At 72.0% G+C, this 56,240-nt stretch carries 52 protein-coding genes (1 of these 52 cut by a window edge); 32 read left to right on the forward strand and 20 right to left on the reverse strand.

Annotated elements, in window-relative coordinates; translation table 11 throughout:
• Positions 1 to 41: 41 nt before the first annotated feature.
• Positions 42 to 2,375 (reverse strand): penicillin-binding protein, encoded by a 2,334-nt coding sequence (locus E1300_RS01505; RefSeq protein ID WP_131755018.1) that lies wholly within the window; start codon positions 2,373 to 2,375, stop codon positions 42 to 44.
• Between the two features lie 326 nt (positions 2,376 to 2,701).
• Between E1300_RS01505 and E1300_RS01510 the strand changes: the two genes are divergently transcribed.
• A complete protein-coding gene (locus E1300_RS01510; protein WP_131755019.1) occupies positions 2,702 to 3,013 on the forward strand; it encodes a WhiB family transcriptional regulator in 312 nt (103 codons plus the stop codon).
• Between the two features lie 158 nt (positions 3,014 to 3,171).
• Here E1300_RS01510 and bagB read toward each other — a convergent pair whose 3' ends face one another.
• Both bagB and bagA read right to left on the reverse strand, forming a co-directional pair.
• Positions 3,172 to 4,332, reverse strand: a complete 1,161-nt coding sequence (bagB, locus tag E1300_RS01515) for an ATPase BagB (RefSeq protein ID WP_131755020.1) — start codon at positions 4,330 to 4,332, stop codon at positions 3,172 to 3,174.
• 82 nt (positions 4,333 to 4,414) lie between these two features.
• Positions 4,415 to 5,410 carry an ATPase BagA gene (bagA, locus tag E1300_RS01520; protein WP_131755021.1) on the reverse strand — a complete coding sequence of 332 codons (996 nt, stop codon included), beginning with the start codon at positions 5,408 to 5,410 and terminating at the stop codon, positions 4,415 to 4,417.
• Between the two features lie 253 nt (positions 5,411 to 5,663).
• Here bagA and E1300_RS01525 point away from each other — a divergent pair, with 253 nt between their 5' ends.
• Positions 5,664 to 6,731 carry a slipin family protein gene (locus E1300_RS01525; RefSeq protein WP_131755022.1) on the forward strand — a complete coding sequence of 356 codons (1,068 nt, stop codon included), beginning with the start codon at positions 5,664 to 5,666 and terminating at the stop codon, positions 6,729 to 6,731.
• 95 nt (positions 6,732 to 6,826) lie between these two features.
• Here E1300_RS01525 and E1300_RS01530 read toward each other — a convergent pair whose 3' ends face one another.
• Positions 6,827 to 8,062, reverse strand: coding sequence for an MFS transporter (locus E1300_RS01530; RefSeq protein ID WP_131755023.1), 1,236 nt, complete (start codon positions 8,060 to 8,062; stop codon positions 6,827 to 6,829).
• Between the two features lie 93 nt (positions 8,063 to 8,155).
• Between E1300_RS01530 and E1300_RS01535 the strand changes: the two genes are divergently transcribed.
• Positions 8,156 to 8,698, forward strand: a complete 543-nt coding sequence (locus E1300_RS01535) for a MarR family winged helix-turn-helix transcriptional regulator (RefSeq protein ID WP_131755024.1) — start codon at positions 8,156 to 8,158, stop codon at positions 8,696 to 8,698.
• A gap of 62 nt (positions 8,699 to 8,760) precedes the next feature.
• On the opposite strand, the gene E1300_RS01540 is transcribed toward E1300_RS01535, so the two are convergent.
• Positions 8,761 to 9,729: an NADP-dependent oxidoreductase gene (locus tag E1300_RS01540; protein WP_131755025.1), complete on the reverse strand. Its 969-nt coding sequence runs from the start codon at positions 9,727 to 9,729 to the stop codon at positions 8,761 to 8,763.
• A 126-nt stretch (positions 9,730 to 9,855) separates the two neighbouring features.
• Here E1300_RS01540 and E1300_RS01545 point away from each other — a divergent pair, with 126 nt between their 5' ends.
• From E1300_RS01545 to E1300_RS01565, 5 genes are all read left to right on the forward strand, one after another.
• Positions 9,856 to 10,257 carry a winged helix-turn-helix transcriptional regulator gene (locus E1300_RS01545; protein ID WP_131755026.1) on the forward strand — a complete coding sequence of 134 codons (402 nt, stop codon included), beginning with the start codon at positions 9,856 to 9,858 and terminating at the stop codon, positions 10,255 to 10,257.
• 85 nt (positions 10,258 to 10,342) lie between these two features.
• Positions 10,343 to 10,501: a Sp36 family protein gene (gene sp36, locus E1300_RS01550; RefSeq protein ID WP_021591512.1), complete on the forward strand. Its 159-nt coding sequence runs from the start codon at positions 10,343 to 10,345 to the stop codon at positions 10,499 to 10,501.
• Entirely contained in the window at positions 10,502 to 10,966 is a 465-nt protein-coding gene (locus E1300_RS01555; protein WP_131755027.1) for a RidA family protein, read from the forward strand.
• A gap of 132 nt (positions 10,967 to 11,098) precedes the next feature.
• A complete protein-coding gene (locus tag E1300_RS01560; RefSeq protein WP_370784302.1) occupies positions 11,099 to 11,944 on the forward strand; it encodes an NUDIX hydrolase in 846 nt (281 codons plus the stop codon).
• 181 nt (positions 11,945 to 12,125) lie between these two features.
• Entirely contained in the window at positions 12,126 to 12,911 is a 786-nt protein-coding gene (locus E1300_RS01565; protein WP_242618884.1) for an MBL fold metallo-hydrolase, read from the forward strand.
• Positions 12,912 to 13,002: 91 nt separating this feature from the next.
• On the opposite strand, the gene E1300_RS01570 is transcribed toward E1300_RS01565, so the two are convergent.
• Positions 13,003 to 13,689 carry a Crp/Fnr family transcriptional regulator gene (locus E1300_RS01570; protein ID WP_067483689.1) on the reverse strand — a complete coding sequence of 229 codons (687 nt, stop codon included), beginning with the start codon at positions 13,687 to 13,689 and terminating at the stop codon, positions 13,003 to 13,005.
• A gap of 112 nt (positions 13,690 to 13,801) precedes the next feature.
• On the opposite strand from E1300_RS01570, the gene nth reads away from it, so the two are divergent.
• The 3 genes from nth to E1300_RS01585 all read left to right on the forward strand — a co-directional run bounded on the left by nth (position 13,802) and on the right by E1300_RS01585 (position 16,618).
• Positions 13,802 to 14,548, forward strand: coding sequence for an endonuclease III (nth, locus tag E1300_RS01575; protein WP_131755028.1), 747 nt, complete (start codon positions 13,802 to 13,804; stop codon positions 14,546 to 14,548).
• Positions 14,549 to 14,666: 118 nt separating this feature from the next.
• Entirely contained in the window at positions 14,667 to 15,263 is a 597-nt protein-coding gene (locus tag E1300_RS01580; protein WP_131755079.1) for an NUDIX hydrolase, read from the forward strand.
• Between the two features lie 158 nt (positions 15,264 to 15,421).
• Positions 15,422 to 16,618, forward strand: coding sequence for a MarP family serine protease (locus tag E1300_RS01585; protein ID WP_207399417.1), 1,197 nt, complete (start codon positions 15,422 to 15,424; stop codon positions 16,616 to 16,618).
• A 7-nt stretch (positions 16,619 to 16,625) separates the two neighbouring features.
• Here E1300_RS01585 and E1300_RS01590 read toward each other — a convergent pair whose 3' ends face one another.
• The 5 genes from E1300_RS01590 to acs all read right to left on the reverse strand — a co-directional run bounded on the left by E1300_RS01590 (position 16,626) and on the right by acs (position 22,004).
• Positions 16,626 to 17,078: a DUF309 domain-containing protein gene (locus tag E1300_RS01590; RefSeq protein ID WP_131755029.1), complete on the reverse strand. Its 453-nt coding sequence runs from the start codon at positions 17,076 to 17,078 to the stop codon at positions 16,626 to 16,628.
• A 51-nt stretch (positions 17,079 to 17,129) separates the two neighbouring features.
• A complete protein-coding gene (locus E1300_RS01595; RefSeq protein ID WP_131755030.1) occupies positions 17,130 to 18,053 on the reverse strand; it encodes an alpha/beta fold hydrolase in 924 nt (307 codons plus the stop codon).
• 8 nt (positions 18,054 to 18,061) lie between these two features.
• Entirely contained in the window at positions 18,062 to 18,493 is a 432-nt protein-coding gene (locus E1300_RS01600) for a phage holin family protein (RefSeq protein ID WP_131755031.1), read from the reverse strand.
• 88 nt (positions 18,494 to 18,581) lie between these two features.
• The gene (gene nhaA, locus E1300_RS01605; RefSeq protein WP_131755032.1) at positions 18,582 to 19,820 is read right to left on the reverse strand and encodes a Na+/H+ antiporter NhaA; all 1,239 of its coding nucleotides are present in this window, start codon (positions 19,818 to 19,820) and stop codon (positions 18,582 to 18,584) included.
• A 219-nt stretch (positions 19,821 to 20,039) separates the two neighbouring features.
• Positions 20,040 to 22,004: an acetate--CoA ligase gene (gene acs / locus E1300_RS01610; RefSeq protein WP_131755033.1), complete on the reverse strand. Its 1,965-nt coding sequence runs from the start codon at positions 22,002 to 22,004 to the stop codon at positions 20,040 to 20,042.
• Between the two features lie 222 nt (positions 22,005 to 22,226).
• Between acs and E1300_RS01615 the strand changes: the two genes are divergently transcribed.
• The 6 genes from E1300_RS01615 (at position 22,227) to E1300_RS01640 (ending at position 29,535) form a co-directional block, all read left to right on the forward strand.
• Positions 22,227 to 23,018 carry a Fic family protein gene (locus E1300_RS01615; RefSeq protein WP_131755034.1) on the forward strand — a complete coding sequence of 264 codons (792 nt, stop codon included), beginning with the start codon at positions 22,227 to 22,229 and terminating at the stop codon, positions 23,016 to 23,018.
• Positions 23,019 to 23,054: 36 nt separating this feature from the next.
• The gene (locus tag E1300_RS01620; RefSeq protein WP_131755035.1) at positions 23,055 to 23,675 is read left to right on the forward strand and encodes a pentapeptide repeat-containing protein; all 621 of its coding nucleotides are present in this window, start codon (positions 23,055 to 23,057) and stop codon (positions 23,673 to 23,675) included.
• Between the two features lie 1,991 nt (positions 23,676 to 25,666).
• Positions 25,667 to 26,746 (forward strand): septum site-determining protein Ssd, encoded by a 1,080-nt coding sequence (gene ssd / locus E1300_RS01625; protein ID WP_131755036.1) that lies wholly within the window; start codon positions 25,667 to 25,669, stop codon positions 26,744 to 26,746.
• Entirely contained in the window at positions 26,743 to 27,903 is a 1,161-nt protein-coding gene (locus tag E1300_RS01630) for a TadA family conjugal transfer-associated ATPase (protein WP_131755037.1), read from the forward strand. The genes ssd and E1300_RS01630 overlap by 4 nt, the downstream gene beginning before the upstream one ends.
• Before the next feature lie 218 nt (positions 27,904 to 28,121).
• On the forward strand, positions 28,122 to 28,652 hold the full coding sequence (locus tag E1300_RS01635) for a type II secretion system F family protein (protein WP_242618885.1): 531 nt from the start codon (positions 28,122 to 28,124) through the stop codon (positions 28,650 to 28,652).
• A 310-nt stretch (positions 28,653 to 28,962) separates the two neighbouring features.
• Complete coding sequence (locus tag E1300_RS01640) at positions 28,963 to 29,535, forward strand: type II secretion system F family protein (protein ID WP_242618880.1); 573 nt, start codon at positions 28,963 to 28,965, stop codon at positions 29,533 to 29,535.
• Between the two features lie 257 nt (positions 29,536 to 29,792).
• Here E1300_RS01640 and E1300_RS01645 read toward each other — a convergent pair whose 3' ends face one another.
• Entirely contained in the window at positions 29,793 to 30,101 is a 309-nt protein-coding gene (locus E1300_RS01645; protein ID WP_131755039.1) for a hypothetical protein, read from the reverse strand.
• Between the two features lie 308 nt (positions 30,102 to 30,409).
• A complete protein-coding gene (locus E1300_RS01650; RefSeq protein ID WP_131755040.1) occupies positions 30,410 to 30,616 on the reverse strand; it encodes a hypothetical protein in 207 nt (68 codons plus the stop codon).
• Between the two features lie 344 nt (positions 30,617 to 30,960).
• On the opposite strand from E1300_RS01650, the gene E1300_RS01655 reads away from it, so the two are divergent.
• From E1300_RS01655 to E1300_RS01670, 4 genes are all read left to right on the forward strand, one after another.
• Positions 30,961 to 31,155 carry a DUF4244 domain-containing protein gene (locus E1300_RS01655; RefSeq protein ID WP_131755041.1) on the forward strand — a complete coding sequence of 65 codons (195 nt, stop codon included), beginning with the start codon at positions 30,961 to 30,963 and terminating at the stop codon, positions 31,153 to 31,155.
• 26 nt (positions 31,156 to 31,181) lie between these two features.
• Positions 31,182 to 31,514 (forward strand): TadE family type IV pilus minor pilin, encoded by a 333-nt coding sequence (locus E1300_RS52100; protein WP_131755042.1) that lies wholly within the window; start codon positions 31,182 to 31,184, stop codon positions 31,512 to 31,514.
• A 631-nt stretch (positions 31,515 to 32,145) separates the two neighbouring features.
• Positions 32,146 to 32,541 carry an Rv3654c family TadE-like protein gene (locus E1300_RS53795; RefSeq protein ID WP_370784307.1) on the forward strand — a complete coding sequence of 132 codons (396 nt, stop codon included), beginning with the start codon at positions 32,146 to 32,148 and terminating at the stop codon, positions 32,539 to 32,541.
• A 326-nt stretch (positions 32,542 to 32,867) separates the two neighbouring features.
• Positions 32,868 to 34,067, forward strand: a complete 1,200-nt coding sequence (locus tag E1300_RS01670) for a hypothetical protein (RefSeq protein WP_131755043.1) — start codon at positions 32,868 to 32,870, stop codon at positions 34,065 to 34,067.
• A gap of 537 nt (positions 34,068 to 34,604) precedes the next feature.
• Here the strand turns inward: E1300_RS01670 and E1300_RS01680 are convergent.
• Positions 34,605 to 35,111: a TetR/AcrR family transcriptional regulator gene (locus tag E1300_RS01680; protein ID WP_207399419.1), complete on the reverse strand. Its 507-nt coding sequence runs from the start codon at positions 35,109 to 35,111 to the stop codon at positions 34,605 to 34,607.
• 128 nt (positions 35,112 to 35,239) lie between these two features.
• On the opposite strand from E1300_RS01680, the gene E1300_RS01685 reads away from it, so the two are divergent.
• A complete protein-coding gene (locus E1300_RS01685) occupies positions 35,240 to 35,842 on the forward strand; it encodes a hypothetical protein (RefSeq protein WP_131755045.1) in 603 nt (200 codons plus the stop codon).
• A gap of 645 nt (positions 35,843 to 36,487) precedes the next feature.
• Positions 36,488 to 36,856: a hypothetical protein gene (locus E1300_RS49765; RefSeq protein ID WP_165502627.1), complete on the forward strand. Its 369-nt coding sequence runs from the start codon at positions 36,488 to 36,490 to the stop codon at positions 36,854 to 36,856.
• Here the strand turns inward: E1300_RS49765 and E1300_RS01695 are convergent.
• Positions 36,853 to 39,159, reverse strand: a complete 2,307-nt coding sequence (locus E1300_RS01695) for a DEAD/DEAH box helicase (RefSeq protein ID WP_131755046.1) — start codon at positions 39,157 to 39,159, stop codon at positions 36,853 to 36,855. The two genes, E1300_RS49765 and E1300_RS01695, sit on opposite strands and share 4 nt — an antisense overlap.
• A gap of 249 nt (positions 39,160 to 39,408) precedes the next feature.
• Between E1300_RS01695 and E1300_RS01700 the strand changes: the two genes are divergently transcribed.
• The 5 genes from E1300_RS01700 to E1300_RS01720 all read left to right on the forward strand — a co-directional run bounded on the left by E1300_RS01700 (position 39,409) and on the right by E1300_RS01720 (position 45,538).
• Complete coding sequence (locus E1300_RS01700; RefSeq protein WP_021597910.1) at positions 39,409 to 39,762, forward strand: STAS domain-containing protein; 354 nt, start codon at positions 39,409 to 39,411, stop codon at positions 39,760 to 39,762.
• Positions 39,763 to 39,778: 16 nt separating this feature from the next.
• The gene (locus E1300_RS01705) at positions 39,779 to 40,219 is read left to right on the forward strand and encodes an ATP-binding protein (RefSeq protein ID WP_131755047.1); all 441 of its coding nucleotides are present in this window, start codon (positions 39,779 to 39,781) and stop codon (positions 40,217 to 40,219) included.
• A 765-nt stretch (positions 40,220 to 40,984) separates the two neighbouring features.
• Positions 40,985 to 43,423, forward strand: a complete 2,439-nt coding sequence (locus E1300_RS01710) for a sodium-translocating pyrophosphatase (protein WP_131755048.1) — start codon at positions 40,985 to 40,987, stop codon at positions 43,421 to 43,423.
• 437 nt (positions 43,424 to 43,860) lie between these two features.
• A complete protein-coding gene (locus E1300_RS01715) occupies positions 43,861 to 45,021 on the forward strand; it encodes a hypothetical protein (RefSeq protein ID WP_131755049.1) in 1,161 nt (386 codons plus the stop codon).
• Between the two features lie 49 nt (positions 45,022 to 45,070).
• Complete coding sequence (locus E1300_RS01720; protein WP_131755050.1) at positions 45,071 to 45,538, forward strand: SixA phosphatase family protein; 468 nt, start codon at positions 45,071 to 45,073, stop codon at positions 45,536 to 45,538.
• A gap of 71 nt (positions 45,539 to 45,609) precedes the next feature.
• Here E1300_RS01720 and E1300_RS01725 read toward each other — a convergent pair whose 3' ends face one another.
• The 5 genes from E1300_RS01725 to E1300_RS01745 all read right to left on the reverse strand — a co-directional run bounded on the left by E1300_RS01725 (position 45,610) and on the right by E1300_RS01745 (position 52,461).
• The gene (locus tag E1300_RS01725) at positions 45,610 to 47,865 is read right to left on the reverse strand and encodes an FUSC family protein (protein WP_131755051.1); all 2,256 of its coding nucleotides are present in this window, start codon (positions 47,863 to 47,865) and stop codon (positions 45,610 to 45,612) included.
• A gap of 157 nt (positions 47,866 to 48,022) precedes the next feature.
• The gene (serB, locus tag E1300_RS01730) at positions 48,023 to 49,225 is read right to left on the reverse strand and encodes a phosphoserine phosphatase SerB (protein ID WP_131755052.1); all 1,203 of its coding nucleotides are present in this window, start codon (positions 49,223 to 49,225) and stop codon (positions 48,023 to 48,025) included.
• A gap of 109 nt (positions 49,226 to 49,334) precedes the next feature.
• Positions 49,335 to 50,360 carry an S-adenosylmethionine:tRNA ribosyltransferase-isomerase gene (locus E1300_RS01735; protein ID WP_131755053.1) on the reverse strand — a complete coding sequence of 342 codons (1,026 nt, stop codon included), beginning with the start codon at positions 50,358 to 50,360 and terminating at the stop codon, positions 49,335 to 49,337.
• A complete protein-coding gene (locus E1300_RS01740) occupies positions 50,357 to 51,766 on the reverse strand; it encodes an MFS transporter (protein ID WP_131755054.1) in 1,410 nt (469 codons plus the stop codon). Before E1300_RS01740 ends, E1300_RS01735 begins: the two co-directional genes overlap by 4 nt.
• Positions 51,763 to 52,461 carry an SDR family NAD(P)-dependent oxidoreductase gene (locus E1300_RS01745; RefSeq protein WP_131755055.1) on the reverse strand — a complete coding sequence of 233 codons (699 nt, stop codon included), beginning with the start codon at positions 52,459 to 52,461 and terminating at the stop codon, positions 51,763 to 51,765. Before E1300_RS01745 ends, E1300_RS01740 begins: the two co-directional genes overlap by 4 nt.
• A 289-nt stretch (positions 52,462 to 52,750) precedes the next feature.
• Here E1300_RS01745 and E1300_RS01750 point away from each other — a divergent pair, with 289 nt between their 5' ends.
• From E1300_RS01750 to E1300_RS01765, 4 genes are all read left to right on the forward strand, one after another.
• A complete protein-coding gene (locus tag E1300_RS01750) occupies positions 52,751 to 53,905 on the forward strand; it encodes a GAF domain-containing sensor histidine kinase (protein ID WP_131755056.1) in 1,155 nt (384 codons plus the stop codon).
• A gap of 40 nt (positions 53,906 to 53,945) precedes the next feature.
• Positions 53,946 to 54,614 carry a response regulator gene (locus E1300_RS01755; RefSeq protein WP_131755057.1) on the forward strand — a complete coding sequence of 223 codons (669 nt, stop codon included), beginning with the start codon at positions 53,946 to 53,948 and terminating at the stop codon, positions 54,612 to 54,614.
• 36 nt (positions 54,615 to 54,650) lie between these two features.
• A complete protein-coding gene (locus tag E1300_RS01760; protein ID WP_131755058.1) occupies positions 54,651 to 55,436 on the forward strand; it encodes a PP2C family protein-serine/threonine phosphatase in 786 nt (261 codons plus the stop codon).
• A gap of 794 nt (positions 55,437 to 56,230) precedes the next feature.
• Positions 56,231 to 56,240, forward strand: partial view of a DUF2752 domain-containing protein gene (locus E1300_RS01765; RefSeq protein ID WP_242618886.1) — the beginning only. 431 nt of this gene lie beyond the right edge of the window; only the first 10 of its 441 coding nucleotides appear in the window; its start codon is at positions 56,231 to 56,233; its stop codon lies off the right edge, out of view.

Raw genomic sequence — 56,240 nt, forward strand, 5'->3', positions numbered from 1 at the left:
CCCTTCCTGTGCCCAGCGGGGTGCCGGGCATTCGTCGTGCCTCAGTGGCCCCAGGGGGGCCAGCCGCCGCCGTTGTCGTTCGGGCGGCCGCCGTTGTCCTTCTTCTTGCCGCTGCTCACGTAGATGATCACAGTGGTGCCGGGCGGGACCTCGGTGCCGGCGTCGGGTGAGGTGGAGACCACCGTGCCCTTCGGCTGGTCGGAGTCGACGGAGCCGGACGCGACCTGCGTCTTGAGGTCGGCGCCCTTGATCCTGGCGATGGCCGCGCTGAGCAGGTCGCCCTTGACCCGCGGGACCTTGGTGGTGTCGCCGAAGTCGCGGGACGGGGTGCTGAAGTCGGGCGCGGGCTGGCCCCTGAGCGCGTTCTGCATGCTCAGCTGCCACATCGCGCCGGGGGTGTCCGCGCCGTAGACGCCGTAGACCTTGTACTGCCAGGGGCCGCGGAAGTCCCAGTAGGCGGTGGCGGCGGCGAGGTTCGGGGTCATGCCCGCGAAGACCGCGCAGGTGTGGGCCTCGCAGGTGCCGGTCTTGGCGGCGGCGGGGCGGCCGATCCCGCGTCCCTTCGCGGTGCCCTGGGTGAGGACGCCCTTGAGGATGGAGTTGACCTTGTCGGCGACGGCCTCGTCGACGGCCTGGCGGCAGTCCTGCTTGGGCAGCTTGACCTTCTTGCCCTCGGAGTCGACGACCTCGGTCACCGAGATGGGGGCGCAGTACTTGCCGCGGGCGGCGAAGCCCGCGTAGGCGGCGGCGAGGTGCACCATGTCGATGTCGTTGGTGCCGAGGACCTGGGAGGGGAAGGCGACCAGGGGGTTCCCGTCGGCCTTCTTCATGCCGAACTTCTCGGCCATCTTGACCGAGTTGCACAGGCCGACGCGCTTTTCGAGCTGCGCGTAGAAGGTGTTGACCGAGTGCCAGGTGCCGGTCTTGAGGTTGAAGGTCCCGGCCTCGCTGTCGCCCGCGTTGGAGACGGAGGGCCAGCTGCCGCCGCCCAGGGGGTCGTTGTCGTACTTCTTGCCCTGGAAGGTCCCGGTGTAGTTGCAGGCGGGGTAGCCGGACACGCTCATCGTCTCCGGCGAGTTGATCGACGTGCTGACCGGGATGCCCTGGTCGAGCGCCGCGGCGAGCGTGAAGACCTTGAACGTCGAGCCCGCGGACACGCCGGCGCCGCCGCCGTGCGCGACGTCCGCCGGCAGGTTGATCGTGGTCTTGCCCTTGCCGGCGCCGAACCGCTTGCTCAGCCCGATCGCCTTGATCTTGCCGGTGCCCGGCTCGACCATCGCCTCGGCGCCGACGCGGTTGCCGGTCGGGGAGACCTGGCTGCGCAGGGCCTGGTCGACGGCGCGCTGGTCGTCCATGTCGAGGGTGGTGCGGATCGTGTAGCCGCCCCGGTTGAGCTTGTTGACGACCTGCTGGCGCTGCTTCGGCTCCATCTGCCAGTACTTGCCGTTCGACAGGATGTTGAGCATGTCGTACTTCACGTACTCGCAGAAGTACGGCGCCTTGCTGACCTCGCAGCCGCCGACCGGGTCGGTGCGGTTCAGCTGGATCGGCTTGGCGGCCTCCTGGTCGGCCTGCGCCTTGGTGATGTGGCCGAGCTGCTGCATCCGGTAGAGGACGACGTCGCGCCGCTTGCGGGCGTCGGTCGGGTTCCGGATGGGGTCGTACGCGCTGGGGTTCTGGGTGATGCCGGCGAGCAGCGCGGCCTCGCCCAGGTTCAGCTTGGACGCGGGCTTGCTGAAGTAGCGCTTGGCCGCGGCCTGCACGCCGTACGCGCCGGCGCTGAAGTAGGCCACGTTCATGTAGCCCTCAAGGATCTGGTCCTTGGTCATGCGCTGTTCGAGGTCGAGCGCGTAGCGCAGCTCGCGGAGCTTGCGGCCGACGGTGGGGGCGGTGACCTCGCGGTACTCCTCCTCCGTCTTGGCGCTGTCCACGAGGAGGTTCTTGACGTACTGCTGCGTCAGGGTGGAGCCGCCCTGCGTCTGGTCGGACTCGACGTTGGACGCGAGCGCGCGGATCGTCCCCTTGAGGTCGAGCGCGCCGTGCTCGTAGAACCGCGAGTCCTCGATGTCGATCATCGCGGTCCGCATGATGGGCGCGACCTGGTCGAGCCGCACGGATTCGCGGTACTTGTCGAAGAACGTGGCCACGGGTTTGCCGCCGGCGTCGTACACGACCGTCTTCTCGGACGGCGGTGTCGTCTTGAGCTGGCTGTCCATGTCCTCGAAGTTGTTGGCGGCGTCCCGCGCGGTCAGGCCCGCGCTGCCGACCCCGGGCAGCGCGATGAACGCGACCAGGACGCCCGCGACGACCCCGGCGCCCAGCAGGCGCATCAGCGTGGAGAGCGGGCTGCCCCGTTCTTCTTTCTCATCCGGCACGGGCACTAGGGTACGCGGGACGACCAGTGCATTCGGGACAGGTCCCCCGTGGCCCCCGCATCATGGTCGCGCCGCCGCGGACGTACGTCCGGTCTGTCCCCGTCGTGACAACCTGCGCCGTGTCTGGCGCGTCAACTACAGGTAACTAGTCCGTTCCGGCGGTATGGCCCCGGTGGGCTATATCGAGAATGGGCCCATCGGGGACTGTTGAATCGTCCCTCGCTTCCGTAAGTTCTTCCCCACGGCTTTCGTTTGGCGGCCTGACGTCCGCGCCCGTCTGGCCAAGGAGCGCAAATCGACACAGACCCTAGGGGAGTGGGGCCAAGATGTGGATCACGGATTGGACCGCCCGCGCCGCCTGCCGTAACGCGGATCCGGACGCCCTGTTCGTGCAGGGAGCGGCGCAGAACCGAGCCAAGCTCATCTGCCGCGGCTGCCCTGTGCGCACGGAGTGTCTCGCCGACGCCCTCGACAACCGGATCGAGTTCGGTGTCTGGGGCGGCATGACCGAGCGGGAGCGTCGAGCCCTGCTGCGGCGCCGGCCGGATGTGCAATCGTGGCGCGAGCTGCTGGAGACCGCCAAGGAAGAGTACGAGCGGTCGGTCGACGTCGACGAGGAAGAGCTCGTCGCGAGCTGACCCCACCCGCCAGGTGGTCGCGGGCCGGTCCGTGGGACGGCCCGTCCGGCAGAGGTCCAAGGGACCGGCATGGTCTTGAGAATGCGCGGCCGCGGGTCCGCACCGTTTCCGGGTGCGGACCTGCCGCCGCGCGTACGCGCGTGCGGCGAGTGGTCGGGTCAGGCGGCCGCCGTGGGCGTGCTGGCGGGGGCCGCGAGGTCCCGGCCGACGCGGCGCAGGCCGTCGAGGTCGTGGACGTCCTCCGCCTGGGCCGGTACCGCGGTGACCGGGACGTTCGGGTGCGTGGACGCGAAGCTGTCGCGGAGGCGCTCCTCGCGGGCCGCGAGCTGCATGCGGTCGGTGTGCAGGCGCAGCAGCGCGGCGGTCAGCGGGTGCTCGCCGCGCTCCTCCAGCGTCTCGGCGGCGGCCTGGCTGCGGGCGGCCGACAGCGCCTCGGACGCCGGCTCGTGGACGCGGTTGACGACGAGCCCGGCGAGCGGCATGCGCTCCTCGGCGAGGCGCTCCACGAAGTAGGACGCCTCGCGGAGCGCGTCCGGCTCGGGCGCGGCGACGACGAGGAACGCGGTGCCGGGCGTCTGGAGCAGCCTGAACGTCTTCTCGGCGCGCTCGCGGAACCCGCCGAACATCGTGTCGAACGCGGCGACGAAGGTCTGCACGTCGCGCAGCAGCTGGACGCCGAGGACCTTGTTGATGACCCCGGTGAACATCCCGAACCCGGCGCTGAGGACCTTCACGCCGAAGCGGCCGCCGGTCTTGGCGGGCGCGGCGAGGATCTTCATGAAGCGGCCGTCGAGGAAGCGGCCCATCCGCTCGGGGGCGTCGAGGAAGTCGAGGGCGTTCCGGGACGGCGGGGTGTCGACGATGATCAGGTCCCAGGCGCCGGAGCGGTGCAGCTGGCCGAGCTTCTCCATCGCCATGTACTCCTGCGTGCCCGACAGGCTGGAGGACAGCGACTGGTAGAAGGGGTTGGCGAGGATCTGCTTGGCCCGGTCGGGGTCGGCGTGCGCCTCGACGATCTCGTCGAAGGTCCGCTTCATGTCGAGCATCATGGCGTGCAGCTCGCCGTCGCCGTCGACCTCGATCCGGCGGGGGTTGTTGTCGAGCTCCGACAGGCCCATCGACTGCGCGAGCCGGCGGGCGGGGTCCACGGTGAGGACGACGACGTCGCGGCCGCGCTCGGCGGCGCGGACGCCGAGCGCGGCGGCCGTGGTGGTCTTGCCGACGCCGCCGGACCCGCAACACACGATGATCTTGGTGCGGGGGTCGTCGAGGAGGCCGTCCACGTCGAGGGCGGGCGGGGTCTTGCCGGTCGGGCTCATCGGGTCGTCTCCCCCGTTCGGAACGCGTGGGCGGACGCGCGGACGGTCATGCGGGCGGACGCGCGGGCGGACGCGCGGGCGGTCATGCGGCGCCCTGGGCGCGGAGGGCGGCGGCGAGGGTGTAGAGGCCGGCGAGGTCCATGCCGTCCGAGAGCAGGGGCAGCGTGTAGCGGGGCCGGTCGATCGACTCCAGGCGCTCCTTCTCGCGGCGCTGCAAGGCGGTGCGCTGGGCGTGCTCGGCGGCCTCGGCGGCGAGCACCGCGGCGATCGGCTCGGCGTCGTGCTCCAGCCCGGCGGCCTTGACGCCGCGCAGGATCTCGTCGGCGTCCAGCGTGCCGGCGGCGGCCGCGGCGAGGTCGTCCTCGGCGAGGACGGGCGGGTGCTCCATGTTGACGATGACGCCGCCGACGGGCAGGCCGGCCGCGGTGAGGTCGGCGATGCCGTCCATCGTCTCCTGGACGGGCATCTCCTCCAGCAGGGTCACGAAGTGCACCGCGGTCTCGGGGCTGCGGACGACCTTCATCACGGTGTCGGCGTGGTTGCGGATCGGCCCGACCTTCGCGAGCCCGGACACCTCGTCGTTGACGTTGAGGAACTTGGTGATGCGGCCGGTGGGCGGGGCGTCCATGACGACGGCGTCGTAGATGAACGTGCCGTCCTTCTTCTTCCGCCGGACGGACTCGCTGGTCTTGCCGGTGAGGATCACGTCGCGGAGGCCGGGGGCGATGGTGGTGACGAAGTCGACGATGCCGAGCTTGGTCATCGCCTTGCCGGCCCGCTTCAGGTTGTAGAAGATCTCGAGGTACTCGATGAGCGCCTCTTCGGTGTCGATGGCGAGCGCGTGGACGTCGCCGCCGTCCGGGGCGACGGCGACCCGGCGCTCCTCGTAGGGGAGCGGGGGGCAGTCGAAGAGCTGGGCGATGCCCTGCCGTCCCTCGACCTCGACGAGCAGGACCTTGCGGCCGCCGGCGGCCAGCGCCAGGGCGAGCGCCGCCGCGACGGTGGTCTTGCCGGTGCCGCCCTTGCCGGTCACCACGTGCAGCCGTACGCCGTCCCAGTCCGTGTCTCTCGCGCTCACCCGATCCAACATATCGTTCACTCGGCAAACACTTCAGAGGGCGCCCTCTCCTGATGCAAGTGATCCCTGACACGGTGCCGTCCGCGCCGGGAAGATCGCTCGCAGGGCCGTTGTCTCGGGCGTGCCCGCGCGGTTAGCTGGAAAACGTGAAACCGGTCTCGGGCCGGTGGCGCAGAACCTCGGGGGTTCGCTGAGGGACGAGGGGAACCGCTCCGGCGTCGCTCAGGCAAGGCACGCGAGAAAGGTGCCCGTGATGGTAGCGGTAGCCATAGTCCTCATCCTCATCGTCGTGGTCGGCGGCCTGATCGGCCTGGCGTCGTCGCTGCGGGTGGTCCAGCAGTTCGAGCACGGCATCGTGTTCCGGTTCGGGCAGGTCCAGCGGGACGGCCAGCTGCGTCCCGGGGCCGTCCGGCGGCCGGGCCTGACGGTGATCCTGCCGATCGTCGAACGCATGCAGAAGGTGAACCAGCAGACGGTGACGATGGGGGTGCCCGCGCAGGAGGGCATCACCCAGGACAACGTGAGCGTCCGGGTCGACGCCGTCGTGTACTTCCGGGTGGTCGATCCGGTCAAGGCGATCGTGAACGTCCAGAACTACGGGTACGCGGTCTCGCAGGTGGCGCAGACGTCGCTGCGGTCGGTGATCGGCCAGGCCGACATGCAGGAGCTGCTCGGCGAGCGCGAGAAGATCAACGCCCGGCTGCGCACGATCATCGACGAGATCACCCAGGACCCGTGGGGCCTGCTGATCGAGCGGGTCGAGATCAAGGACGTGTCGCTGCCGGAGGGCATGAAGCGCTCGATGGCGCGGCAGGCCGAGGCGGAGCGGGAGCGCCGCGCCCGGATCATCACCGCGGACGGCGAGTTCCAGGCGTCCAAGCGGCTGGCCGCGGCCGCGGAGATCATGTCGCAGGATCCGGCGGCGCTCCAGCTGCGGCTGCTCCAGACGGTCGTCGAGGTGTCGGCGGAGAAGAACAGCACGCTGGTCATGCCGCTGCCCGTCGAGATCCTGCGGTTCTTCGACCGCGCGGCCGGCGGTGGCTCGCAGCAGGGTGGTGAAGGCGGGGAGGGCGACAAGCCCGGCCTCGCCGAGCGGCTCGCGCGGGCCGAGGAGGACCTCGCGAAGGCGGCGGAGAACACGACGACGCTCAAGCCCGGCGAGGAGGTGCCGCCGGTCATCGGGCTGGACGAGCCGAAGCACCACCACGACCTGGGCGCCGCCACTCCGACACCGGAGGTGGCCCGTCCGGCGGACGGCGAGCCGCGCGGCATCGCGGGCGGTCAGGCGCCCACCGCCGGGGACCCGCCCGCCAAGAGCTGAGCCCCGACCTCGACCTCGGCCTCGGCCGAAGGGCCGCCTCCCCGATCGCGGGAGGCGGCCCTTCGCCGGTCTGACCTGCTGCTTCGCGTGCTCGCTCAGGTCACCGCGACCGGTTCCGGCTGCTCGGGTTCCCGGGGGACGGCGGGCATGGTCAGCCTCCGCACGCCGGGGACCGCCGCCGTTCCCGCGCAGCTCGCGCCCACCAGGACGGCCGCGGCCATCAGCGGCGTGGACGGTCCCCAGACGGACGCGGCCCACGGCGCCAACGCGTAGCCGAGCGGCGCCGCGGCGAGCGACAGCAGCCAGTCGTAGGACGTGACGCGTGCGAGCGCTCGCGGTGGCACGCTCATCTGCACGACCGTCTCCCAGAGCGGGTTCAGCAGGCCGAGCCCGGTGAGGGCGAGCCCGTAGGAGGCGATGACCACGGGCGCGGGCGCGGTGACGGCCAGCAGCGCGAGGGGCAGCGCCAGCAGCGCCAGTCCCAGGTTCGCGACGAGGACGGGGCGGCGGGGCCGGACGCGGGCCGCCAGCAGCGCGCCGGCGACCAGGCCGACCGCGCCGACCTGGACCGTCGCGACCCACGTCCCCTCGCCGCCGAGCCGCCGGACCGCGAGCGCGGGCCCGAGGGTCAGCAGGACGGCCGACGCGCCGTTCCAGACCGAGTGCGCGATGAGGCTCGTCCAGTACCAGTCCCGGGACCGGACCTCGGACCAGCCCTCCGCCAGGTCCGCGCGGAGCGAGCGCCGCGGGATCGGGACGTGCCGGACGCGGGCCGCCGCGAGGAGGGCGGCGCTGGCGGCGAACGAGGCGGCGTCGAGGACGAACGTCCAGCCGGGGCCGACGGTCAGCACGAACGTCCCGGCGAGCGCGGGACCGGCGAGCCTGGTGACGCCGTTGGCGGTCCCGATCAGGGAGTTCGCCCGGTGCAGCCCGTCCGCGCCGACGGTGCCCGTGATCATCGGCGCGATGGTGGGCGTCTGGAACGCCGAGGCCGTCCCGCCGACGGCCTGCGCGACGGCGAGGTGCCAGAGCGCCGGATGCCCGCCGAGCAGCTCGATCCCGGCGAAGAGCTGGGCGACGCAGCCGACGAGGTCGGTGGTGAGCGCGACGCCGCGGGCGTTGAAGCGATCGGCGACGACGCCGCCGATCGGCAGCAGGAGCAGCCGCGGCACCATCGCGCAGGCGAGCACGAGGGCGAGCGCGGACGTGGAGCCGGTCGCGCGGAGCACGGCGAGGGCCAGCGCGGCGGGCACCGCGGCGTCACCGGTCAGCGACAGGACACGGGCGGTGTACAGCAGCCGGAAGTCGCGGCCGCGCAGCGGAGAGGGCATGGCGGGGACAATAGTTCGCCACCGAACTATTCGTCAACGAAATATTCGACGGCGATGCTCTCCGGAGCCGAGCGGGGCCCGTACCATCCGTTCATGGGCCTCAGCCAGCAACCGCGCCACCGGACGGCCGCTCCCGGCGAGGGCGGGCCGGAGCGCGACCGGACCGACGACCACCTCGCGCGCTGGACGCCGATCGTGCCCGACCTCGATCCCGACATCGAGGGCGCCGTCACCCGCATGATCTACTTCGTCGAGCGACTGAAGCAGGTCAAGGAGCGGTCGCTGGCGGAGTTCGGGCTGCACCGGCACGAGTACGAGACGCTGCACGCGCTGGGCGGGCGGCACGGCCGCGCCGCGCCGTCCGAGCTCGCCGCCGACCTCGGCATGCCGCCGAACTCGGTCACCGGGCGGCTGGACGCCCTCGAACGGCGCGGGTTCGTCCGCCGCAGCCCGTCCGCGACCGACCGGCGGCGCGTCGTCGTCGAGCTGACCGAGGAGGGGCGGGCGGCGTGGCTCGGCGCCATGGGCGGCGTCGGCAAGGAGGAGCACCGCGCGCTCGGCGCCCTGACCCCGGACGAGCGCCACACCCTCTCCGAGCTGCTGCGCCGCGTCATGCTCCGCGCCGAGCAAGACTGACGAGCGGCCAGAGGCCGCACCGCTCAGGGGCAGCGGCTTCGCCGGTCATGGCGCCCGCCCAATCAGGGGATCAGGACGAGGCGGCCGCGTAGACCGCCCTTCTCCAGACGCCTATGGGCCTCGACCGCCTGCTCCAGGGGGAGGGTGGCGGCGACGCGCGGGGTGAGGTGCCCGGCGTCGGCGAGGACGGCGAGGTGTCCGAGCTGCGCGGCGTCCGCGGATATCCACACGTTGTGGACGCGGATCCCGCGCAGCGGCGTGGGCACGGCGGGCCCGCCGCTGACGGCCACGAACCCGCCGCCGTTCCGGACGGCGTCGAGGGCCGTGATCGAGAGCAGCGCCGTGTCCACGGCGCTGTCCACTCCGCCCGGGACGAGTGCGCGGACGGCGTCGCCGAGGTGCGCGCCCCGCGGGACGAACAGCTCCGCGCCGAACCCGCGGACCAGGTCCTCGTCCGCGGCGGACGCGGACGCGACGACGCGCAGCCCGCGGTGCGCCGCGAGCTCGACCGCGTAGCCGCCGACCGCGCCCGCCGCGCCGGTGACCAGCACGGACGCCCCGGCGGGCAGGTCGAGCAGGTCGAGGGCCTGAAAGGCGGTCAGCCCGTTCAGCGGCAGCGTCGCGGCGTGCGCGGCGTCCAGGGAGCGCGGTGCGCGGGCGACGGCGTCCTCGTCCAGGACGAGGGCGTCGGCGTAGGCGCCGAGCGGCACGTCCAGGCGGTCTCTCAGCCCGATGACCTCGTCGCCGGAGACGAGCCGGGTGGTTCCGGGGCCCACCGCGTCCACGGTGCCGGCGACGTCCCAGCCGATCCCGATGGTCTCCCGTCCGGCCGGTCCGCCGTCGCCGGGGCCGAAGGCGGGCATGAGTCCGGCGGCGGCCAGCGCGCCCGACCGGGTCACGGCGTCGACCGGGTTGACCGCGGCGGCGGCCACCCGGATCCGCACCTGCCGGGGGCCGGGGACGGGCTCGTCCACTTCGACGGTCTCCAGGGCTTCGGGCTCGCCGGGAGCCCTGACGATGATCGCGCGCATGCCGCCGCTCCTCGCTCGACGTGGGGATTCGCGTGTTGATCACGCACGTCCACCATCGCCGGAACAGCGCGGCACCGGAAGGAGTTACCTGCGAGTGCGTTCGGTACCCGGAGGTGAGACCGCCCCATGACCACGATGAGCGCGGCGCGGCGGCGCGAGGTGGCGAAGGCCGCGTTCGACGCCTACATGGACGACTGCCCGACCGGCCGGCTGCGGGCCATCATCGCCAACAAGTGGAGTTCGATGGTCCTGTTCCGCTTGGCGGACGGGACGCGCAGGTACGCCGAGCTCGCCCGCGACCTGCCTGGCGTCAGCGCCAAGATGCTCACTCAGACGCTCCGGTCGCTGGAGCGGGACGGCTTCGTGACCCGCAGCGTGACCCCGTCCGTTCCGGTGCAGGTGGAGTACACGCTGACCGTGCTGGGCGAGCGCCTCATCCCGCTGCTCGACGCGATGCGGCACTGGGCCGAGGCGAACATGGACGAGGTCCTCGCGGCGCGCGCGCACTACGACGAGACCTCTTCCTGAGGGGCGTCGTAGAACCGCCCGGATAGGCCCTCCGGACGGTGGGTTCGGGCGGGTGCGGCACGGTGCGATCGCTAGGGTTGCCCCCATGAAGAAGTGGGAGTACGCGACCGTTCCGCTGCTGGTGCACGCGACCAAGCAGATCCTTGACAACTGGGGACAGGACGGGTGGGAGCTCGTCACCGTCCTCCCGGGTCCGAACCCGGAGAACCTTGTGGCGTACTTCAAGCGCGAGGTGCAGTCCTAGATGGCCGGCACGCCGGAGGAGCGCATCGCCGAACTGGGGCTGGAGCTGCCGGAAGTCGTAGCGCCGGCCGGATCGTACGTGCCGACCGCGCGGACGGGCTCGCTCGTGTACACGGCCGGGCAGGTCCCGATGGTCGAGGGGAAGCTGACCGTCACCGGCAAGGTCGGCGCGGAGGTCACGCCCGAGCAGGCCGCCGAGCAGGCGCGGATCTGCGCGCTGAACGCGCTCGCCGCACTGAAGGCCGAGATCGGCGAGCTGTCGCGGGTCGTCCGGATCGTGAAGGTGGTCGGGTTCGTGGCGAGCACGCCGGACTTCACCGGCCAGCCGAAGGTGATCAACGGGGCCAGCGATCTGCTCGGCGAGGTGTTCGGGGAGGCCGGGCGGCACGCGCGCAGCGCCGTCGGCGTCGCCGCGCTGCCGCTGGACGCCGCCGTCGAGGTGGAGCTGATCGCCGAGGTCTCCTGACGCCCGCCCGATGACCCCTGCCGAGGACGGGTCGCCGGCCGTGCGGCCGGTTCCGACGCGCGCTCTTGACGGAACGCCATTCGGTATGTCCGAATGGGCCGCCATGAGCATCGATGACTGGGCCGGGCGCCGGTGAACGGGCTGAAGCTGCCGGCGGAACTGCGGGACCGGATCCTGGCCTTCCGGGACGGGCGGATGGAGCCCGTCCCGGCGCGGCACGCGGCGACCGTGGTCGTGCTCCGCGACCACGCGGAGCACGGCCTCCAGGCGTTCATGCTGCGGCGGGTGCGGTCCATGGCGTTCGCGCCCGGCGCCTACGTCTTCCCGGGCGGCGGCGTCGATCCGCGCGACGGCGAGACCGCGCTGGCCTGGGCGGGCCCGTCCCCCGCCGAGTGGGGCGCCGCGTTCAACGCGGACGAGAAGCTCGCCCGGGAGCTGGTCTGCGCGGCCGTCCGCGAGACGTTCGAGGAGAGCCTCGTGCTGCTCGCCGGGCCGACGGACGCGTCGGTCGTGGACGACACGCGCGGCGACGGCTGGGAGGCCGACCGGCGGGCGCTGCTGGACCGTTCCCAGTCCTTCGCGGCGTTCCTCGACCGGCGCGGCCTCGTCCTCCGCTCCGACCTGCTGCGCCCCTGGGCGCACTGGGTGACGCCGCTGATCGAGCCGAAGCGCTACGACACGCGCTTCTTCGTCGCCGCGATGCCGCCCGGGCAGCGGGCGCGGGACGTCAGCACCGAGGCGGACCAGGTGGCCTGGGTCCGTCCGGCGGAGGCCGCCGAGAAGGCGCGGCGGGGTGAGTGGTTCATGCTGCCGCCCACGCTGGCGACGCTGGCCGAGCTGGCGGAGTTCGAGACCGTCGCGGACGTGCTGGCCGCGCCCCGCGAGATCAGGGTCCTGGAGCCCACGGCCGAGATCGTGGACGGCGAGGCCTACCTCGTCCTGCCCGAGGACGTCGCGCAGCACTACCCGGGAGGATGAGCCGGCCGTGTCCCCGCGCCGCCCGCCGGTCCGCCTCCCGCGAGCACTCGCCCGCCGGACGGCCCCGCTGTCCCGGGCCGTCCTGTGGCGCCTCGCGGGGACGTCGGCGCTGCGCCACCTCGACCGGCTCGGCTGGAACCCGGCCCGGCACCCCGATTCCGGCTCGGGCAGGATGGGTGGAATGAGCGAGATCGACGGGATGGGAACGGAACGGGCCTTCTGCGTGCTGGCGCCGAACCCGTCCGCGATGACCCTGGACGGCACCAACACCTGGATCATCGCCGAGCCCGGCGCCGACGAGGCCGTGGTCGTCGACCCGGGCCCGAAGGACGGCAAGCACCTCAAGCGCGTCGTGGACACGGTCGCGTCCCAGGGGCGTCGGGTCGGGCTCGTCCTGCTCACGCACGGGCACCCCGACCACGCCGCCGGAGCCGTCAAGTTCGCCGAGATGGCCGGACGCGGGACCAAGGTGCGGGCGCTCGACCCCCGGCACCGGCTCGGCGACGAGGGCCTGGCGGAAGGCGACGTCGTCACCACCGGCGGCCTCGAACTCCAGATCATGGAGACGCCCGGCCACACCGACGACTCGCTGACGTTCTGGCTGCCGGCGGACGGCGCCGTCCTCACCGGCGACACCGTCCTCGGCTACGGGACGACGGTGCTGGAGGGCGCGCTCGGCGACTACCTGAGCTCCCTGGACCGGCTCCGCGCCTTCTCCGCCGAGGTCGAGGCCGCCACCATCCTGCCCGGTCACGGACCCAAGCTGGACGATCCCCTCGCGGCCCTCGACCACTACATCGACCACCGCCGCGAGCGCCTTGCCCAGGTGGAGGCCGCCATCGCCGCCGGGGCCCGCACGCCGCGGGAGGTCGTCGAGCGCGTCTACGCGGACGTCGACAGGTCCCTCTGGCCGGCGGCCGAATGGTCCGTCCGGTCGCAGATGGAGTACCTGGAGTCCCGCCGGTAGGGCCGGGCGCGCCCGGTGGGGCCAGGCCGCCGGTAGGGCCGGGTCGCCGGTAGGGCCGGGCGGGGCGCTCAGGGGGCGCCCCGCCGGGGGCTTACTTGGAGCGCTTGCGGAGCCGCTCGATGTCGAGGATCACGACGGCCCGCGCCTCGATGCGCAGCCAGTTGCGCTGCGCGAAGTCGGCCAGCGCCTTGTTGACCGTCTCGCGGGACGCGCCGACGAGCTGCGCCAGCTCCTCCTGCGTGAGGTCGTGGTGCACGTGCAGGCCCGCCTCGGACGGCTGGCCGAACCGCTCGGCCAGGTCGAGCAGCGCCTTCGCCACCCGCCCGGGGACGTCGGTGAACACCAGGTCGGCCATCACGTCGTTCGTCTTGCGCAGCCGCTGGGCGAGCGCCCGCAGCAGCTGGACGGCCACCTCCGGGTGGCCCGTCAGCCACGGCCGCAGGTCGTCGTGCCCGAGTCCGGCCAGCCGGCACTCGGTGACGGCGATCGCGCTCGCGGTGCGCGGCCGCGGGTCGAAGAGCGACAGCTCGCCGAACATCTCGCTCGGGCCGAGCACGCTCAGCAGGTTCTCCCGGCCGTCCGGCGCCGTCCGGGTCAGCTTGATCTTGCCCTCCAGCACCACGTACAGGCGGTCGCCCGTCTCGCCCTCGTTGAAGAGCGTCTGACCGCGCGCCAGCCGCACCTCCGTCACGTTGGCGCGCAGCGCCTTGGCGCCCTGCTCGTCGAGGGCCTCGAAGAGCGGGGCTCTGCTCAGAACGTCCACGTCGCGGTCGGTCACGCTTCTCCTCCTCGAACACCTACACCCATAGTGTGACCTACGTCCCACCGCGTGCGTGAAGGTAGGGTCACGGCGCGCCGAAACGCGGGACCGAACACGTACCCTTGCCCTCGTGCCTCGCAACGGTAGTCCCGCGCCCGCGGCGGCGCCCCGGCGGCCCCGGGACGAAACGCGCCTCGCCCTCGTCCGCCGTGCTCGGCGGATCAATCGCGAGCTCGCCGCGCAATACCCCGACGCCCACTGTGAGCTGGACTTCACGAATCCACTTGAGCTGTTGGTCGCCACGATCCTGTCCGCCCAGTGTACGGACCGCCGGGTGAATGCCGTCACACCGGTCCTCTTCGCCCGTTACCGGACGGCCGAGGACTACGCCGCCGCCGACCGGGAGGAACTCGAAACGATCATCCAGCCGACGGGCTTCTTCCGCGCCAAGGCGAACAACATCCTGAAGCTCGGCCACGAGCTGAGCGAGCGGTACGGCGGCGAGGTCCCCGGGCGGCTGAAGGACCTCGTGACGCTGCCCGGCGTCGGCCGCAAGACGGCCAACGTCGTCCTCGGCAACGCGTTCGACGTCCCGGGCATCACCGTCGACACCCACTTCGGCCGCCTCGCGCGCCGCTTCGGCTGGACGGCCGAGGAGGACCCGGTGAAGGTCGAGCAGGAGGTCGGCGAGCTGATCCCCCGCAAGGACTGGACGATGCTGTCGCACCGGCTGATCTGGCACGGCCGCCGCATCTGCCACGCGCGCCGTCCCGCCTGCGGGGCCTGCCCGATCGCCCAGCTCTGCCCGTCGTTCGGCGAGGGCCCGACCGACGAGGCCACCGCGCGCAAGCTGGTGAAGGCGGGGCCGTTCTCCTGAGCCGCCACCATCGCGTTCCGGGAAGTTACACGGACCTTCCGGAGTTGGGACTGGCGTGACCGAGACAGCATCCCCCTGCCCGCCGTGGCTCGACCGTTTCCGTGCCCAGGCGCCGCTGATGCCGGTCCCGCAGGTCTTCGAGCCCGCCGCGGACGCGCGCGCCGCCGCCGTCCTCATCCTCTTCGGCGAGGGCCCGGACGGCCCGGACATCCTGCTCACCGAGCGGGCCGCCACCCTCAACAAGCACGCAGGGCAGCCCGCGTTCCCCGGGGGCCGCATCGACCCGGAGGACAGCGGACCCGTCGCGGCGGCGCTCCGCGAGGCGTGGGAGGAGGCGGGCGTCGACCCGGCGGGCGTCGACGTCCTCTGCACCCTGCCGGAGCTGTACCTGGCGCACAGCGAGCACCGGGTCACGCCCGTGGCGGGCTGGTGGCGCGAACCGTCCGACATCGCCCCCGGCCACCCGGGCGAGGTCGCCCTGGTCGCGCGCGTCCCGATCAGCGAGCTGACCGACCCGGCGAACCGGCTCGCCCTCCGGCACCCGTCCGGCCGGGGCTACGGGCCCGCGTTCCGCGTCCGCGACATGCTGGTCTGGGGGTTCACCGCGGCGCTCCTCGACCAGGTGCTCGTGGCGGGCGGCTGGGACCGTCCGTGGGACACCGCCCGCGTCGAGGAACTGCCTCCCGAGGTCCTGAATCCCGCGCTGCGCGGCTGACCCGCCCGCGCCGCCGCGCAGCCGCAGGTCAGGCGGTTCTTCTCATCCCAGGCGCGTACGGCGGCGGCCCGGTGTCGCACCGGGCGGCTACGTGACGCGGCGAAACCTCGTACGGCGAGGGGACGTCGGCAGGGGTCGCCGCGCTATACGGTGAAGCGGTGCTGCACGACCACCTTCTCGACCTCATCCTCCTCGTGCTCGTCGTGCTTTTCGGTGTCTCGGGCTACCGGCAGGGCTTCATCGTCAGCCTGCTGAGCTTCGTGGGATTCGTCGGCGGCGGGGTCGTGGGCGTGCTCATCGCCCCGCCGATCGCGGAGGCGGCGGTGAACGGCGCCGCGCAGCAGGCCCTGCTCGCCATCGTGATCGCCTTCCTGTCCGCGACGCTCGGGCAGCTGATCGCCTCCTCGCTCGGCGCCGTCCTGCGCAACCGCGTGACCGGCATGAACGCGCGCACCGCCGACGCGGTCGGCGGCACCTTCGTCAGCGCGCTGTCGCTGCTCATCGTCGCGTGGTTCTTCGGGAACCTCGTCGCGAACTCCGAGTTCAAGCCCGTCCGGACGCAGGTCAAGGGCTCGTCCATCATCAAGGGCATCGACGACGTCATGCCGAGCCAGGCGCAGACCTGGTTCACCTCGTTCCAGGGGTTCGTGAAGAGCAGCGAGTTCCCGCAGGTCTTCAACGGCCTCGGCGGCGAGTCGGTGGTCCAGGTGCCGCCGCCGGACGACTCGATCCTCAGCACCGACGCGCTCCGCGCGGCCCGGCGCAGCATCGTCAAGGTCGTCAGCACCGCGCCGCAGTGCCAGCGCCGGATCGAGGGCACGGGCTTCGTGTTCGCGCCCGAGCACATCATGACCAACGCGCACGTCGTCGCCGGCGCCCAGGGCGCGTCCACCGTCGCCTCGACGACCGGATCCACGAACCGCGGCCGCGTCGTCCTGTACGACCCGAAGCGCGACGTCGCGATCCTGTACGTGCCGGGCCTGGAGGCCCCGCCGCTGAAGTTCGTCGGCTCCGCGCGGGTGCGCGACGACGCCATCATCGCCGGGTTCCCGAAGAACCGGCCGTTCCGCACCGGCGCCGCCCGCATCCGCGCGCGGCAGACCGCCCGCGGCCCGGACATCTACCACAGCGGCCAGGTCAGCCGCGAGATCTACGCGATCCGCGGCCTCGTGGAGCCGGGCAACTCCGGCGGCCCGCTCCTGTCCAAGGACGGCCGCGTCTACGGCGTCATCTTCGCGGCGGCGCTCGACACCCCGTCCACGGGGTACGCGCTCACTGCGGAGGAGGTCTCGCCCGATGCGCGGGAAGGCGCGTCCCTCACGTCCCCCGTGTCCACCCAGAGCTGCTCTGACTGACCGGAGCTCAGCCGTTCGTAAGCCTGAGGGCGATGGGACCGTCCTCAGGCTGCTTGGCCAGTTTCCGCGCGCGCTGGACGACACCCTCCACGTGGACACCGTGCGGAGGGGACGCCTTGTACGCTTCCAGGCGGTCCGCGGAACGGCTCAGGAGGGCTTGCGCTCCCTTGGCGTTCCCACGGCGCATGTGGGTGATGCCGACGGCGACCTGGGCGAGACCCCGCCACAGCTCCCGCTCGTCCTCCGGAGCGGCCTTCCAGACCGCCTCCAGGACCTCGTGCGCGTGGAAGGGACGGTCGGCGTCTAGCAACCGCTGCGCCTCCGCCAGCGCCTCCACCGGCTCCATGTCGAGGTCGTCCGGCATGGTCGGCACTCCAGTGGCGCCGTGCGGCAGCGGCCGCCCGTACGCGTCACGAGGCCGCGCGTTCCGCGGCCGTCCAGCCTCGTCCCGGTCACGCATCACTCCACGCTACGCGCCGGACGGATCCACCGAAGCAGGCGGGAGCCCGGGTCAGCGCTCGGGTTCGGGATCGGCCAGCCAGCCGAGCAACTGCGCGTCGAACGCGTGCGGACGCTCTTCATGAGGGAAGTGCCCCGCCCCCTCGATCAGCTTCCAGCGGTAGGGACCGGCGACGTACCGGCCGGACCCCTGCGCACTGCCGGGGAGCGTGCAGGTGTCGAGCGCACCGTGCAACTGGAGAGTAGGAGCCTGGATGGGAGTGCGCATCCTGTGCGCGTACCGGATGCCGTCCGGACGGGGCTGGGACCGGATCAGCCAGCGGTGGTACTCCAGAGCGCAGTGCGCCGTCCCGGGGATCTGCACGGCCTTGCGGAACATCCGCTCCGACCGCTCGTCGGGCCAGCCCGGCCCCGACCACTCGTGCAGGAGCCGGCCCACCAGCGCCGCGTCGTCACGGAGCAGGCGCCGCTCCGGCCACATCGGGACCTGGAAGCCGAGCGTGTGCCGCGTCGCCCAGCCCTGCCCGCGCGGGTCCCCCCGGACGGACTGCCGCAGCCGCAGCGGATGCGGCGCGCTCACCACGGCCAGCCGCTGGACGATCTTCGGGTGGTAGACGGCCATCGTCCACGCCAGCAGCCCGCCCCAGTCGTGCCCCACCACGATCGCGCCGGCCTCCCCCAGCGCGCGCACGAGCCCGGCGGCGTCCCCGGCCAGCGTGACCAGGTCGTAGCCGCGTGGCGGCTTGTCGCTCCCGCCGTACCCGCGCAAGTCGATCGCCGCCGCGCGGAAGCCCGCGGCCGGCAGCGAGACCAGCTGGTTGTGCCACGACCACCAGAACTCGGGAAAACCGTGCAGCAGCAGGACGAGCGGCCCGTCACCGGCCTCGGCGACATGGAACCGCGTCCCGCCCGCGCTGACCGCGCGGTGGGTCCACGGTCCGTCGGCCTCGATCAGCGACGTGTCGTGCCCGGCCATGGCGGTGCTCAGTCCTCGATTGCGGGAACGTCCGAGCCGCCGCGGTGCCGCAGCATGGTGAAGTCGTCCTTCAGCGTCCGCCGCGTCCGCTTCGCGCCCTCGATCTTGCGCATCCGCCAGTAGCCGAAGGCGATCAGGGCGGCGGCGAGCAGCAGGTACACGCCCGCCACGACCAGGAACGCGGCCCAGTGCCACAGACCGGCCGCGACCAGCCCGTACGCCAGCGCGATCGACAGCAGGATGACGATCAGGCCGCCCATCAGCGCGGCGATCGTGAACATCGTGCTGCCGTACGCGGCCTTCTTGGCGTCGGCCTTCAGCTCCAGCTTGGCCAGGTCCATCTCGGCCCTGACCAGGTTGGAGATGTTGCTGGACGCCAGCGCGACGAGCTCCCCGAGGGACTTGTCCTCCATGCGCTCACCCGGCAGTGCCTCGGACATATAGCTTTCTCCTTCCAGAGCCCCGGCTTCCACGCCGTCTCCCAGCCTGGCAGCCCGATGTTCCGTCCGGCCACCCGGTGTGACCGCATCAGTCCGGACGCGCTCGCAGGCGCACCCTTCGGCGGAAGACGACGGTGGCGGCCGCCGAAGCGAGGAGGCTCGCGATCAGGACCGCAGTCGTCACTCTCTCGAATTGTGACGGATCGGTATAGGCCAAACCGCCGATCAGCAGTGAAACGGTGAAACCCACCCCGGCGAGCAGCGCGACTCCCGCGATGTCCCGCCAGTGCAGCCCCGCCCCCAGCGCCGCCGGCCCGAACCGCACGGCCGTCCAGGCGCCGCCGAGGACGCCCACGAACTTACCGATCACCAGCCCCGCGATCACTCCGAGGGCCACCCGATCGGTGAGAACGGCGCCCAGCGCGGACGTGCTGAGCGCGACGCCCGCCGACAGGAACGCGAACACGGGGACGCAGAACCCGGCGGAGAACGGCCTCAGGACATGGTCGACGCGCTCAGCGTTCGTGGGTCGTTCATCCGGCGTCTCCCGGGGGCTGGTCAGCATCCCCAGCGCCACACCCGCGACGGTGGCATGAACCCCGCTTCGGTGAAGGAAGTACCAGGCCAGGACGGCGAGCGGCGCGTACAGCCAAGGCGAACGGACACCCCTACGCTGTAGTAGCCCGTACACCGCGACCAGCGCGGCACTGATGACCAGAGGGGTCCAGTGCAGCTCGCCCGAGTAGAACAGCGCGATGATGGTGATGGCGATCAGGTCGTCCACCACGGCCAGGGTCAGCAGGAAAGCCCGCAGCGGTGCGGGACATGTGCTGAACGTCACCGCCAGCACCGCCAGCGCGAACGCGATGTCGGTCGCCGTCGGCACCGCCCAGCCGCGCAGCGCCCCCGGCTCCCCCGCGGTCACCGCGACGAAGACGAGCGCGGGCATGGCCATCCCTGCCATCGCCGCGAGCACGGGCAGCGCCGCCTCGCGGGGATTGCGAAGTTCCCCGTGAGTCAGCTCCTCGCGGAGCTCCAGTCCGGCGATGAAGAAGAACACCGCCAGCAGACCGCCGGACGCCCAATGCTCCAGATCCATGTGCCCGAGGCCGAGCCAGTGCGGGCTGACCTCGTGCGTCCGCAACTTCGTGTACCAGGACGCCCAGGGAGTGTTCGCCCAGATCAGCGCCGCCAGCGTCGCGACCAGCATGACGACGCCGCCCACCGTCTCGGTGCGGAGCGCCTCCGCGACCTGCCGGGCATAGCGGACGGTCGGGCGTGCCGGCCACACGGTGGCGGCACGGCGCTTCGCTGACGGGCGCGACATGGATCTCCCGGGAGGCACTCGACGGATCGGCACGGCCACGGCCCACGTCCGCACGCACGGACGGGCCGTTCACTGCCGACCAGACTTCCCGGCGCACCCCGACCACGACACTACCCAAGTGATCGCCGCCTACGCGGAGCCCGGACGAGCGGACACGGGACGGCCCGCGCCGGTGAACACCGGCGCGGGCCGTCCTTCTGGATCGTCTCGGCCTCCGGGTCAGTCCTCGGGCTTGGCGCTCGGGAGCTTCTCGGAGATCAGGTCCATGACCGTGCTGTCGGCGAGGGTGGTGACGTCCCCGATGCTGCGGTGCTCGGCGACGTCCCGCAGCAGCCGCCGCATGATCTTCCCGGAGCGGGTCTTGGGCAGCTCCGGAACGATCATGATCTGGCGCGGCTTGGCGATCGGGCCGAGCGTCTTGGCGACGTGGTCGCGCAGCTCCTTGAGGAACTCCTCGCCCTCGACGTCGCCGGCGCTGCCGCGCGGGATGACGAACGACACGATCGCCTGCCCGGTCACCGGGTCGGTCGCGCCCACGACGGCGGCCTCCGCCACCTTCGGATGCGACACCAGCGCCGACTCCACCTCGGTCGTCGAGATGTTGTGCCCCGACACGAGCATCACGTCGTCGACCCGGCCCAGCAGCCACAGGTCGCCGTCCTCGTCCTTCTTGGCGCCGTCACCGGCGAAGTAGAGGCCCTCGAAGCGCGACCAGTACGTCTTGACGTACCGCTCGTCGTCGCCCCAGATGGTCCGGAGCATGCTCGGCCACGGCTCCTTCACCACGAGGAACCCGCCGCCGCCGTTCGGGACGCTCCGCGCCTGGTCGTCGACCACGTCCGCCACGATCCCGGGCAGCGGCCGCATCGCCGCGCCCGGCTTGCCCTCCGTGACGCCCGGCAGCGGCGAGATCATGATGCCGCCGGTCTCCGTCTGCCACCACGTGTCGACCACCGGCGTCTTCCCGGCGCCGATGTTCTCGCGGTACCAGACGTACGCCTCGGGGTTGATCGGCTCGCCCACGCTGCCGAGGACGCGCAGCGAGGACAGGTCGAACCGGGCGGGGATCTCGTCGCCCCACTTCATGAACGTCCGGATCGCGGTGGGCGCCGTGTAGAAGATGGACACCTTGTACTTCTGGATGATCTCCCACCAGCGGCCCTGGTGCGGCGTGTCCGGCGTCCCCTCGTACATGACGCTGGTGGCGCCGTTGGCGAGCGGCCCGTACACGATGTAGGAGTGGCCCGTCACCCAGCCGATGTCGGCCGAGCACCAGTACACGTCCTTCTCCGGCTTCAGGTCGAACACCGCATGGTGCGTGTAGGCGACCTGGGTCAGATATCCCCCCGTCGTGTGCAGGATCCCCTTCGGCTTACCGGTCGTCCCGGAGGTGTAGAGGATGTAGAGCGGGTGCTCGGCGTCCAACGGTTCGGCCGTGTGGACATCGCTCTGCCTCTCCACGACCTCCTGCCACCACACGTCGCGGTCGTTCTCGGCGACCTCCTCGCCGGTACGCCGGACGACCAGGACGTTCTGCACGCTGGGCGTGTCCGCGACCGCCTCGTCCACGGTCGGCTTCAGCGCGGACGGCTTGCCGCGCCGGTACCCGCCGTCCGCGGTGATCACCAGCTTGGCCTCGGCGTCGTTGATCCGGGTGCGCAGCGCGTCCGCGGAGAAGCCCCCGAACACCACCGAGTGTGTCGCGCCGATCCGCGCGCACGCCAGCATCGAGATCGGCAGCTCCGGGATCATCGGAAGGTAGATGGCCACCCGGTCGCCCTTGGTCACGCCCAGCTCCAGCAGTGCGTTCGCGGCCTTGCTGACCTCGCGCTGGAGCTCGGCGTAGGTGAGCGAGCGGGTGTCGCCCGGCTCGCCCTCCCAGTGGAAGGCGATCTTCGCGCCGCGACCGGCCTCGACGTGCCGGTCCACGCAGTTGTAGGCGACGTTCAGCTCGCCGCCGACGAACCACTTGGCGAACGGGGGATTGCTCCAGTCAAGGACCTCGTCCCAGCGCTTGGCCCAGGTCAGCCGCTCGGCCTGCCGGGCCCAGAAGCCCAGCCGGTCCTCGGCCGCCTCGTCGTAGGCGCCGGCCTTGACGTTCGCCGACTCGGCGAGCCCGGCCGGAGGTGGGAAGCGCCGCGTCTCCTGAAGGAGGTTCGACAGGGTTTCTTGGCTCTGGCTCACGCGTACTCCTTGCTAGCTGAAGCGGGGGTCGCCCGGTGCGTCCACTCCACCAGGGAAGGTCCCGCCCACACAAGGCCGTCTCCCCGCGTCAGAGCGCGGACGCGTCGGCACGTTCGGCTCCGCTCGATGCTATGTGATGCGGCACACACGCGCCCCCGTCCCCCTGGCAAAATCGACGACCGCGCTGCGCGGACGGCCTTGGCGACCGCATAAGGTCGGGCCGTGACCGATGCCCTTGCTGATGTTGCCAACCTGCCCGGCGTCGCCGAGGCCGTGGCCGACGCGCGGACCGCCGTGGACCGGCTGCTCGGCCACCGCATCCTGCGCCGCCGCAGCGCCGAGGTCTCCACGGAGTCCGCCCTGCGCGGCGCCCGGGCCTCCGCCGTCCTCGAAGGGGCCTCGGTCACCCTGGACGAGCTGCGCACCACCGAGAACCCCGGCGACCCCGTCGTCCAGGGCGCCCTCCGGGTGTCGGCGGAACTCGGAGCGCTCGCGGAGACATGGCGCCACGCACCCCGGCAGGTCCTCGCACGCCTCCACGTGCTCGCCGCCGCCGACGCCGTCGACGCCGCGGACCTGGGCCGTCCCCGCTCGGACGACGGTCCCGTCAAGGACGTCCTCGGCCTCGGCGACCCGCCCTCCCCGTCCGAGGTCGCGGCCCGCCTGGACGCCCTCAGCGGCGTCCTCACACAACCCACCAAGGCCCCGGCCCTGGTCGTCGCCGCCATCGTGCACGGCGAACTGCTGACCCTGCGCCCCTTCGGCTGGGGCGACGGCATCGTCGCCCGCGCCGCCCAGCGCCTCACCCTCGTCGCCCGCGGCCTCGACCCCAAGTCGCTGACCGCGCCCGAGGTCGGCCACGCCGAACTCTCCGGCGAGTACGCCGAAGCCCTCCGCGCCTACGGTTCAGGCACGCCCGAAGGCGTCGGCACCTGGATCGCGCACTGCTCCGCCGCCACCGCCGCCGCGGCCCGCGACTCCCAGGCGATCTGCGAGTCCTTCATGCGGGGCTGACGCCGGCCTGTCCGAGGGACACGCCATGGTGTCCCCATGGCAGATCGCAAGGACGGACGCCCCGCCGCGCCCACCGACACCACCATCGCCTCCGCCGACTGGGACTCCCGCGACCTGACGGGAGAACGCCACCAGAACGTCCTGTTCGTCGACGTGGACATGACCGAAGCCTCGGGCGTCGGCGCGGCCTTCACCGACTGCACGTTCCGCGGCGTCCGCTTCAACGCGTCCACCCACACCGACGCCGCCTTCGTGAACTGCACCTTCGTCCGCTGCGGCTTCTTCGACGCCACGTTCACCGGATGCAAGCTCGTCGGCAGCGCGTTCGACAGCTGCACCTACGACCTGCTCAAGGTCCAAGGCGGCGACTGGTCCTTCACCGGCCTCCCGGGCGCCGACCTGCGCCGCGCCTCGTTCACGGACGTCCGCATGCGCGAAGCCGACCTCACCGGCGCCCGCTGCGCCGGAGCCGCGTTCCGCGGCGTCGACCTGTCCGGTGCCTGGCTCGACAAAGCCGACCTTTCCGGCTGCGACCTGCGCGGAAGCGACCTCTCGTCCCTCGACCCGCGCACCGCCGAGCTGACACGCGCGATCATCGACCCGTTCCAGGCCATCGTCCTGGCGACATCCCTGGGCCTGGACGTCCGCGACTCATAGCGACGGCGCCCCGCGAGGGGACGCCGTCGCCAGTCACGTCACACCGGGTTACCAAGCGTGCACCTCGAATTCGTCGGAGCGGGTCAAGCCCGTCTCGACGCGCCTCCCGCGGCTGGTCGCGCGTGGGTACCCGGCTGCCGTGCTCGGACACGTGGTCCGTAGAACCTGTCTACGCCTCATTTTCCCAGATGACAACCCCCCAATTCACAAAACGGCGCCCCACCGGAACCGCGCGTCACCACCCGCACCGCGCACCGCGGGCACGTCCCCCGAGAGGGAACGGGATAGAAGGCGCTATTCCGGACTAACCGCAACTCCGTGTTCGCTTCCGGAACCCATCACGCACGGTGATCGTTGCTTTTTGGTCGCCGATCTTGCCTGAAGCGGGAAGGATCTTTAGTTCTCCTGTACGCTCCCACTCCCGTCCCGTTGCACAGGGCGGGGGTGGGGACGGCTCCGCCAAGGGCCTCGCTCTGCCTCCGGCGGCGGGTCGCCGTCTCGACCAGGTGAGAAAAACCGGCACAGCCAGGGCGAGTTTGCGGCTCGACGGAACTCTCGACGATCGGGCAGCATATGTTGTATCTACCTAGACTGTAGTCAGCAAGTTTGCCTCTCCTATAGACCGAACTTGCGTATCGCTTAGCCCGATCTTCCTCTGAGGCTTTCATGGGAAAACGGGCCGGCTCTACCCCCCCGGAGCCGGACCGTTCGGCGACCCCCGCTCTCCCCCCCGGCGGGGGTCGCCCAGTCGTGAAGCGGCCGGGCGGTGGCCCCCCAGCCACCGCCCGCCGCCGTTTCCACCCACGCGCACCAACACGTCGCACCACGCACCCCCACCCCCCCCCCCACAACCACCACCGCGCACCACGCAACTCAAGGTGCCACGCTCCCACCCGACCCCGAACGCGCCGCCACGCAACCAAACACGCACGCCAACCCGTGAGCCACCCGCCCCCAGTCGCACCGCCGTGTGACTCCACCCCGCGCTGCGCCCGCCGCGCCCCTGCGCTCTGGCGCCCACCCGTCCGCAGCTTCAGCTGCGGTGCGTCCGCTGTGCGAAGCCGCCCGTGCCACCCTCGCGCCCCCACACCCGCGCGCCCGCCGTGTGCCCCTCGACCCCGGTCACGCCGCCGTGCGGCTTCACCCGTGCCGCACCGGCCGTGCCTCTGCGCTCTGGCGCCCACCCGCCCGCGGTTTCAGCTGCGGTGCGTCCGCTGTGCGAAGCCGCCCGTGCCACCCTCGCGCCCCCCACACCCGCGCGCCCGCCCTGTGCCCTCGACCTTTGTCGCGCGCCGTGCGGCTCACCTCGCGCCCCACTCGCCGCGCCCCTGCGCTCTTGAACCTGCCTGCAACTCCACCTACGGCACGCCCTCTGCGCGACGCCGCTTATGCCCCGCTCCGCCGTGCAGCTACACCCTCGCGTCCACCCCGTTCACACTTTCGGCCCTATTTGCGCCGCTGTGCGACCTCACCCCGTGCCCACACCCGCCACGCCCCGGCGCTCTCGCACTCGCCCGCAGCTTTACGTGCGGTGCCCGCCGTGCGGCTTTCCGCCTGTCCGAAGCTCCGTCGCGGCCCTACGTCCTCGCGTCCACACCCGGCGTGGCCTCCGACCCTGGTCGCGCCACCCTGCGGCCTTGAGCCCGTGCCAAGCCCACCGCACACCTGCACGCTCGCGCCTGCCCGCCCTCCAACTCCATCCTCGTGTCGCGCTCGTCGGGCTTCGCCTTCGCGGAGCGCGGGTTCGCTGTCGCGTCCCCTGCCGCGTGACCGCGTGACCGCGTGACCACGTTCGTTTGTCCGTCATCGCGCTCCGCCTGCGCTGCCGCGTTCGCCAGATGCCGCGCGTCCGCCCTACCTGCCCATTTCCGCTGATTCGGGACGAGGGCTGGGGGCGGGCGGCGAAGTTATCCACAGTTGGCGGTTCACCTGCCCTGCCCCTCACCAGCGCCGCAAGGTGGAGACCTCGCAACGATGAGGAGGTAAGTCCGATGAACATCGCGGCGCTGATCGTCACGGCCGATCCTGCCCTCGCCGACGGATTGCTCCGGCTGGCGGCCGCGGCCGACGCCCATGCCGAGGTCGCGTACGGTGCCGACGAGGCCAGGGCCGCCTGGACGTGGCCGGCGCTCATCCTGGTCGGAGCCGACCTGGCGCAGGAGGTCGCCGCGGCCGCGCTGCCGCGCCGTCCCGGCGTCGTGCTCGTGGCGGCCGAGGAGGCGACGGCCGAGACGTACCGCATGGCGGTGGCCATCAGCGCGCAGGACGTCGCCGTGCTGCCCGACCACGAGGCATGGCTGGTCGACGCGTTCGCGACGGCCGGGGAACCGGAGGGCACCTGGGGCGCGACGGTCTGCGTGGTGGGCGCCCGCGGAGGCGCGGGAGCGAGCGTGCTCGCGGCGGCCCTCGGGTTGAGTGCGGCGGGCACAGGCCTTCGGACACTGCTCGTGGACGCCGATCCCTTCGGCGGAGGCGTCGACCTCATGCTCGGCCTAGAAGGGCACGAGGGCGTCCGGTGGCACGACCTCGCCGAACGCCGAGGTCGGCTGAGCACCGCCACGTTGCGCGAGGCGTTGCCCCGCTGCGGCGACCTCTCCGTGCTGTCGTGGCGGCGCGGCGAACCGGTCACCGTCGCCGACGAGGCCGTCCTGTCCTTGTTCGACGCCGCCGTGCGCGGATTCGACCTGGTCATCGTGGACGTTCCGCGCTATCCAGGCGAGATCGGCCGGGCGGCTCTGCGCGCAGCGGACGTGACCTTCCTTCTCGTTCCGGCCGAGGTGCGGGCCACCGTCGCCGCCGATGGGCTCTCAAGGGCGCTGCGCCGCGACACCGCCGATCTGCGCCTGATCGTCCAGGGTCCTGCGCCGGGAGGGCTGACGCCCGAGATCGTGGCCAAGGCGCTCGAACTCCCACACGCCGGCGCATACGAGCGAGATCGGCGGCTTCCGGCCGCCGTCGAGGAGGGCGATCTCGCGCGGCTGTGCCGCCGGGGTCCACTCACCGACTTCTGTGACGGCGTCCTCGCTGACCTGGCCCTCCAGCCGTACGCCTACAGGGAGCAGGCCGCATGACGAGGTTCACCGATGCCGTGCGCGACCGGCTGGCCGACGCGGGCGGCGAGCCGACCGTTGGGCGCGTCGCCGCCGCACTCCGCGCGGAAGAGAAGCTGCTTGGCGATCACGAGGTACTGACGCTCGCCGACGAACTACGTGCCGAGCTCATCGGAGCGGGGCCGCTTGAGCCGCTCCTACGCTCGCCTGATGTCACCGACGTCCTCGTCAACGGGCCGGGTGAAGTATGGGTGGACGCGGGCTCCGGCCTGGTCCGCACACCCATGCGCTTCCAGGACGAGGCGGCCCTGCGGCGCCTGGCCCAACGGCTCACGGCCGCCGCGGGACGCCGACTCGACGATGCCTCCCCGTACGCCGACGCGCGGCTGCCCGGCGGCGTGCGACTGCACGCGATACTTCCGCCGGTCGCCGCGAACGGCACCTGCCTGTCCTTACGCCTGCCTCGCCGACGAGCCTTCACCCTGGACGAGCTCATCGCGGCCGGCACCATCCCACCCGCGGGTGCCGCACTGCTCGCCGCCCTGATCGACGCCCGCGCCGCCTTCCTGGTCTCCGGCGGAACGGGCTCGGGCAAGACCACGCTGCTGAGTTCCCTGCTCAGCCTCGCCGATCCGGGTGAACGGCTGCTGCTCGTGGAAGACTCCACCGAGCTGAGGCCGGACCATCCGCACGTGGTCCGCCTGGAAGCGCGCCCGCCCAACATGGAGGGCGCCGGAGGCGTGACGCTGAACGACCTGGTCCGCCAAGCCCTGCGCATGCGTCCCGACCGTCTTGTCGTAGGCGAGGTGCGCAGCCACGAGGTCGTCGTTCTCCTACAAGCGCTCAACACCGGACACGAAGGTGGTTGCGGCACGCTGCACGCGAACACGGCAGCGGACGTTCCGGCTCGGCTCGAAGCCCTGGCCTGCGCGGCGGGCTTGAGCCGCGAGGCCGTGCACAGCCAGCTCTCCGCTGCCCTGGACATCGTCGTTCACCTCGTCCGCGACCCAGGCGGAGGACGGCGTCGCGTGGCCGAGGTGTCCCTGCTGCGCCGGGCATCCGACGGCCTGGTCGGCGTGGTACCCGCCGTTTCGTTCACCGCGCCCGGGGAGGTTCTGACCTTCCCGGGCGCGGAGGCACTGGCGGCGCGGCTCCGGCACCGCTGGGAGCCAGGATGATCAGCGCGACGGGTCTGGCCGCCCTCTGCACATCAACCTCCGTATGGCTGCTGCTGGCCCCGGCCACTACTGCCCAACGCCTGGACCGACTGCTTCCGACCCAAGCCGAGCCGCCACCGAGACCCGACCATGCGCTCCGAACCCGCTTCGACGAGTACAGGGAGCGCAGGAGCCGACCGCAGCGATGGCGCACATCGGTCATCGAACTGTGTGACGGGATGGCCGCCGAACTCGCCGCTGGCCGCACACCGGAAGAGGCGTTCACAGCGGCCGCCACGGTCCTCGATCAGCATGTTTCCCTTCAGCTCCTGACTTCCCGGCCACTGCCGTCAGGTCGTCCACCCGAGATCCCCGACCACCTGGCTTCTCTCGCGGAACGTCCGGGTGCCGAGGGCCTCCGCCTCCTGGCGGCCTGCTGGCGCATCGGCTCTGAACGCGGTGGAACCCTCGCCACCGTCCTGGACGGCCTGGCCGCCGCGCTCCGAGACGAGGAAGCGCAACGCCAGGACGTGACCGTCCAACTTGCCGGTCCCCGCGCGACGGCCCGACTTTTGGCGGCGCTTCCCCTCCTCGGAGTCGGCATGGCCGCCGCCTTGGGCGCGCATCCGCTGAGCTTCCTGTGCGGATCCGTTCCGGGACTGGCGTGCCTGGCAGCCGGCATCGGCCTCAACGCAACGGGCCTCTGGTGGACCCGACGGCTCGCCATATCCGCCGAATCACCCCACACCAGGAACTCACCGAGGTGCTAAGCCCATGATGGCCGTACTGATGACCGTTTTCTGCGCGGCAGCGGCTGCTTTTCTCATCCCTCGAGGCGCCAACCCGGCGACTCGAAGACTCGCCGGTCAACTCCCGACAGTGTCCCCAAGTCACAAGGACGGCTCTCCACGCCCGCCGAGCAGGACGACAGACGCGACACCGCCATCCTCGTCCTCACAGAAGAGCTCCAGACCTTCCCCGCGGCACGCCGCCCCGAAAGGTCGCCGAGGTAAAACAAGAGAGCCGACAACCGACGCGTCGGCGGCGCAACGGGACGCACTACTGAAACAGGCCGCATCGTTGGCAGCGGCTCTGCTGTGCTTCGTGGTTCTAGGCGGCATCACCGGTGCGCTGATCGGCATCGTGGCCGGGATAGCGGTCAGGGGCTCGTTCAGCCGCCTGGGCAACGCCGAGCGAAAACGAAAACAGGCATGCCTGGTCGCGGACCTCCCCGTCGCGATCGACCTCCTCGCGGCCTGCCTACGCGGCGGATCGTCCTGGGACCGGGCCGTCGAGGCGGTGGCGGACGCGGTCGGCGGCCCGCTGGGGGACGATCTGCGCGGTGTCGCGATCCAGATCCGTCTCGGCGCCGACCCGACCACGGCCTGGCTCGTCCTCGCGAAGGAACCACTGCTGGCGCCGCTGGCCCGGACAGCCGTCCGCGCGGTCTCCAGCGGCGCGGCGCTCGCCCCGTCCCTCAGCCGCCTTGCCCGCGACCAGCGCCGCGCGGCCCGCACCGCGGCGGCGGCGCGGGCCCGTTCTGCGGGCATCCGCGCCCTTGCCCCGCTCGGCCTGTGCTTCCTACCCGCCTTCGTCCTGCTCGGAGTCGTGCCGGCCATCGCCGGGATCGCCTCGACGATCATCCTGCCCTGAGGGTCATGTACAGAGGGGGCCGGCACCTGGGCGGGCCGTTACCAGAAGATCGGGTGCCGCCCCATTCACGTGCGTGCGGGGAAAGCGGCTGAGGTGCGGGTCCGGCCGTGCAGCGGCGGACGCGGCCGTTGATCCCGTCTCACTGGTGCGCATCGTCGATCGGTGGTGCTCGCTGTTCGCGGGCCACCTGCGGGCCACGGCCCGGCGGGGTTGCCGCCGGTCAAGGCTTGCGGAGTGGTCGGGGGCAGTAGGACCGGTCACTCATCCTGGATGTCGCCGAATCGCCGGATGAGAGGCTGGGAGCGGTCGATGGTGTCCTGCGTGCTGGAGACTGTGCGTTCGCTCTTCTCGATGGCCTGCATCGTGCGCTCCCTCGCTTGCCGCAGCCGCGTTATCAGCTCTTCGGTGTCGATGAGGTCCTGCTCTCTGTCGGCCTCGGCCATTCGCCGGTCGCTTGCCGCCGCGTCCCGGTCGGTGCCCGCGAGCTCGCGGTCACGGGCGTCGGCCTGGCGGTCGGTACGGGCGACGGCGCGGTCCTGCTGTGCCGCCGCCAGAAGGCTGCGCACCGCTATGCGATCTGCGCGGTTGGCCGCGTGGTCCTTGTCGTGCCTGCCCGGGGGGGGGTTGGGCAGATCGCCTGGCCACCTCGGCTGCGGCGTCATCGCGTTGGGCGGCCAGGCGTAGCAGCTCGAAGATCCGCTGGGCAGCGGCCTCGACGGCGCGGGCGGACTCGACTGCCCGCGCGACTCGTACCTTCGCGTCCGCGTCTCGCTCAAGGGCGGCATCATCGCGGGCCAATGCGGCATGCTCGCGGGCCAGTGCGGCATCATCGCGGCCCCTGGACGCCTCGTGACGGACATCTCTCACCCACTCGTCACCGATGTATGGTCCCTCCTCCAGCGGCCCCTCGCGCGTCGGCGATAGCCGCCAGTTCCCGCAGTACCTCCGCGAGATCCACCGCCGAGGCGCACAACACCTCATCGGGATGTCGCTCCGCCAGCTTCTCCAGCAACGCGGCGACCGCGCGCGTTTCGTCTGGACTCAGCATGATCGACCCCGTTCGCGCGTCGGGAAGGGTCATTTCCACGCTAGCTCCCGCGCTGTGGCCGGTCAGCCGATTCCGAAGCGCGGTGTTCAGGTGGTCATGACGATCCCGGCCGACAACGTCCGCACCGGCGGGCAAGGCGTGGGCGGGGCACGGGTCGGTGAACGCGATGACCCCATGACCCGCGGAAGCTCCGACGGTGGGCCATCTGCGGGCCAAGTCGGCACCGAGACCGGACGGTGGCCGTCTTCGCACAAGTCACGACCATGTCCCGGCGCGTTGAACGTTATCCACAGAACGTCGTTCGCCCGGTGGCCGGCGTCCCGCCGGCCCAGCCTGGAACCGGCGCACAGAGGCGTCCACGAGTGAAGGAGACCCGAATGCGGGCGATACAGACGGCGGTGCGGCGATGGCGCACAGCGACCAGGGACCAGGGCATGTCGACCGCGGAGTACGCGGTCGGCACCATCGCCGCCGCGGCCTTCGCGGGCCTGCTCTTCAAGATCGTCCAGAGTCCGGAGGTGAGGACACTGCTGAGCGGGGTTATCAAAAAGGCGCTCCAACTGGCCGGCTAAGCGCCCGAGTTCGGCGCGAGCGCGGAATGGCCACGGCGGAGATCGCCGTCGCACTGCCGAGCCTGGTCCTGATCACGGCGATCGCACTATGGGGCGTGATGGCCGCTTCAGTGCAGCTCACCTGCACGGACGCAGCCCGTACCGGCGCCCGTGCAGCCGCACGAGGAGAATCCCTCGCCGCTGTACGTGACCTGGTCGTCCGAGCCGTCCCCGCCGATGCCACGGTCAAGATCCGCCGGGACGCCGCGACGGTCGAGGTCGATGTCACGGCTCCAGTGCAGGCCCCCGCCGCAGCTCGGCTGCCACCCCTGACCGTCCACACCCACGTAGCCGCAGCCACGGAACCAGGCGCAGGGTGACCCGCGTCTTCGGCGCCCCACCGCCGAAGACGCGGCCCACCCCCGCTTCCCTCACACCCGCACCCAACCCAACCAGGTGCCCGAGCCTCGAACCGCGCGCCGGTCCGTAGCGGACCCCGCAACGGATCACGCCTCGAAAGCCACGCTCGATGCTCATACGAAAACCACCCTCCACGAGCGAGATCGCCTGAACCAGACTCCGCGGGCGAGCTCGTCCGCGAGGCCGTGAGCCGGTAGGCGGAGGCGCCTGGGCGGCCACTGCTGAAGGCGAGATGAAGCCAGGGCTCTCGCTCGGGGTGGCCCTCGCTGGAGGCGGGTTGAAGCCGGGACGCTGGCTTGGGTGACCCCGCTGGGAGTGGGTTGGGGCTGGGGCTCTCGCTGGGGGTAGCCCTCGCTGGGGGTGGGTTGGGCCGGGGCTCTCGCTAGGGCGGCCCCGCTGGGGGTGGGTTGGGGCCGGGGCTCTCGCTGGGGGTGGTCCTCGCTGGAGGTGGGTTGGGACCGGGACTCTTACCCGGGCGGCCCCGCTGGAGGTGAGTTGAAGCCGGGGCTCTGGCTCGGGCGGCCCCGCTGGAGGTGGGGTGGAGTCGGGGCTCTCGTTGGTGATGGCGGCGTTGGGGAGGAGGTAGAGGCCGTGGGGCGAGTACGCGGGGACGGAGGCGGCGGATGTGGGCGGGATCGGGGAGCGGGGACGATCTGGGTGCTGGCCTTCATGGCGCTCATCTGGATGAGCGGAGTCGCCGCCATGACGGTGGGCGGCGTCCGGGCGGCACGCCATCGGGCGGATGCGGCGGCGGATCTGGCGGCCTTGGCAGGTGCGGCACGTGTGCCGGAAGGTGCGCAGTCGGCGTGTGGGCGGGCACGGCACATCGCGGACGAGTCCGGTGCGCGGCTGGCGAGGTGCGCGGTCAGCGGAAACGTCGTCGATGTCGCCGTGACGGTGGCGTTCAGGGTTCCGCTCGGCGTCGGTGCTGTCCGAGTCGTCTCTCGTGCCAGGGCTGGCCCTGCCGGGCAGGACGGCGTACCCTAACCGAACGCGATTCGTTGCACTATGTGTCAATAGATCGCGGAAGGAGGCGCCGGAGTTGAGGGTGGCTGCCGGATGCGGTCTGCCACCTCTTTGTCACCGACCTGTGACTTTTGCTACCGGGTAGTACGTTACGCTGCCCTAAGCCCACAGTTATCACTCGACACGATGGCCGCTACGGCCCCTCGCCTCCGAGCCGCGGGCCGACCTCGCCGGGACGGGCGGGACGAAGCGAGCAGAACACTGTCGGCAGAGCGTTCGATGAAGGGATTGAGGCCGTGACCATCATTCGCAGGATCGGTGCAGTCGCGCTCGCGGCTCCCCTTGCGATGAGCTTCCCGGTTCTCGGCGCGCTCCCCGCGCAGGCCGCCACGACGAGCGTGCTGGCGCCCGCGAACGGCGCGGTCATCACCAGCGGCTCGCAGGTGACGGCCAAGGCCCACTTCGACTTCGCGGTCAAGATGCAGCTGCGGGTCAACGCCCCCGGTGCCGGCGACTCGTTCCTCACCGAGAGCAGCTGGGCCGGTGACATGTCCGCGCCCATCTCGCTGCGCCGGAACGGTCGCTACAAGGTCTACCTCAAGGGCGTCCCGACCGGGCACATCTACGACTCCAACACCTTCACCGTCCGCATCGCCCCCGCCGCGCCCACCGGCCTGTCCGCACGGGTGTCGGGCAAGAAGCTCGTCGTGAAGTGGAACCTCGGCCTTGAGGACGACCTGAGCGGCTACGTCCTGTCGGGCTCCGGTGTCGGCTCGAAGTCCGGATCCGTCGGTTCACTCTGCTCCGGGACGAGCTGCTCCGCCAGCCTGCCGCTGACCCGAACGAGCGGGTCCGTCTCGGTGGGCGTCAAGGCGCAGCGCCCCACCGGCACGGGGGGCTCGTTGTCCTCGAGCACCGTGTCCGCGACCGCCACCCTCGGCAGCGGCTCGACGAATCTGCCGTCCGGCTCGGCTCCCTCGCTGCCCTCCGGGACCACGACGCCGTCCGCGTCCACGCCGCTGACGCCGTTCAACAACGAGTCGCCGGTGACGCTGCCGTCCGTGCAGCCGAACGGGGCGACGCCCGGCTTCACCTACCCCACCCCGCAGATCGCCGATGCGCCGAAGGCTCAAAACGTCGCGGCCACCGACCAATTGCAGTGGGGGAAGAGTGTCGGTATCGCACTCATCCTGCTGATCGTCGCTGCGCACCTCGGAACGTGGACGCGCAAGCTCAGGGTCGCCCAGGGCACCAACAGCCTGGGCATGGCTGCGCGCATCGCGCGTAGTGGGACCGGCCGCAAGCGGGTCAACAAGACCCGCGAGCAGATCGCCCGAGCCGAGGCCATCGCCAAGACCGCTCCGGTCAAGCCCGTCGGCGGTAAGCCCACCACCGCCCGCTCCAAGCCCAGCAACCCGAAGGCGGGACGCCGCCCCGCGACACTCGGCAAGCGTCCCGAGGGCGTCAACGTGCGGATCGCCGAGCCGTCCGCTAAGAAGCAGGGCAGCAAGCCCACCCGCTCCTCCCGCAACCGCCGCCGCAAGTAGCCCCGGCGCGGTCACTCACCCACCCGCCCCACGCGCCCCGCCGGGCTGGGCCAGCCACTTCCGCACGCTCCGCCCGGCCGCTCCGCCCAACCCGGCCGCCCAGCCCAGCCGCCCCGCCCAGCCCAGCCGCCCCGCCCAGCCCGGCCGCTCTGCCCGGCCGCCCTGCTCAGCCGCTCCGCCTGGCCCGGCTGCTCTGCCCGGCCGCCCTGCCCGGCCCGGCTGCTCTGCCCGGCCGGCCGCCCTGCCCGCGCCGCCCTGCCAGCGCTATCCGCCTAGGGCGTGTTTTCTGGATCTTGAGCGGCGGAGGGCCGGAAGGCCAACCGGTTCAAGCGCGGCTCGTCTGGCGGCCGTCCACCCAACGTCGACGCCGAACGCTACACAGAACGCAACACCGTCGAGCGCTGCATCAACGAGCTGCGGCAGTTCCGCGGCGTGGCCACGCGCTTGGACAGGCGCGAGGTCATCTACCAGGGCACCATCGGCGTTGCGTTCATCAAGATATTGCTCGACGACCCGGTGTGATCCCTGCGGCCGTGCCTAAGGTTCTACTCCGAAGGTGGACAGCAAAGCGGCGATGAAATCCTCACTATCGCCGGGGACGGCATCGACCCGGCGCAGCGCTGCCGTGCCCAGGTAGGCCGCATATGTCACGCTCGCGTCGTGCCGGGCCCGGTCGGCGGAGCGGCCCAGTTCGACGAAGGCCGCCTCGATGATCGCCAGCCGCCGCCGGGTGACTCGCTCCACCACCGGCCGGATGATCGGGTCGCCCGACTCGGTCAGCAGCCGCAGCGCCAGGTCCGCGCCCTCGGTTGCCGCGTGCGCATGCCGAACCAGCACCCGCAGCCGTTCGGCCGGGTCGGCGATCGCCGCCAACGCTGGAAGTATCGCGTCGGTCTGACGCTGCTCCCACCGCTGCAACGCCGCCTCCAGCAAAGCCTGCCTACTGGCGAACAGCCAGTAGAAGCTGGACTTGGAGGCACCCAGCCGGGCTGCGACCGGCTCGACCGCTACCGCCGCCGGGCCACTTTCAGCGAGTACCGCCAAGGCGGCCTCAGCCCAATCCTCACGGGTGAGACGGGCGGTCCGTGGCATTGATCACCTTCCATGGACAGCGTTCTGAACGGTTCCGTACAGTACCATTCTGTACGGCACCGTCTAGAAGGGTCATCGCCATGGAGCGACTCATCGACCAGCTGCTGCCCGCCTATGATTTCCGCACCCGCTACACCCGGCGGATCGCCGCCGAACCCGCACAAGTCTGGGCGGCCCTGCACGCGGTCACCCACGACGAGCTCCCGGTCACCCGGCTGCTCATGGCCGCCCGCCACGTCGGCCGCAGCGTCGACCGGACCCATCTCAGTGGCCCGATCCTGCAGGCCAGCCCGATGCCCCTGCTGGGCCGCCGAGAAGCCCGCGAGGCCACCGCCGGGAAGGTGGCCAAGTTCTGGCACCTGCGTCCCACGCCCGGCCCGGACTCGACCACCACGCCAGAAGGCTTCGCTGCCTTCGCCGAGCCAGGATGGGCCAAGGCGGCGATGAGCTTCCAGCTCTCCCCACTGGCCGATGGAGGCACCCTGCTGGCCGCCGAGACCCGCGTCCACGCCACCGACGCCGCCGCCCGCCGTGCCTTCGCCCCCTACTGGCTGCTCATACGCGCCGGGGGCGCAGGCTTCATCCGCTTCGAGATGCTCCGCGCCATCGCCCGCCGCGCCGAACGATCCGAGCAGAACAACTCGTCAGTCCAGCACTCCCAAGATCCAGGAAACAGGCCCTAGTCGAGCCCTAGTCGGCCTCCCCGCGTCGCCGACATGGTCGGCCCGCCCTGGCCGCCCACCTGGTCGGTCCGCCTGGTGTGTGCCCATCGGGCCGGTTCGTTGCGCCCTGGTGTCACCTTCGGCGACATCGGGCTGCTGGTCGTCCGGCTATCTGGCGTGCTCCGCGTTAGCCGCCTGCTCGGTTCGCGTGGCTCTGCCGGTTCGGTCTGCATCATCGGTGTGGTCTGCTTGATTGGCCCGCTCCGCATGCCTCGCTTGGTTGGCCCCGTGGGGGTCTGCCGGCTCGGCCCGCATCGGTCCGCATGCCCAGGTCGGTCTGCTCTGCGTTAGCTGCCTGCTTGGTTCGCGTGGCTCCGCCGGTTCGGTTCGCATCATCAACGTGGCCTGCATGGTGGGTCTGCCCCGCATGGCTCGCCTGGTTGGCTCGTCCGGGCTTACCGGTTCAGTCTCGGTTGGTTTGCTTGGGTGGCTTGGTTTGCGTTGGTCGCTTGGTTGGACGGGGCTGCGGGTTCGTGTTCTTTAGGCGTGTGGGGGGTTGTAGGGCGTTTGGGTTCTGGTGTGGGAGGGCTGGCGAGGGGGGTTTGGGGGGTCTAGGCTGCCTTGCGGATTTCTCCTGGCTTGTTTGGTGGAGAGGAGACCCGCCGCATGATTTTTCTGGGGCTGGTGCTCGTGCTCGCGGCCGTGGTGGCCGGGACGGCGGTCGTGCTGGACAACACCGGGGACGCCGAGCTGGTCCTGTTCGGTGACAGCGTTCCGGGGATCACGGCGGAGTGGCACGTGTTCATGGCCGGTGCCGTGGTGGCCGTTGTTTTCATGGCGGGGGCCGGAGTGGCGGCCCTGGGGTTCCGGCGGGCGGTCAACATGCGGCGGGAGCTTCGGGAGCTGCGGGACGAGCATGAGGAGTCGCTGCAGACGCTGGAGCTGGAGCGGCGGAAGTTGCAGCAGGCGTTGGCGCAGGCGCGGCGTGGGGTGGACGAGCCGCCGGTGCCCGCGCAGCGGGTGGCTCCGAACTAGGGGGCGTGCTTCAGGAGTTCCGCGAGGAGGGTCAGGGCGCCTTCCTTGTCGAGGGGGTCGTTCCCATTGCCGCACTTCGGTGACTGGATGCAGGACGGGCAACCGGAGTCGCACTCGCAGGAGGCGATCGCGTTCTGGGTCGCGCGGAGCCATTCGGAGGCGTCGCCGTACCCGCGTTCGGCGAAGCCCGCGCCGCCTTCGTGGCCGTCGTAGACGAAGACCGTGAGGAGGCCGGTGTCGGGGTGGACGGCGGTGGAGACTCCGCCGATGTCCCAGCGGTCGCAGGTGGCGAAGAGGGGGAGCAGGCCGATCGAGGCGTGCTCGGCGGCGTGGGCGGCGCCTGCGAGGTCGAGGTCGCCGAGGGTGTCGATCTGGGATTCCGAGAGCGTCCACCAGACGGCGCGGGTGCGGAGGGTGCGCGGGGGGAGGTCCAGGGGTTTCTCGCCGAGCATCTCGCCGGTCTGGAGGCGGCGCATCTGGTAGGCGACGACCTGGCGGGTCACTTCGACGGTGCCGAAGCAGAGTGTCGCTTCGCCCCATGAGGTGGAGCGCAGCCGTTCGACGATGGAGATGTCGGTGACGTCGCGGGCGGTGGTGGAGTAGTCGGGGTCGGCGGCTTCCACGAGGGCCACGGAGTCGTCCAGGTCGAGGGTCTGCACGACGTAGGAGTCGCCCTGGTGGATGTAGACGGCGCCTTCGTGGACGGTCGTGTGGGCTGACGCCTCGTCCACGGTGCCGAGGAGTCGGCCTGTGGCCATCTCGACCACCTGGATGGGGGCGCCGCCCGCGCCGCGGATGTCCGCCAGGTCGCATGCCTTGTCGCGGCGCGTCCAGTACCAGCCGGCGGGACGGCGCCGGAGGAAGCCGCGGCGGACCAGGTCGGGGAGCAGGTCGGCCGTGGACGGGCCGAAGAGGGCGGCGTCGGCCTCGGTGAGGGGCAGCTCGGAGGCGGCGGCGCAGAGGTGCGGTTCGAGGACGTACGGGTTGTCGGGGTCGAGGACGGTCGCCTCGACGGGCGTCCCGAAGATCGCCTCGGGGTGGTGGACGAGGAAGGTGTCGAGGGGGTCGTCCCGGGCGATGAGGACGGACAGGGCGGCCTGCCCGGAGCGTCCCGCGCGGCCGGCCTGCTGCCAGAGGGACGCGCGGGTGCCGGGCCAGCCGCAAACGAGGACGGCGTCGAGGCCGGAGACGTCCACGCCCAGTTCGAGGGCGTTGGTGCTGGCGAGGCCGACGAGGGAGCGGGAGCGGAGGGCGGCTTCGAGGGCGCGCCGCTCCTCGGGGAGGTAGCCGGCGCGGTAGGCGGCGACCTGGTCGGCGAGGCCGGGCGCGGTCTCCTCCAGCGCGCGCTTGGCGCCGAGGGCGACGGATTCGGCGCCGCGCCGGGAGCGGACGAACGCGAGGGTCTGGACGCCCTCGACGACGAGGTCGGCGAGGAGGTCGCCGGTCTCGGCGGTGGCGGTGCGGCGGACGGGCGCGCCGCGCTCGCCGCGGAGCTCGGTGAGGGGCGGTTCCCAGAGGGCGAACGTGGCGGGGCCGCGGGGGGAGGCGTCGTCGTCGACGGCGACGACGTCGAGGCCCGTGAGGCGGGACGCGGTCGCGGCGGGCTCGGACGTCGTGGCGGACGCGAGGATGAAGACCGGGTCGGCGTGGTAGCGGGCGCAGAGGCGGCGCAGGCGGCGCAGGACGTGCGCGACGTGCGAGCCGAAGACGCCGCGGTAGCCGTGCGCCTCGTCGATGACCACGTAGCGGAGGCGGCGGAGGAAGGAGGACCAGCGGGCGTGGCCGGGCAGGATCGAGCGGTGCAGCATGTCCGGGTTGGTGAGCACGTAGTTGGCGTGCTGCCGGACCCAGGTCCGCTCGTCCTGCGGGGTGTCGCCGTCATAGGTCGCCGCGCGGACGCGGGTGAGGTGGAGGCCGCGGATCGCGCGGAGCTGGTCGGCGGCGAGGGCCTTGGTCGGCGAGAGGTAGAGGATCGTCCCCTCGCGGTGGCCGTTCTCTTCCGCGTCGTAGATCGCGGCGACGGAGGGCAGCAGGTAGGCGAGCGATTTGCCGGACGCGGTGCCTGTGGCGATGATCACAGAGCGGCCCGCGTGCGCGTGTTCGGCGGCGCGCGCCTGGTGCTCCCAGGGGGCCTCGATGCCGGCGGCGGCGAGCCGGTCCAGCAGGAGTGGCGTCGACCACGCGGGCCAGTCGGCGCGGCGGCCCTGACGTGCCGGAACGCTTTCCACATGGGTGATGCGGTCGCGGCGCGTCGGGTCGGCGAGCAGCCGGTCCAGGGGGGTACGAGATCTTTGAGCGCCCATCAGGTTTTCAGTCTGCCAGCCTGGGCAAAACAACGGGAACGCCCCGGCGCCAGTGGGCCCGTTCCCCCTGCCCTGACCGGTAGATCAGCAGGTCAGATGGGATGACGCGAACTTTCGCCCGAGTGGGCGATAACGTGCGTGCACGACGCCGGAGCGTGGTTGAATCACGGCGAACTCTCGCTGACGGATCGCCGCCCTGGAGGTTCGGCAAAGCGAGATCAGATTGTGCTGCACGGCGCTGGAGGATCTGTGGACCTGAAGGTGAACGACTACACCACTGACGATGGCCTGACCGTCATCAACGTGGAGGGCGAGATCGACGTCTACACGGCGCCGAAGCTTCGCGAGAAGCTCATCGACCTGGTCAACAAGGGCAAGTTCCACCTTCTCGTGGACATGGAGAAGGTGGAGTTCCTGGACTCGACCGGGTTGGGCGTGCTGGTCGGCGGGCTGAAGCGGGTCCGCGCGCATGACGGCTCGCTGGAGCTGGTGTGCACGCAGGAGCGCATCCTCAAGATCTTCCGGATCACGGGGCTGACCAAGGTCTTCGGCATCCACGACTCGATCGCCGAGGCCGAGGAGAAGCGCAAGGGCGCCAAGTAGGCGGCCTGTAGCTGAGATGGCGACCGTTGAACTGTCCTTCAGTGCGCTGCCCGTCCATGTCCGGACCGCCCGGCTGATCGTGACCGCCGTGGCCCGCCGCAGCGGCGTCGCCGAGACGCTGCTGGACGAGGTCCGGCTCGCCGTCGGCGAGGCGTGCTCGCGTGCCGTCGAGGCGCACCGCCGGCACTGCCCGGACGAGCCCGTGCGGCTGGAGCTGACCGGGGCCGACCGGCGTTTCGAGGTCATCGTGAGCGACACCGTTCCCGGTGACGACGCGGCGGGCGGCCTCCCCTCGTTCGAGGACCCGGAGGAGTTCGAGTTCGGCATGGGCGAGGGCACCGCGGAGTTGGGACTGGCCGTCATCGCCGGGCTCGCCGACGACGTGGACATCGCCGCCACGCCCAAGGGGGTCCAGATACGGATGAGCTGGCCGGCCGAAGACGAGGCGACGATCTGAGCGCACCGTCCACCAGACGCAGACGAAGGCCCCGCCCCGGCGGGGCCTTCGCCGTATCCGCCCTCGTTCCAGCGCCCCCGCGCCATATCCGCACCCCGTTCTGATGTGACCCTCGCCGTGATCGTGCCCGTTCGGCAGAAGGCGGCGCTGGTGCCGTCCGGCCGGGTCGAGGGCCGTCCGGCGGGGTCTGGGGCGTGCGGCTGGGGCGAGCCCCGTGCGGCGGGGTCTCGTTGTGTTCGTACCTGTCCGGCCCGTGAGCGGTGCCGGGGCCGTCCGGTGGGGGCTTCGTTCGGTCGTGGGTGGTGTCGGGGTCGTGTGGTGGGGGCGAGCCCTATGAATGATCTTTTGGGTGTGGGGTGGGCGGCGGTATGGGATCTTCTTCTGGGCGCCGACATATTGGGTCGTTTGCGGCCTGGACATATTCCGTGTTATTGCCTAGCTTGATTGGGGATGGGCGATGGCTGCGGCGGGCCGTTGCCGATGGATCGCGAGATGTCAAGGTAACCGCCGGGTAAGGAAGTGGTGACCCGCTCTGACCTGCGCCGATGGCCGCGGAAGAGGCTAAAAGGTCAATTTCCGGCGTAACGCGTATTGCTTTTCTGTGACATCTCCATGAAGGGGGTCGCGGCCTTCTCATTCGGGTGCGGCCTGCGTAGACTCCCGGAACCCGCGTTGCCGTGCGAGGCGTTCCAAATCCTGACTCGCGGGGTACGCGGTAAAGATCGTCTTTTGACGGTCGCGCAACGCCCCTGTCGAGGAGGACGGATGTCTGGGCTTTCCCTGTCAAGCCCGGCCAGCGCAGACGTGGATCTCGGCGGCGGCGACCTCACCTTGGTCGTCGTCGTCGCCGTGGTCGCACTGCTGGCACTGGCCGTCGCCGCAGGTCTGGTACGCGAGGTGCTGGCCGCGGGCCAGGGCACCGAGAAGATGCAGGAGATCGCGCGGGCGGTCCAGGTGGGGGCGAGCGCCTACCTGAAACGCCAGTTCCGCACGGTCGGCATCTTCGTGGTGCTGATCCCGCTCGTTCTGCTGCTTCTACCCGCCGACTCGACGTCCGAACGGATCGGGCGGTCGGTGTTCTTCGTCATCGGCGCGATCTTCTCGGCCGTCACCGGTTTCACCGGCATGTGGCTGGCGGTCCGGGGCAACGTCCGGGTCGCCGCCGCGGCCCGGGACGCGGGCGGCGAGAAGAAGGCGATGCGGATCGCCTTCCGCACCGGCGGCGTCGCCGGGATGTTCACCGTCGGCCTCGGGCTGTTCGGCGCGGCGGTCGTGGTGCTCGCCTACAAGGGCGACGCGCCGAAGGTGCTGGAGGGCTTCGGGTTCGGCGCCGCGCTGCTCGCCATGTTCATGCGTGTCGGCGGCGGCATCTTCACCAAGGCCGCGGACGTGGGCGCGGACCTGGTCGGCAAGGTCGAGCAGGGGATTCCCGAGGACGACCCGCGCAACGCGGCGACGATCGCCGACAACGTCGGCGACAACGTCGGCGACTGCGCCGGGATGGCCGCGGACCTGTTCGAGTCCTACGCGGTGATGCTGGTCGCGGCGCTCATCCTGGGCACCGCGGCGTTCGGCACCGAGGGCCTCGTGTTCCCGCTGATCGTGCCGATGATCGGCGTGATCACCGCGGTGATCGGGATCTTCGCGGTGGCGCCCCGCGACCGCGACCGTTCCGGCATGTCCGCGATCAACCGGGGCTTCTTCATCTCGGCGATCATCTCGGCGGTGCTGGTGGCGATCGCCGCGTTCGCCTACCTGCCGTCGTCGTTCGCGGACCTGAGCGGCGTCACCGACGCCGACATCCGGAACCTGGACGCGGACCCGCGCTGGGTCGCCCTCGGCGCGGTGATCATCGGGATCGTGCTGGCGAGCGCCATCCAGCTGCTCACCGGCTACTTCACCGAGACCAACCGCAAGCCGGTCAAGGAGGTCACGGGCAGCGCCCGCACCGGGCCGGCGACCGTGATCCTGTCCGGCATCTCGCTGGGGCTGGAGTCGGCCGTCTACACCGCGCTGGTGATCGGCGCGGCGGTGTACGGGGCGTTCCTGCTCGGGTTCGGCAACACGACCGTCGCGCTGTTCGCGGTGGCGATGGCCGGCACCGGGCTGCTCACGACCGTCGGCGTGATCGTGTCCATGGACACGTTCGGTCCCGTCTCCGACAACGCCCAGGGCATCGCGGAGATGTCCGGGGACGTGCAGGGCGAGGCCGCGGCCGTGCTGGAGCGGCTGGACGCGGTGGGCAACACCACCAAGGCGATCACCAAGGGCATCGCGATCGCGACGGCGGTGCTGGCGGCGACGGCGCTGTTCGGGTCGTTCCGGACGACGGTCGTCTCCGCGCTCGGCGACGCGTCCGCGGACGCCAAGGACGCGCTCGGCGACTTCGAGGTGTTCAGCCTGTCGATCGACAACCCGAACGTGCTGATCGGCCTGATCATCGGCGCGGCCGTGGTGTTCCTGTTCTCCGGGCTGGCCATCATGGCGGTCGGCCGGGCGGCGGGACGGGTCGTGGTGGAGGTGCGCGAGCAGTTCCGCACCAAGCCCGGGATCATGGACTACACCGAGAAGCCCGACTACGACCGGGTCGTGGACATCTGCACCCGGGACGCGCAGCGCGAGCTCGCGACGCCGGGCCTGCTGGCGATCATGACGCCGATCGCGGTCGGCTTCGCCCTCGGGTACGCGCCGCTCGGCGCCTTCCTGGGCGGCGCCATCGCGGCGGGCGTGCTGATGGCGGTGTTCCTGTCGAATTCCGGCGGTGCCTGGGACAACGCCAAGAAGCTCGTCGAGGAGGGCTTCCTCGGCGGCAAGGGCAGCCCGGCGCACGAGGCGACGGTGATCGGCGACACGGTCGGCGACCCGTTCAAGGACACCGCGGGCCCGGCGATCAACCCGCTGATCAAGGTGATGAACCTGGTCGCGCTGCTGATCGCGGACGCGGTCGTCACGTACGCGGGCAACGTCGCCCTGCGCGTCGGCGCGACGGTCGTCTCCGTGGCGATCATCGTGGCGGCCATCGTGGTCTCCAAGCGCCGCGCCGACCCGATCGGCGAGGCCCCGGCGGAGGCGGGCGCCAAGCCCGGAGCCGTCGAGGGCGGGGTGCCCGGGCCGGCGGTCTCCGCCGAGTCCAACGGCGGGACCGGGACCGCGGCCGAGGCTCCGGCCGAGACCGAGAGCGAGCGCCCGGCGAACAAGGCCTGACCTGCCGGACGCGGGGGCCGGTGGCGTGCGCGCCGCTGGCCCCTTCGCATGTCATGAAGGTGGGGCCCGGGTGGTGTACGGAGCTCGGGGAACCGGTCGTACGCTGTACACGGCAGGCGGAGCGAGAAGCGGGAGGCGCGCGATGGCGGGCGACGGAAGGACGACGATGTCCGGGCCCAAGGGCTTCGCGATCGTGCTCGGCGGGATGCTCGGCATCATGCTCGTCCTGTGGGCGCTGGCGGCGCTCCTCGCGCCCTGAGTCCCGCTCGAATCGGCGCGTCCGTTACCTGCGTGGATGTAGTGCGCTGAGGCTTTCCCGCAGGTTGAAGGTGGTTTACCCGGATTCCGGTTCCGGCCGTCCGGGAGCGGGCCCTTGAGGCCGTGCCGATCCGGCGGCGATTTTGGCGGCGACCGCCCGTCCGATCCCAGGAGTCCGGATGACGAGTTCGCCCCTCAGCCGCCGTACCGTCCTGTCCGCCGGTGCCCTCGCGGGTGCCGCGGCCTCGCTGCCGTCCGTCGTGCGCCCGGCGCCCGCCGCGGCGGCCGCCCCGGTATGGCGGGACGTCCCCGTCTCGCCCGGCGACGGCGTGACCACACTCGGCACTCTGGCTCTCCTGGGGCCGCATGAGGGTTGGGTGGGAGGCGGCAAGCGCACCTGGGGTCCACTCGGCCTTCTCCACTGGGACGGACGGAACTGGAGCCGCTTCCCCTTCCCGGACGACTTCGCAGGGGGTCGGCTCCTCGTCGCGGCATCGTCCCGACGCAAGGTGTGGGCGATGACGAACGCGCTGAACGCGAGCGTGTTCTGGGACGGATCCGCCTGGCGGCATGCCGACGTCCGCCGGGAGCTCCCCAGCGCCTCTACGCAGCTCAGTAGCTTCCCCGTCCAGCTCTCCCCTCAGTCCTTGTCGGCGGGTCGGGACGGGACGGCCTGGTCCGTCATAGCCGACGTCCTTAACAGCAAGTACGTCGTGATGCGTTGGGAGAAGGGCGCGTGGGTCCTGGCGGACGTGCCCGTCCCTCAAGGGGCGATGGTGGAGCTGGTGTCCGTCCGCTCCCACCGCGATGTGTGGGTCGCCGGGGGGGCACTGGACGCCGCGCTACGCAAAGCCCCGTTCACCGTCCACTGGAATGGGCGCGCCTGGACGGACGTCACGGTCCTCCCGGTGCCAGGCTCCAGCAAGTCTCAGCTGATCAGGCGGATCCGGCCGGTGTCCGCGCGCCTGGCCTGGGCGTTCCGCAGCAACGACTCGACCGGGCAGGACCAGACGCTGCTCCGCTGGACGGGCGGCGCCGCCTGGGAGGAGTTCCGCCTGCCCCAGGAGTTCAACACGCCGAGCGGTCCGCTGGCCGATGACGGCCGGAGCGGCGTGTGGATCGGCGGGAGCACGTACGGGTCCACGCAATATCTGCACTTCGAAGGCGGTGCCTGGACGACCGTCCAAGGGCCGGCGAGAACGGCCGACCAGATCGAGGTCATCGATATGGCTCGCGTGCCGGGTACCCGGACCATCCTCGCCACGGGCCGGACCACGCAGCTGAACACCCCCGAGCCGCCCGGGTACCTGGATGCGCCGTTGTTGGAGCGGTTCCACTGACCCTTTGGCCTACGGCGGGGGAGGATGCGCAGGTCCTAAGGTGAGCGGCATGCCGACGCTTATCGTGCTGCGCCACGCCAAGGCCGCCGCGGGCCTGGGGATACCCGACATCGACCGCACGCTGACCGACCGGGGACGGCGCGACGCCGCGGCGGCCGGGGAGTGGCTGCGCGCGGAGGGACTCGTCCCCAGCTATGTGCTGTGCTCCACCGCCGCCCGGACGCGGGAGACCCTCGATCGGCTGGATCTCGACGTCCAGGTGAGCTTCGAGCCCCGGATCTACGACAACGATCCCGACGAGCTGGTCGCGCTCCTCAACGAGGTGCCGGACGGTGCCGGACGCGCGCTGCTCGTCGGGCACAACCCGTCGGTGCACCAGCTCGTCCACGATCTGACCGGGCAGGCGCCGAGTGCGTTCCCGACGTGCGCGCTGGCCGTGATCGAGCTGCCGGGCGGGTGGGCGGACGTCCGGCCGGGCCTCGGCACGCTCGTCATGACCCGCACTCCCAAGGACTGACCGGCGCCCGCGGGCAGCGGCCGCGGCGCTCGAAGGCGGTCGGCGCTCAGAGGCGGCCGTCGCGTCCGAGGTCAGGACCGCGTGCGGCGGGAGGCGGCCAGCGAGTCGTCGATGATCCGGCCGACGTCGCGGCGCAGCGCCCTGAGCGTGTGGCGGGTGGCGGAGACCTGAAGGAGCGCCTGGCGGAGCGGGGTGAACTCGTCCCGGTCCACGCCCTCCTTCAGCTCGGCGCGGCGGCGGCGCGTGAGGGTGGACAGGTGGGAGTCGAGGTCGGCGAGCTCCTCGTCGAGCTCCCTGACCCACGACGGCGCTCCCATTTCCTGGTCGGCGGGCGGTTCGTCCAGGTTGGCGGCGGCCTCCTCCATCTGGTCGGCGAGGCGGTCCAGGATCTCGGGGACCGGCCCGGTGTCGACGGCCTTCTCGCGGGACATGCGGGCGACCGCGATGAGGTGGTCGCGGATGCGGTGCGCGGCGCGGACGGTCCTCTCCAGGCGCTTCCTCAGCTCGCTGTCGGGCACCCGCTCGTGACCCAGCCGCTCCAGCGCCTGCGAGACGGACGCGGCCGCCTCCTCCGCCGCGACGACCTTCTCGTGGGGCAGCCGGGTGCGCTCGCCGCCCAGGACGTCCGCGGCCGCGCGGACGAGCTCGGCGTGGACCGACAGGAGCCGCGCGAGCTGGCTGGGGAGCCGCTCCCGGTGCCCGGTCGGCCACAGCAGCCGGATGGCGAGGTAGGCGAGGAGCGTCCCGCCGAAGGTGAGGGCGATGCGGTCCGCGGCGGTGCGCCAGCCGGCGGGGGCGGAGAAGTCGAGCAGCATCATCGCGAGCGGCGTCACGAAGAGGACCCAGTAGGAGAAGCTCACCGAGCGCGTCGCGAACGCGAAGAGCGCGAGGACGAACACGATGGCCGCGACGGTGGGCTGGTCGGGCGCGAGGGTGAGCAGCAGCGCGGCGAGGACGGAGCCGACGGCGGTGCCGCCGATGCGCTGGAGGAGCCGCTCGACGGTCTCGCCGTAGGTGGCGCGCAGGCTGAGCATCGCGGTGATCGTCGCCCAGTGGCCGTGCGGCAGGCGCAGCGCCGCGGCCAGCGCCATCGACACGACGGCCGTGACGAACACGCGCGTCACCTGCCGGAACAGCGGCGACCGGGTGCGCACGGCGTGCTTCAGCCGCTCCCACTCCGGGACGGGATGCGGCGCGCCGGGCAGCTGCGGCGGCCCGAACGCGACGTGCAGGCCGCCCTCGACGATGCGGCGCGCGGAGGCGACCTCGCCCGCGATGCGGTCGATCGAGCGTCGGACCTGGGCGATCAGCGCGACCGCCACGAGGTCCTCGTCGCCGGCGAGCCCGGCGCGCCGGATCTGGTCGGCGGCGCGGTCCATCCGGCGGACGGCGGCGGACTCCTCCTCGCCGAGCGGGGCCTCGCCCGACGTCGCGATCGCGCCCGCGAGCAGCCGCAGCCGGGCGGCGAGGGCGGAGACGGCGGTCTGCGTCTCCAGCCGCCAGTCGCGGTCGGGCGGGTAGTTGCGGGCGGCCTGGAGGACGGCCTCCAGCGTCACCGTCTCGTGCAGGATGCGGGAGAGCGCGTCGATGAGCCGTTCCGGCCGGGTCGCGTCGCGCCGGCCGCGTCCCGTCCGGTAGAGCCCGTAGGTGGTGCGGGCCGCGGCGATCGCCTCGAAGGCGGCGCGGCGGCGCTCCTCCCAGTCGGGCCGGCGGGCGACCGCGCGCAGGTCGGGGTCGGTGAGCTCGACGTCCTCCAGCGGGTCGCCCTCGGTCGCGGAGATGTCCTGCGCGACGGCGTCGAGCGCCTCGGCGACGGCCTCGGCGGCCTCGTCCAGCGACTCCCGCAGCGGCCGCAGCCGCAGGGCGGGCCACGGCGCGAGCAGCAGCGCGGTGACGAGCACCCCGCCGATGAGCTCCAGCAGCCCGACGTTCAGGACGTCCGCGGTCGGCGGCCGGATCGCGCTGAGCAGGACGGCGAGGCCCGCGGTCGAGCCGATCCGCGGGACGGCGACGCCGAGCGCGATCAGCGGCGGGACGACGATGACGGCGATCCAGGTGTGCCCGCTGAGCAGCCCGCCGACCGCCGAGCCGACGGCGACCATCAGGACGCCGCCCGCCAGGTCGCGGGCGCGCGCGCCGTAGGGGCCCTCGGGGGCGCGGAGCGCGACCAGGTACGCGCCGAGCGCGATCATCGAGCCCTGCGCGGCGTGCCCGGTCAGCGCGCCGGCGAGCAGCGGCACCGCGATGGCGACCGCGGCCGCCAGCCCGTAGAACGGCGCCGCCTGCCCCTTCATCTGGGCGTACGCCTCCCGCGCACGCTGAAGCACCGCTCCTCCGCACTGTCGTCGCCCTCGCGAGCGGTCCGCTCCGCGGGCGGGGCCGCCCCCAAGGGTTCCGTGCCCGCCGCCGTCGCGATCATCTGTACCCCGTTCGGGACCCCGATGATCGTTCCCGCGACGGCGGGCGCCCGCCGGGAGCGCGGGATCAGAGGGTCGCGTCGGCCGCGTCGGCGGCTTCGACCTCTTCGCGGGAGATGCCGAGCAGGAAGAGGATCGTGTCCAGGTAGGGGACGTTGACCGCGGTGTCGGCGGCCTCCCGGACGACGGGCTTGGCGTTGTAGGCGATGCCGAGCCCGGCCGCCTGGAGCATGTCGAGGTCGTTGGCACCGTCGCCGATCGCGACGGTCTGGCTGACCGGGATCCCGGCCTCGCGGGCGAACCGCTCCAGCGCGGCGGCCTTGCCCGCGCGGTCGATCACGGGGCCGGTGACCCGGCCGGTGAGCTTGCCGTTCTCGATCTCCAGCGTGTTGGCCACGGAGTAGTCGATGCCGAGGTCCTCGACGAGGGCGTCGGTGACCTGGGTGAAGCCGCCGCTGACGATCGCGAACTTGTAGTCGAGCCGCTTCAGCGTGCGGACCAGCGTGCGGGCCCCGGCGGCGAGCCGCAGCCGGTCGCGGACCGCGTCGATCGCGGACGCGTCGAGCCCGGCGAGCAGCGCGACCCGCTCGCGCAGCGAGCCCTCGAAGTCGAGGTCGCCGCGCATCGCGGCCTCGGTGACCTTGGCGACCTCGCGCAGGCAGCCGGCGTGCTCGGCGAGCAGCTCGATGACCTCGCCCTGGATCAGCGTGGAGTCGACGTCCATGACGATCAGACGCTTGGCGCGGCGGTGCAGCCCGCCGTGCTGGACGGCGACGTCGACCTGCTGCTGGGCGGCCTCGGCGGCGAGGCCGGCGCGCAGCGCGTCGGGGTCGGCGCCGGAGACGTCCATCTCGATGCAGGTGACGGGGTTGGACGCGAGCCGCTCGATGCGGTCGATGTTGGCGCCGTTCGCCGCGACCCGGCCCGCGATCCCCGCCATCGCGGCGGGCAGCAGCGGCGCGCCGAGCACGGTGACGTGGAGCCGCCCGCGCCGGTTCGGCATCAGCTTGTTGCGGCCGGTGGACAGCTCGATCTCCATGTCGAGGTCGGTCGCGACCTTCTCGGCGGCGTTCCACACCCGCCCGATGTCGGCGCCCTCGGTGTAGGCGAGCAGGACGCCGAGGACCAGCCGTCCGCGGATCACGACCTGCTCCACGTCCGCGACCGAGAGCGGGAACTCGGCGAGCGTGCCGAACAGGCGCGACGTGACCCCTGGGCGGTCGCGGCCGGTGAGTGTGATGAGCAGCGTGCGCTGTGCTGACCCGTCCATGCTGTTCACAACGGTACCGGCCGGGGCGTGTGTCTCGCCCGTGACGTCCATCATGCAAGACGGCGGGCGGGTGGCCGGCCGGTGAACATCGGCTCGGAATGGACACGGACTAGGGCAAGAGCAGGTTGAGATCCCCGAACTCGTGCCAGAGGTAGCCCTCGTCCAGGGCGGCCTGGTACGTCGCGGAGAGCAGGTCACGGCCCGCGATGGCGGTGAGCATCATCAGATGCGACGACTTGGGCTCGTGCAGGCCCGTGAGGAGCCCGTCCACGGCCCGTACGCCGCCCTCTGGGGTGACGACGTGCTCTGTCCACCCTTTGGACGCCTGGACGTGTCCAGTGGCGTCCACGGACGATTCCAGGGCCCGGACGGCGGTGGTACCCACGGCGATGACCCGTCCGGCGCGCGCGCGGACGTGCTCCACGAGCGCCGCCGTCGCCTCAGGGACCTCGTAGCGCTCCGCATAGGGCGGTTCGTGCGCCTCAGGGGACGCCACGCCCGTGTGGAGTGTGATGGGGGCGATGAGTACGCCCCGGGACACGAGCCGGGTGACGAGTTCGGGCGTGAAGGGGCGAGCGGCGCTCGGCATCTCGGCGCTGCCGGTCGTCCGGTCGTAGGCGAAGGCCGTCTGGTAGGACGCGGTGGGCCAGTCGCGCCGCACGTACCCGTACCGGATGGGCGTCCCGTGGCGCCGCAGGTACGGAACGACGTCGGTGCTGAGGCGCGCCTCCCAGAGCCGGTCGGTCCGCCGCCGGACGAGGGTGAGGGTGGCGCCGCCGGGCATCGGGATCCACTCGCCGGGGCAGCCGCCGCTGTAGGGCACGGAGGCCTTCCCGGCCAGGCGGCGGAGCTCGACCAGCCAGAGCCGGTCGTCCGCGTCCGGGACGGGGGTGGAGAAGTGGACGCTGATGCGGTCGAGCCGGACGGCGGCGGGGAGCGTCGCGGAGGTGTTGACGACCAGCAGGTCCCCGGCGTCGAGCAGGCCGGGCAGGTCGCGGAACGCGTGGTGGGTGATCTCGCCGGTGCCGCGCCGCCCGGTCAGCAGGCGGACGCCGTCGCGGGTCCGGCCGCGCGCCTCGGGCGGCTCGTGGGCCTCCAGGGCGGCGGGAAGGGCGAAGTCGAGGGTGTCGGTCATTTCCCGGCCTCCAGTCGGGACGGGGCCCCGGCCGTGAGGCGCAGGGCGGAGACGATGCCGAGCACGGCGATCCCGGCGAACAGCGCGCCCGCGACGGTCAGGGCGGTGCCGAGCCGGTCGCCGCCGAAGCCGGCGACGAGCGCGCCCGCGAGGCCGACCAGCACGGACGAGCCGAGCGTGTCGGCGATCTGGAGCGCGGAGGAGTTGACGCCCTGGTCCTCTTCCGGGGACTGGTCGAGCGTGAGGACGCTGAGGCTGCCGATGGCGAACCCCATGCCGGCGCCGCCGACGACCCAGGCGGGCGCGGCGGCCCAGCCGGACACCTGGAGCGCGACCGTCGCGAGGACGATCCCGGCGGTGACCAGCGCGGCGCCGAGCAGGACGAAGAACTCGCGGCTCCGCTTGGAGCGCCCCTGGTACTGCGAGGCGGCGGACCAGCCGAGCCCTCCGACCGTCAGGCAGACGCCCGCCTCCGTCGCGGTGAAGTGGTGCAGCGAGGTCAGGGCCAGCGGGATGAACACGTCCATCCCGAAGAAGGCCGCGGACAGCATGCCGCGGGCGAAGATGACGCTGGGCAGGCCCCTGCGGATGCGGAGCGTTCCAGGCGGGAGGAGCCGCGGCAGGCCGAGCCCCAGCGCGATGAGCCCGGCGAGGCCGACCGGGACCGACGTCCACGTCAGGTGGCCCAGCGCGTAGAGGAGGATCGTGACTCCTGCCGCCACCGCTATGGCCGCGGTGTATCGGGCCCTGCTCAGGGTGGCGGACGTGGCGTCCACCGCCTTGATGTCGCGCAAGGCGGGCACCAGCAGCAGGGCGGAGGGGACCACCAGGGGGATCAGCCCGAGGAACACCCAGCGCCAGCCCGCGTGCTCGGCGACCGCCCCGCCGACCGCGGGGCCGATCAGCGACGGCAGCACCCACGCGGCGGACAGGGCGGAGAACACCCGGGACCGCAGCGCCTCCGGATAGACCCGGGCGATCACGACGTACAGGGCGACCATGGCGACGCCCGACCCGAGGCCCTGAATCGCCCGTCCGACGACGAACAGCCACATGGACGGCGCGGCCCCGGCGACCGCCAGCCCCACCACGAACGTGACCAGCCCGATCATCAGCGGCCGGGACGGGCCCGCCCGGTCCACCCAGCCGCCCGCAACCACGATCGACAGCAGGCTCGTGATCAGCGTGGCGCTGAAGCCCCACGCGTACAGCGCCAGCCCGTCGAGATCGCCGGTCACGGCGGGCATCACCGTGCTGACGGCCATGGCCTCGAACGCCAGCAGCGTGACGACCATGACGATGCCGAGCGTCGCGCCCTGGTAACCGGCGCTCAGCAGGTTCGCCTCGGGCGCGCCGCGCGGAGCCTCGACCGCCACGGCGCCGTCCGGTTCGAGCGTCGTGGTCATCGCGCGCCCGCCAGGTCCGCGACCCGGTAGCGGCCGCTGGCCGGACGCTCGGCGACCAGGCGCCGGAACGCGGCGGCGGCCTCCTCGGGCGGCGGCGCGGCGTCGGCGTCCTCGCCCGCCGCGCGCAGCATTCCGGTGTTCATCTCGCCCGGGTCCGCCCACCACACCGCCACGTCCGGCTCCTCGGCCGCGAGGACGTTGGAGAGCTGCTCCAGGGCCGCCTTGCTCATCCCGTAGCCGCCCCAGGCCGGATAGCCCTCCACGGCCGCGTCCGAGCTGATGTTGAGGACCGCGCCGCGCCGCGCCCGCAGCCCCGGCAGGACCGCCTGGATCAGCGCCAGCGGCGCCAGCACGTTCGTCGCGAACACGCCGGGCAGGTCCTGGACGGGCTGGTCGGCGAGCCGCGGCATCGGCGTCGTGCCGAGCGTGCTCGCGTTGTTGACGAGCAGGTCGAGCCCGCCCGCCTCCGCCGCCGCGCCGGCGAGCGCGGCCCGATGCCCGGCGTCCGCGACGTCCCCGGCGATCGCGGTGATCGACGCGCCCGGCGCCGCGACGCCCCGGATCTCGGCCGCCGCCGCGCCGAGCGCCGCGGCACCGCGCGCGTCGATGACGAGGGTCCAGCCGTCCCGGGCCAGCTCGCGGGCGAGCGCCCTGCCGAGTCCCCGGGAGGCTCCGGTGATCAGTGCCGTCTTCATGTCCCCGACGCTAGGAACCACGGCCCCCGGCGGGCATCGGCCACCGGGTCCCGGGCCGTTCCGCACTTGGTCGTAGGACCTCCGTTCGCGCCCCACGCGCCCCTCGCGTACGGCGCTCTCCCCCGCCTCCTGCCCGCGGAGTAGGAGATCATCGGACGCGTGGGACCGCGGGCGGTGGCGACGCGCACCCGACGTACGCCCTCGGACTGATTCGGGATGACCTGGCCGGAGAGTACGGTCTTCACATGCGGGCGCCGCACGGCGCCCGGCACGGACACGAGAGGCCGGGATGGTCATCGAGAGCGGCCCCCGCGGCGACCAGGGCGCGACCCTGCACGCCGTGAGCTCCGCCGTGCTCGCCGTCACCCGGCACCTGTCCGTCCACGAGGTGCTCCAGGTGATCGTCCGGGCGGCCGCGCAGCTGCTGGACGCCCGCTACGCGGCCCTCGGCGTGCCCGACGACGAGGGGTCCTTCGCCGAGTTCGTCGTCGAGGGCGTCTCGGACGAGGACTGGGAGCGGATCGGCCCGCTGCCCCGCCAGCACGGCATGCTCGCCGCGATGCTGCGCGACGACACGCCCAAGCGGCTCCGCGACATCCGCCGCGAGCCCGAGTTCGAGGGCTGGCCGGTCGCGCACCCCGTCCTCAAGGACTTCCTCGGCGTGCCCATCCGCGACGGCGAGGACGTCCTCGGCATCGTCTTCCTCGCCAACAAGCGCAGCCCCGGCGGGTTCACCGCCGACGACGAGGAGCTGCTGTCCCTGTTCGCCGCGCACGCCGCGATCGCCATGGCCAACGCGCGGCTCTACGAGCACAACCGCGAGCTCACGGTCGTCGCCGAGCGCAACCGGCTCGCCCGGGAGCTGCACGACGCGGTCGCGCAGAAGCTGTTCTCGCTGCGGCTCACCGCCCGCACCGCCTCCGCGCTGGCCGAACGCGACCCCGCCCGCACCGTCCGGGAGCTGGAGCAGGTCGAGCGGCTCGCCGCCGAGGCCCTCGCCGAGCTCCGCGCCGTCATCTTCGAGCTGCGCCCCGCCGACCTCGCCGACGGGCTCGTCGCCTCGCTCCGCAAGCACGTCGAGGTCCTCGACCGGGCGCACGAGGCCGCCGTCCGCTTCACCGCCGAGGGCGCCGACGTCCTGCCGGAGGAGCACGAGGCGGTCGTCTACCGCATCGCCCAGGAGGCCCTCTACAACGCGCTGCGACACGCCGGCGCGGGCACCGTGGAGGTCCGCCTCGCGGCCGGTGGCGGCCAGGTCGTCCTGGAGGTCGCCGACGACGGCTCCGGTTTCGACACCGCCGAGCGGGGGCAGTCCAACGGCGACGCGCAGGGCGGCCTCGGGCTCGCCTCGATGCGCGACCGCGCGTGCTCGATCGGCGGCACCCTCGCCATCGACGCCGCGCCCGGAAAAGGCACGGTCGTCCGGCTGGAGGTACCGCTGTGACCCGCCGCTCCGGAAATTCCCGCGATGAGGGGCGCGCCGCATGACCGCCCGTGACACGATCAAGGTGCTGATCGCGGACGACCATCCCGTCGTCCGCCAGGGCCTGCGCACCTTCCTCGGCATCCAGGACGACATCGAGGTCGTCGGGGAGGCCGCCGACGGCACGTCGGCCGTGACACTGGCCGAATCGCTGGAGCCCGATATCGTGCTGATGGACCTCAAGATGCCGGGCGCCGACGGCCTGACCGCGCTGACGGAGCTGCGGGCTCGTGGGGTGGCGGCGCGGGTCCTCATCCTGACCAGCGTGACGGAACGCGGACACGTGCTGCCGGCAGTACAGGCGGGCGCGGCCGGGTACCTCTACAAGGACGTCGACCCGCAGGCCCTCGTCCAGGCGATCAGAGCGGTCAATGATGGGCATGTCCTGTTCGCGCCCGACGCCGCCGAGGCGATGCTGAGGGCGGAGCCGGCGACCGACGACGACCGCGGCCTGGCCGCGCTGACCGAACGGGAACGGGAGGTGCTCGTGCACATCGCGCGGGGCAGGTCCAACCGCGAGATCGCCCGCGCGCTCGTCGTCTCCGAGAAGACGGTCAAGACGCATGTCAGTAATCTGCTCATGAAACTGGGAGTCCAGGATCGGACGCAGGCGGCCCTCTACGCCGTCCGGCACGGTGTCGAAGCCGCCGGGGAGGCCGCCCGTGACTGATACAACTCTCCTGACAGGATCGTCATCGAAATTGGTATGAACGTAGCAATCAGGTACGCAGCAGGCAGTGACATCGGGTGCAACCGAGAGAACAACGAGGACTCGGGCTACGCCGGTGCGCGGTTGATCGCGGTCGCGGACGGCATGGGGGGCTATGCCGGCGGCGAGGTCGCGAGCTCGACCGTCATCGGCTCGCTGCGCTCGCTGGACACCGGCGCCCACAGTGACGACCTTGTCGAGATCCTGGGACGGGCGGTCGCGGAGGCCAACGAGAAGCTCCGCATCGTCCGCGAGGAACGCCCCGACCTCAGCCGGATGGGCACCACGCTCACCGCGATGCTGTGGTCCGGGCAGACCGTCGCCCTCGCGCACATCGGCGACTCGCGCGGCTACCTGCTGCGCGACGGCGAGCTGTTCCAGATGACCCAGGACCACACGATGGACGAGCTCCTCAAGGCGGAGGCCGAGCAGGCGGGCCAGACCGCCGACCCGGCCGAGACGTCCCGGCTCTCCCACGTGCTGTACCGGGTCCTGGACGGCCGCGAGGACCGCGAACCCGACCTGCGGCTCCGCGAGGCCCGGCTCGGCGACCGCTACCTGCTGTGCTCCGACGGCCTCAGCGGCCCCGTCGACGCGCAGAAGATCTACGAGGTGCTGTCCGCCGAGGCCGAACCGCAGCGCGCCGTCGACCGGCTGATCGAGCTCGCCCGCGACAACGGCGGCCCCGACAACATCACCGCCGTCGTCGCCGACGTCGTCGAGTCCGAGCACATCACCGAAGCCGAACCCCCCCGCACGGTGGGCGCCGCCGGCGGTGTTTAACTCGGTCTCGGCCCAGGTGCTCGCCTTGCGGCTCGCACCTGACCGTTCCTGGGCGAGCGCTGCATCGCTTCGCGATCTTCCCGGTGAGGCTCGCCTCCGGCGTCGCCTCACCGCTCAGTTAACGCGCTCGCGCGCCACCTGAGGCCTCCGCGAACCGACCCCAAGCGGCGCCCCCACCCACGCGCGCCATCCCTCAGCGGCGCCCCCACCGACCGATGCGGCGCCCTCCCCTAGCGGCGCCCCACCCATGCGGCGCCCCATCCATGCGGCGCCCTCACCGATGCGGCGGCCTCCCCGATGCGGCGGCATGCCTCAGCGGCGCCTTCGCCGCAAGCGGCGTCTTCGCCGCAAGCGGCGTCTTCGTCCCGGCGGCGTCTTTGCCGCAGCGCACCTCTTTGCGCGTGTGTCTTGGCCGGTCCGCCGGTCTCTTGGTCTTCCGCGCTCCGCGGCTCCGTGTACGTCCGGCAGCGTGAGTGCCGCGCGTCCCCTCCGCGAGCGGCCGCCTTCTCTCCGCGTCTCCCCGCCGTGGCCCCGCCGCGTGTCCGCTTGTTCTTGCAGGGTTCTTTCAGGTTTCGCTCAGGGGCGCCCGTGGGTTGGCGGGTGGGGGCGGGAACGTGAAACTGTGCTCATGTAGCTGGGAGTTTGTCCTAGTCTTTGCTCTGAGGTGGCGTCGCTCACGCACTGGGTAACGGTCCCATCGCGGATGATGGAGCGGACTTGACCTACCTCGGGGTGCACCCGGTATACGGGTCACTCGGATGAATGTCATCGAGGCGGAGGATTCGTTGGGGGAAGTGGCCGGGG

This window comes from Actinomadura fibrosa (assembly GCF_900659615.1).
Lineage (GTDB): Bacteria > Actinomycetota > Actinomycetes > Streptosporangiales > Streptosporangiaceae > Spirillospora > Spirillospora fibrosa.

Excerpts from the sequence above, each read along its gene's own strand:
- E1300_RS01535 (WP_131755024.1), top strand. The coding sequence starts at position 8,156 with ATGGGCCTCAGCCAGCAACCGCGCCACCGGACGGCCGCTCCCGGCGAG.
- E1300_RS01750 (WP_131755056.1), top strand. The coding sequence starts at position 52,751 with ATGGTCATCGAGAGCGGCCCCCGCGGCGACCAGGGCGCGACCCTGCAC.
- E1300_RS01695 (WP_131755046.1), bottom strand. The coding sequence starts at position 39,159 with ATGGGCGCTCAAAGATCTCGTACCCCCCTGGACCGGCTGCTCGCCGAC.
- E1300_RS01545 (WP_131755026.1), top strand. The coding sequence starts at position 9,856 with ATGACCACGATGAGCGCGGCGCGGCGGCGCGAGGTGGCGAAGGCCGCG.
- E1300_RS01705 (WP_131755047.1), top strand. The coding sequence starts at position 39,779 with ATGGCGACCGTTGAACTGTCCTTCAGTGCGCTGCCCGTCCATGTCCGG.
- E1300_RS01630 (WP_131755037.1), top strand. The coding sequence starts at position 26,743 with ATGACGAGGTTCACCGATGCCGTGCGCGACCGGCTGGCCGACGCGGGC.
- E1300_RS01755 (WP_131755057.1), top strand. The coding sequence starts at position 53,946 with ATGACCGCCCGTGACACGATCAAGGTGCTGATCGCGGACGACCATCCC.
- sp36 (WP_021591512.1), top strand. The coding sequence starts at position 10,343 with ATGAAGAAGTGGGAGTACGCGACCGTTCCGCTGCTGGTGCACGCGACC.
- E1300_RS01620 (WP_131755035.1), top strand. The coding sequence starts at position 23,055 with ATGGCAGATCGCAAGGACGGACGCCCCGCCGCGCCCACCGACACCACC.
- E1300_RS01715 (WP_131755049.1), top strand. The coding sequence starts at position 43,861 with ATGACGAGTTCGCCCCTCAGCCGCCGTACCGTCCTGTCCGCCGGTGCC.
- serB (WP_131755052.1), bottom strand. The coding sequence starts at position 49,225 with ATGGACGGGTCAGCACAGCGCACGCTGCTCATCACACTCACCGGCCGC.
- E1300_RS01670 (WP_131755043.1), top strand. The coding sequence starts at position 32,868 with ATGAGCTTCCCGGTTCTCGGCGCGCTCCCCGCGCAGGCCGCCACGACG.
- bagB (WP_131755020.1), bottom strand. The coding sequence starts at position 4,332 with ATGAGCCCGACCGGCAAGACCCCGCCCGCCCTCGACGTGGACGGCCTC.
- E1300_RS01685 (WP_131755045.1), top strand. The coding sequence starts at position 35,240 with ATGGAGCGACTCATCGACCAGCTGCTGCCCGCCTATGATTTCCGCACC.
- E1300_RS01540 (WP_131755025.1), bottom strand. The coding sequence starts at position 9,729 with ATGCGCGCGATCATCGTCAGGGCTCCCGGCGAGCCCGAAGCCCTGGAG.
- E1300_RS01710 (WP_131755048.1), top strand. The coding sequence starts at position 40,985 with ATGTCTGGGCTTTCCCTGTCAAGCCCGGCCAGCGCAGACGTGGATCTC.
- E1300_RS01530 (WP_131755023.1), bottom strand. The coding sequence starts at position 8,062 with ATGCCCTCTCCGCTGCGCGGCCGCGACTTCCGGCTGCTGTACACCGCC.
- E1300_RS01720 (WP_131755050.1), top strand. The coding sequence starts at position 45,071 with ATGCCGACGCTTATCGTGCTGCGCCACGCCAAGGCCGCCGCGGGCCTG.
- E1300_RS01760 (WP_131755058.1), top strand. The coding sequence starts at position 54,651 with ATGAACGTAGCAATCAGGTACGCAGCAGGCAGTGACATCGGGTGCAAC.
- E1300_RS01555 (WP_131755027.1), top strand. The coding sequence starts at position 10,502 with ATGGCCGGCACGCCGGAGGAGCGCATCGCCGAACTGGGGCTGGAGCTG.
- E1300_RS01590 (WP_131755029.1), bottom strand. The coding sequence starts at position 17,078 with ATGCGTGACCGGGACGAGGCTGGACGGCCGCGGAACGCGCGGCCTCGT.
- E1300_RS01635 (WP_242618885.1), top strand. The coding sequence starts at position 28,122 with ATGGCCGCCGAACTCGCCGCTGGCCGCACACCGGAAGAGGCGTTCACA.
- E1300_RS01510 (WP_131755019.1), top strand. The coding sequence starts at position 2,702 with ATGTGGATCACGGATTGGACCGCCCGCGCCGCCTGCCGTAACGCGGAT.
- E1300_RS01525 (WP_131755022.1), top strand. The coding sequence starts at position 5,664 with ATGGTAGCGGTAGCCATAGTCCTCATCCTCATCGTCGTGGTCGGCGGC.
- E1300_RS01740 (WP_131755054.1), bottom strand. The coding sequence starts at position 51,766 with ATGACCACGACGCTCGAACCGGACGGCGCCGTGGCGGTCGAGGCTCCG.
- ssd (WP_131755036.1), top strand. The coding sequence starts at position 25,667 with ATGAACATCGCGGCGCTGATCGTCACGGCCGATCCTGCCCTCGCCGAC.
- E1300_RS01565 (WP_242618884.1), top strand. The coding sequence starts at position 12,126 with ATGAGCGAGATCGACGGGATGGGAACGGAACGGGCCTTCTGCGTGCTG.
- E1300_RS01655 (WP_131755041.1), top strand. The coding sequence starts at position 30,961 with ATGCGGGCGATACAGACGGCGGTGCGGCGATGGCGCACAGCGACCAGG.
- E1300_RS01745 (WP_131755055.1), bottom strand. The coding sequence starts at position 52,461 with ATGAAGACGGCACTGATCACCGGAGCCTCCCGGGGACTCGGCAGGGCG.
- E1300_RS01595 (WP_131755030.1), bottom strand. The coding sequence starts at position 18,053 with ATGGCCGGGCACGACACGTCGCTGATCGAGGCCGACGGACCGTGGACC.
- E1300_RS52100 (WP_131755042.1), top strand. The coding sequence starts at position 31,182 with ATGGCCACGGCGGAGATCGCCGTCGCACTGCCGAGCCTGGTCCTGATC.
- E1300_RS01600 (WP_131755031.1), bottom strand. The coding sequence starts at position 18,493 with ATGTCCGAGGCACTGCCGGGTGAGCGCATGGAGGACAAGTCCCTCGGG.
- E1300_RS01650 (WP_131755040.1), bottom strand. The coding sequence starts at position 30,616 with ATGACCCTTCCCGACGCGCGAACGGGGTCGATCATGCTGAGTCCAGAC.
- E1300_RS01580 (WP_131755079.1), top strand. The coding sequence starts at position 14,667 with ATGCCGGTCCCGCAGGTCTTCGAGCCCGCCGCGGACGCGCGCGCCGCC.
- nhaA (WP_131755032.1), bottom strand. The coding sequence starts at position 19,820 with ATGTCGCGCCCGTCAGCGAAGCGCCGTGCCGCCACCGTGTGGCCGGCA.
- E1300_RS49765 (WP_165502627.1), top strand. The coding sequence starts at position 36,488 with ATGATTTTTCTGGGGCTGGTGCTCGTGCTCGCGGCCGTGGTGGCCGGG.
- E1300_RS01735 (WP_131755053.1), bottom strand. The coding sequence starts at position 50,360 with ATGACCGACACCCTCGACTTCGCCCTTCCCGCCGCCCTGGAGGCCCAC.